The sequence below is a fragment of the Halobacillus naozhouensis genome (genome assembly GCF_029714185.1).
GTDB classification, from domain to species: Bacteria; Bacillota; Bacilli; order Bacillales; family Halobacillaceae; genus Halobacillus_A; species Halobacillus_A naozhouensis.
In genome coordinates, this window is record NZ_CP121671.1 from 2247952 (window position 1) to 2305622 (window position 57671).

The 57671-nt window shown below is 40.5% G+C and carries 69 protein-coding genes and 1 riboswitch (2 of these 70 only partly in view); of the genes, 3 read left to right on the forward strand and 66 right to left on the reverse strand.

All coding sequences use genetic code 11. The features are described 5' to 3' along the window. The 34 genes from qcrB to prsW all read right to left on the reverse strand — a co-directional run. Window positions 1–136, reverse strand: the 5' end (the start) of a protein-coding gene (qcrB, locus tag P9989_RS11795; protein ID WP_079530118.1) for a menaquinol-cytochrome c reductase cytochrome b subunit. It extends 539 nt beyond the left edge of the window; 136 of the gene's 675 nt are visible here — the first part of the coding sequence; the start codon lies at window positions 134–136; the stop codon falls past the left edge of the window. A gap of 3 nt (window positions 137–139) precedes the next feature. After that, window positions 140–646: a QcrA and Rieske domain-containing protein gene (locus P9989_RS11800; RefSeq protein ID WP_283075118.1), complete on the reverse strand. Its 507-nt coding sequence runs from the start codon at window positions 644–646 to the stop codon at window positions 140–142. A gap of 132 nt (window positions 647–778) precedes the next feature. Then, window positions 779–1234, reverse strand: a complete 456-nt coding sequence (locus P9989_RS11805) for a DUF2487 family protein (protein WP_283075119.1) — start codon at window positions 1232–1234, stop codon at window positions 779–781. Between the two features lie 83 nt (window positions 1235–1317). Next, on the reverse strand, window positions 1318–1878 hold the full coding sequence (locus tag P9989_RS11810) for a ReoY family proteolytic degradation factor (RefSeq protein ID WP_283075120.1): 561 nt from the start codon (window positions 1876–1878) through the stop codon (window positions 1318–1320). A gap of 30 nt (window positions 1879–1908) precedes the next feature. Beyond that, window positions 1909–3162: a tetratricopeptide repeat protein gene (locus P9989_RS11815; RefSeq protein WP_283075121.1), complete on the reverse strand. Its 1254-nt coding sequence runs from the start codon at window positions 3160–3162 to the stop codon at window positions 1909–1911. A gap of 117 nt (window positions 3163–3279) precedes the next feature. Continuing rightward, window positions 3280–4152, reverse strand: a complete 873-nt coding sequence (locus tag P9989_RS11820) for a hypothetical protein (RefSeq protein WP_283075122.1) — start codon at window positions 4150–4152, stop codon at window positions 3280–3282. A gap of 62 nt (window positions 4153–4214) precedes the next feature. Continuing rightward, entirely contained in the window at window positions 4215–5504 is a 1290-nt protein-coding gene (gene aroA, locus P9989_RS11825; RefSeq protein WP_283075123.1) for a 3-phosphoshikimate 1-carboxyvinyltransferase, read from the reverse strand. A gap of 13 nt (window positions 5505–5517) precedes the next feature. Then, window positions 5518–6618, reverse strand: a complete 1101-nt coding sequence (locus P9989_RS11830; protein WP_283075124.1) for a prephenate dehydrogenase — start codon at window positions 6616–6618, stop codon at window positions 5518–5520. Beyond that, window positions 6615–7709 (reverse strand): histidinol-phosphate transaminase, encoded by a 1095-nt coding sequence (gene hisC / locus P9989_RS11835; RefSeq protein WP_283075125.1) that lies wholly within the window; start codon window positions 7707–7709, stop codon window positions 6615–6617. Before hisC ends, P9989_RS11830 begins: the two co-directional genes overlap by 4 nt. Window positions 7710–7725: 16 nt before the next feature. Next, window positions 7726–8088 (reverse strand): chorismate mutase, encoded by a 363-nt coding sequence (gene aroH, locus P9989_RS11840; RefSeq protein ID WP_283075126.1) that lies wholly within the window; start codon window positions 8086–8088, stop codon window positions 7726–7728. Then, window positions 8085–9170, reverse strand: a complete 1086-nt coding sequence (aroB, locus tag P9989_RS11845; protein ID WP_283075127.1) for a 3-dehydroquinate synthase — start codon at window positions 9168–9170, stop codon at window positions 8085–8087. Before aroB ends, aroH begins: the two co-directional genes overlap by 4 nt. After that, on the reverse strand, window positions 9171–10337 hold the full coding sequence (aroC, locus tag P9989_RS11850; protein WP_283075128.1) for a chorismate synthase: 1167 nt from the start codon (window positions 10335–10337) through the stop codon (window positions 9171–9173). A gap of 149 nt (window positions 10338–10486) precedes the next feature. Next, the gene (locus tag P9989_RS11855) at window positions 10487–11260 is read right to left on the reverse strand and encodes a CheR family methyltransferase (RefSeq protein WP_283075129.1); all 774 of its coding nucleotides are present in this window, start codon (window positions 11258–11260) and stop codon (window positions 10487–10489) included. 380 nt (window positions 11261–11640) lie between these two features. Then, window positions 11641–12087, reverse strand: coding sequence for a nucleoside-diphosphate kinase (gene ndk / locus P9989_RS11860; protein ID WP_283075130.1), 447 nt, complete (start codon window positions 12085–12087; stop codon window positions 11641–11643). Between the two features lie 91 nt (window positions 12088–12178). Beyond that, window positions 12179–13150, reverse strand: a complete 972-nt coding sequence (gene hepT / locus P9989_RS11865; RefSeq protein WP_283075131.1) for a heptaprenyl diphosphate synthase component II — start codon at window positions 13148–13150, stop codon at window positions 12179–12181. 16 nt (window positions 13151–13166) lie between these two features. Beyond that, window positions 13167–13880, reverse strand: a complete 714-nt coding sequence (locus P9989_RS11870) for a demethylmenaquinone methyltransferase (RefSeq protein WP_283078897.1) — start codon at window positions 13878–13880, stop codon at window positions 13167–13169. 3 nt (window positions 13881–13883) lie between these two features. After that, window positions 13884–14669, reverse strand: coding sequence for a heptaprenyl diphosphate synthase component 1 (locus P9989_RS11875; RefSeq protein WP_283075132.1), 786 nt, complete (start codon window positions 14667–14669; stop codon window positions 13884–13886). A gap of 107 nt (window positions 14670–14776) precedes the next feature. Next, the gene (gene mtrB / locus P9989_RS11880) at window positions 14777–15001 is read right to left on the reverse strand and encodes a trp RNA-binding attenuation protein MtrB (RefSeq protein ID WP_283075133.1); all 225 of its coding nucleotides are present in this window, start codon (window positions 14999–15001) and stop codon (window positions 14777–14779) included. Between the two features lie 122 nt (window positions 15002–15123). Then, entirely contained in the window at window positions 15124–15396 is a 273-nt protein-coding gene (locus P9989_RS11885) for an HU family DNA-binding protein (RefSeq protein ID WP_244753201.1), read from the reverse strand. A gap of 360 nt (window positions 15397–15756) precedes the next feature. Further along, window positions 15757–17235 (reverse strand): stage IV sporulation protein A, encoded by a 1479-nt coding sequence (gene spoIVA, locus P9989_RS11890; RefSeq protein WP_283075134.1) that lies wholly within the window; start codon window positions 17233–17235, stop codon window positions 15757–15759. A 226-nt stretch (window positions 17236–17461) separates the two neighbouring features. Then, window positions 17462–18187: a hypothetical protein gene (locus P9989_RS11895; protein ID WP_283075135.1), complete on the reverse strand. Its 726-nt coding sequence runs from the start codon at window positions 18185–18187 to the stop codon at window positions 17462–17464. A gap of 22 nt (window positions 18188–18209) precedes the next feature. Then, a complete protein-coding gene (locus tag P9989_RS11900) occupies window positions 18210–18407 on the reverse strand; it encodes a DUF2768 domain-containing protein (protein ID WP_283075136.1) in 198 nt (65 codons plus the stop codon). Between the two features lie 198 nt (window positions 18408–18605). Then, a complete protein-coding gene (locus P9989_RS11905; RefSeq protein WP_283075137.1) occupies window positions 18606–18866 on the reverse strand; it encodes a stage VI sporulation protein F in 261 nt (86 codons plus the stop codon). Window positions 18867–18925: 59 nt separating this feature from the next. Continuing rightward, entirely contained in the window at window positions 18926–19966 is a 1041-nt protein-coding gene (locus P9989_RS11910) for an NAD(P)H-dependent glycerol-3-phosphate dehydrogenase (RefSeq protein WP_283075138.1), read from the reverse strand. 25 nt (window positions 19967–19991) lie between these two features. Further along, window positions 19992–21302 carry a ribosome biogenesis GTPase Der gene (gene der, locus P9989_RS11915; RefSeq protein WP_283075139.1) on the reverse strand — a complete coding sequence of 437 codons (1311 nt, stop codon included), beginning with the start codon at window positions 21300–21302 and terminating at the stop codon, window positions 19992–19994. Window positions 21303–21503: 201 nt separating this feature from the next. Continuing rightward, window positions 21504–22100, reverse strand: coding sequence for a YphA family membrane protein (locus tag P9989_RS11920; RefSeq protein WP_283075140.1), 597 nt, complete (start codon window positions 22098–22100; stop codon window positions 21504–21506). A gap of 56 nt (window positions 22101–22156) precedes the next feature. Beyond that, complete coding sequence (gene fni, locus P9989_RS11925; protein ID WP_283075141.1) at window positions 22157–23194, reverse strand: type 2 isopentenyl-diphosphate Delta-isomerase; 1038 nt, start codon at window positions 23192–23194, stop codon at window positions 22157–22159. Window positions 23195–23209: 15 nt separating this feature from the next. After that, window positions 23210–24352 (reverse strand): 30S ribosomal protein S1, encoded by a 1143-nt coding sequence (gene rpsA, locus P9989_RS11930; RefSeq protein ID WP_283075142.1) that lies wholly within the window; start codon window positions 24350–24352, stop codon window positions 23210–23212. Between the two features lie 91 nt (window positions 24353–24443). Beyond that, a complete protein-coding gene (locus tag P9989_RS11935) occupies window positions 24444–25034 on the reverse strand; it encodes a lysophospholipid acyltransferase family protein (RefSeq protein WP_283075143.1) in 591 nt (196 codons plus the stop codon). 3 nt (window positions 25035–25037) lie between these two features. Then, window positions 25038–25727: a (d)CMP kinase gene (gene cmk / locus P9989_RS11940; protein WP_283075144.1), complete on the reverse strand. Its 690-nt coding sequence runs from the start codon at window positions 25725–25727 to the stop codon at window positions 25038–25040. Between the two features lie 422 nt (window positions 25728–26149). Beyond that, on the reverse strand, window positions 26150–26284 hold the full coding sequence (locus P9989_RS11945) for a flagellar brake domain-containing protein (RefSeq protein ID WP_283075145.1): 135 nt from the start codon (window positions 26282–26284) through the stop codon (window positions 26150–26152). Between the two features lie 245 nt (window positions 26285–26529). Beyond that, window positions 26530–27870, reverse strand: coding sequence for a germination protein YpeB (gene ypeB, locus P9989_RS11950; RefSeq protein ID WP_283075146.1), 1341 nt, complete (start codon window positions 27868–27870; stop codon window positions 26530–26532). Window positions 27871–27885: 15 nt separating this feature from the next. After that, window positions 27886–28704, reverse strand: a complete 819-nt coding sequence (gene sleB, locus P9989_RS11955; protein WP_283078898.1) for a spore cortex-lytic enzyme — start codon at window positions 28702–28704, stop codon at window positions 27886–27888. Window positions 28705–28871: 167 nt separating this feature from the next. After that, window positions 28872–29540 (reverse strand): glutamic-type intramembrane protease PrsW, encoded by a 669-nt coding sequence (prsW, locus tag P9989_RS11960; RefSeq protein WP_283078899.1) that lies wholly within the window; start codon window positions 29538–29540, stop codon window positions 28872–28874. 90 nt (window positions 29541–29630) lie between these two features. On the opposite strand from prsW, the gene P9989_RS11965 reads away from it, so the two are divergent. Then, complete coding sequence (locus tag P9989_RS11965; protein WP_283075147.1) at window positions 29631–30602, forward strand: asparaginase; 972 nt, start codon at window positions 29631–29633, stop codon at window positions 30600–30602. Between the two features lie 77 nt (window positions 30603–30679). Here the strand turns inward: P9989_RS11965 and P9989_RS11970 are convergent, their stop codons facing one another. From P9989_RS11970 to P9989_RS12015, 10 genes are all read right to left on the reverse strand, one after another. After that, entirely contained in the window at window positions 30680–31654 is a 975-nt protein-coding gene (locus tag P9989_RS11970; protein WP_283075148.1) for a YpdA family putative bacillithiol disulfide reductase, read from the reverse strand. An 81-nt stretch (window positions 31655–31735) separates the two neighbouring features. Further along, on the reverse strand, window positions 31736–33007 hold the full coding sequence (locus P9989_RS11975; RefSeq protein WP_283075149.1) for a Glu/Leu/Phe/Val family dehydrogenase: 1272 nt from the start codon (window positions 33005–33007) through the stop codon (window positions 31736–31738). A gap of 134 nt (window positions 33008–33141) precedes the next feature. Beyond that, the gene (locus tag P9989_RS11980; RefSeq protein WP_283075150.1) at window positions 33142–34080 is read right to left on the reverse strand and encodes a D-alanine--D-alanine ligase; all 939 of its coding nucleotides are present in this window, start codon (window positions 34078–34080) and stop codon (window positions 33142–33144) included. Window positions 34081–34208: 128 nt separating this feature from the next. Continuing rightward, the gene (locus P9989_RS11985) at window positions 34209–34793 is read right to left on the reverse strand and encodes a genetic competence negative regulator (protein ID WP_283075151.1); all 585 of its coding nucleotides are present in this window, start codon (window positions 34791–34793) and stop codon (window positions 34209–34211) included. A 128-nt stretch (window positions 34794–34921) separates the two neighbouring features. Beyond that, window positions 34922–35677 carry a metallophosphoesterase gene (locus tag P9989_RS11990; protein WP_283075152.1) on the reverse strand — a complete coding sequence of 252 codons (756 nt, stop codon included), beginning with the start codon at window positions 35675–35677 and terminating at the stop codon, window positions 34922–34924. Window positions 35678–35730: 53 nt separating this feature from the next. Next, window positions 35731–36363 (reverse strand): CBS domain-containing protein, encoded by a 633-nt coding sequence (locus P9989_RS11995; RefSeq protein ID WP_283075153.1) that lies wholly within the window; start codon window positions 36361–36363, stop codon window positions 35731–35733. A 95-nt stretch (window positions 36364–36458) separates the two neighbouring features. Next, window positions 36459–36761 (reverse strand): hypothetical protein, encoded by a 303-nt coding sequence (locus tag P9989_RS12000; RefSeq protein WP_283075154.1) that lies wholly within the window; start codon window positions 36759–36761, stop codon window positions 36459–36461. A gap of 8 nt (window positions 36762–36769) precedes the next feature. Further along, window positions 36770–37348, reverse strand: a complete 579-nt coding sequence (locus tag P9989_RS12005; protein WP_283075155.1) for a CPBP family intramembrane glutamic endopeptidase — start codon at window positions 37346–37348, stop codon at window positions 36770–36772. After that, window positions 37335–38873 carry a RecQ family ATP-dependent DNA helicase gene (locus tag P9989_RS12010; protein WP_283075156.1) on the reverse strand — a complete coding sequence of 513 codons (1539 nt, stop codon included), beginning with the start codon at window positions 38871–38873 and terminating at the stop codon, window positions 37335–37337. The genes P9989_RS12005 and P9989_RS12010 overlap by 14 nt, the downstream gene beginning before the upstream one ends. Next, window positions 38860–39819 carry a YpbB family protein gene (locus tag P9989_RS12015; protein ID WP_283075157.1) on the reverse strand — a complete coding sequence of 320 codons (960 nt, stop codon included), beginning with the start codon at window positions 39817–39819 and terminating at the stop codon, window positions 38860–38862. The genes P9989_RS12010 and P9989_RS12015 overlap by 14 nt, the downstream gene beginning before the upstream one ends. Before the next feature lie 243 nt (window positions 39820–40062). Here P9989_RS12015 and P9989_RS12020 point away from each other — a divergent pair, with 243 nt between their 5' ends. After that, window positions 40063–40311, forward strand: coding sequence for a ferredoxin (locus P9989_RS12020; RefSeq protein WP_283075158.1), 249 nt, complete (start codon window positions 40063–40065; stop codon window positions 40309–40311). A gap of 30 nt (window positions 40312–40341) precedes the next feature. Here the strand turns inward: P9989_RS12020 and P9989_RS12025 are convergent, their stop codons facing one another. From P9989_RS12025 to P9989_RS12110, 18 genes are all read right to left on the reverse strand, one after another. Continuing rightward, window positions 40342–40797 carry a helix-turn-helix transcriptional regulator gene (locus P9989_RS12025; protein ID WP_283075159.1) on the reverse strand — a complete coding sequence of 152 codons (456 nt, stop codon included), beginning with the start codon at window positions 40795–40797 and terminating at the stop codon, window positions 40342–40344. Between the two features lie 136 nt (window positions 40798–40933). Continuing rightward, on the reverse strand, window positions 40934–42070 hold the full coding sequence (locus P9989_RS12030; RefSeq protein ID WP_283075160.1) for a GerMN domain-containing protein: 1137 nt from the start codon (window positions 42068–42070) through the stop codon (window positions 40934–40936). After that, window positions 42060–42617, reverse strand: coding sequence for an RNA polymerase sigma factor SigX (sigX, locus tag P9989_RS12035; RefSeq protein ID WP_346274843.1), 558 nt, complete (start codon window positions 42615–42617; stop codon window positions 42060–42062). The genes P9989_RS12030 and sigX overlap by 11 nt, the downstream gene beginning before the upstream one ends. 121 nt (window positions 42618–42738) lie before the next feature. Further along, the gene (locus tag P9989_RS12040) at window positions 42739–43248 is read right to left on the reverse strand and encodes an ECF transporter S component (RefSeq protein WP_283075161.1); all 510 of its coding nucleotides are present in this window, start codon (window positions 43246–43248) and stop codon (window positions 42739–42741) included. Between the two features lie 6 nt (window positions 43249–43254). Continuing rightward, window positions 43255–43656, reverse strand: coding sequence for a DUF4430 domain-containing protein (locus P9989_RS12045; protein ID WP_283075162.1), 402 nt, complete (start codon window positions 43654–43656; stop codon window positions 43255–43257). Window positions 43657–43865: 209 nt separating this feature from the next. Next, window positions 43866–44043, reverse strand: a riboswitch (cobalamin riboswitch). A 37-nt stretch (window positions 44044–44080) separates the two neighbouring features. Continuing rightward, window positions 44081–45862: an ATP-binding protein gene (locus P9989_RS12050; protein WP_283075163.1), complete on the reverse strand. Its 1782-nt coding sequence runs from the start codon at window positions 45860–45862 to the stop codon at window positions 44081–44083. Beyond that, entirely contained in the window at window positions 45862–46578 is a 717-nt protein-coding gene (locus tag P9989_RS12055; protein WP_283075164.1) for a response regulator transcription factor, read from the reverse strand. Before P9989_RS12055 ends, P9989_RS12050 begins: the two co-directional genes overlap by 1 nt. A gap of 96 nt (window positions 46579–46674) precedes the next feature. Continuing rightward, window positions 46675–47856, reverse strand: a complete 1182-nt coding sequence (ccsB, locus tag P9989_RS12060; protein ID WP_283075165.1) for a c-type cytochrome biogenesis protein CcsB — start codon at window positions 47854–47856, stop codon at window positions 46675–46677. Between the two features lie 32 nt (window positions 47857–47888). Continuing rightward, window positions 47889–49514 (reverse strand): cytochrome c biogenesis protein ResB, encoded by a 1626-nt coding sequence (resB, locus tag P9989_RS12065; RefSeq protein WP_283075166.1) that lies wholly within the window; start codon window positions 49512–49514, stop codon window positions 47889–47891. Window positions 49515–49542: 28 nt separating this feature from the next. Further along, entirely contained in the window at window positions 49543–50097 is a 555-nt protein-coding gene (gene resA, locus P9989_RS12070) for a thiol-disulfide oxidoreductase ResA (protein WP_283075167.1), read from the reverse strand. Window positions 50098–50151: 54 nt separating this feature from the next. Next, the gene (locus P9989_RS12075) at window positions 50152–50880 is read right to left on the reverse strand and encodes a pseudouridine synthase (protein ID WP_283078901.1); all 729 of its coding nucleotides are present in this window, start codon (window positions 50878–50880) and stop codon (window positions 50152–50154) included. Window positions 50881–51025: 145 nt separating this feature from the next. After that, window positions 51026–51538, reverse strand: a complete 513-nt coding sequence (locus P9989_RS12080) for a spore maturation protein (RefSeq protein WP_283075168.1) — start codon at window positions 51536–51538, stop codon at window positions 51026–51028. Continuing rightward, window positions 51535–52128, reverse strand: coding sequence for a nucleoside recognition domain-containing protein (locus P9989_RS12085; RefSeq protein ID WP_283075169.1), 594 nt, complete (start codon window positions 52126–52128; stop codon window positions 51535–51537). Before P9989_RS12085 ends, P9989_RS12080 begins: the two co-directional genes overlap by 4 nt. Then, on the reverse strand, window positions 52116–53189 hold the full coding sequence (locus tag P9989_RS12090) for a D-alanyl-D-alanine carboxypeptidase family protein (RefSeq protein WP_283078902.1): 1074 nt from the start codon (window positions 53187–53189) through the stop codon (window positions 52116–52118). The genes P9989_RS12085 and P9989_RS12090 overlap by 13 nt, the downstream gene beginning before the upstream one ends. 200 nt (window positions 53190–53389) lie before the next feature. After that, window positions 53390–53878 (reverse strand): DUF3907 family protein, encoded by a 489-nt coding sequence (locus P9989_RS12095; RefSeq protein WP_283075170.1) that lies wholly within the window; start codon window positions 53876–53878, stop codon window positions 53390–53392. Next, window positions 53844–53984: a hypothetical protein gene (locus P9989_RS12100; RefSeq protein ID WP_283075171.1), complete on the reverse strand. Its 141-nt coding sequence runs from the start codon at window positions 53982–53984 to the stop codon at window positions 53844–53846. The genes P9989_RS12095 and P9989_RS12100 overlap by 35 nt, the downstream gene beginning before the upstream one ends. Beyond that, window positions 53985–54578, reverse strand: a complete 594-nt coding sequence (gene scpB / locus P9989_RS12105) for an SMC-Scp complex subunit ScpB (protein WP_283075172.1) — start codon at window positions 54576–54578, stop codon at window positions 53985–53987. Further along, window positions 54575–55324 (reverse strand): segregation/condensation protein A, encoded by a 750-nt coding sequence (locus P9989_RS12110; RefSeq protein WP_283075173.1) that lies wholly within the window; start codon window positions 55322–55324, stop codon window positions 54575–54577. Before P9989_RS12110 ends, scpB begins: the two co-directional genes overlap by 4 nt. Window positions 55325–55479: 155 nt before the next feature. Here P9989_RS12110 and P9989_RS12115 point away from each other — a divergent pair, with 155 nt between their 5' ends. Beyond that, entirely contained in the window at window positions 55480–55950 is a 471-nt protein-coding gene (locus tag P9989_RS12115; RefSeq protein ID WP_283075174.1) for a DUF309 domain-containing protein, read from the forward strand. A gap of 45 nt (window positions 55951–55995) precedes the next feature. Here the strand turns inward: P9989_RS12115 and P9989_RS12120 are convergent, their stop codons facing one another. The 4 genes from P9989_RS12120 to lysA form a co-directional block, all read right to left on the reverse strand. Continuing rightward, entirely contained in the window at window positions 55996–56361 is a 366-nt protein-coding gene (locus P9989_RS12120; RefSeq protein WP_283075175.1) for a GNAT family N-acetyltransferase, read from the reverse strand. A 245-nt stretch (window positions 56362–56606) separates the two neighbouring features. Then, window positions 56607–56792 (reverse strand): hypothetical protein, encoded by a 186-nt coding sequence (locus tag P9989_RS12125; RefSeq protein ID WP_283075176.1) that lies wholly within the window; start codon window positions 56790–56792, stop codon window positions 56607–56609. A 110-nt stretch (window positions 56793–56902) separates the two neighbouring features. Further along, a complete protein-coding gene (locus P9989_RS12130) occupies window positions 56903–57343 on the reverse strand; it encodes a peptidylprolyl isomerase (protein WP_283075177.1) in 441 nt (146 codons plus the stop codon). A 229-nt stretch (window positions 57344–57572) separates the two neighbouring features. Then, window positions 57573–57671: the 3' end of a diaminopimelate decarboxylase gene (gene lysA, locus P9989_RS12135; protein ID WP_283075178.1), read on the reverse strand. 1212 nt of this gene lie beyond the right edge of the window; only the last 99 of its 1311 coding nucleotides appear in the window; its start codon lies beyond the right edge, outside the window; it ends in the stop codon at window positions 57573–57575.

Genomic DNA, 57671 nt, shown 5'->3' on the forward strand with positions numbered 1-57671 from the left:
CGCCAAAGCAATATACAAATGCTGAAAAATGATGGGCTGGGTTGACATGCTCTGGTACTTCATGGTCGGCGATATCACGCCAAAGCGGAGTGACGTCTACACGCTCATCGACCCAGTCATAAATCTTTTGTAGCATGAATTACGCCCCCTGTCTTGATTGAGTTTCTCCGAGATAAAGCATGTTTTCTTTAACTTTGGTCTTGTACACCGGTAAAGGTGCTGTAGGTGGTGTCCCTGGAACGTTGACACCATCTTTTGTGTACCGACCGCCGTGACATGGGCAATAGAATTGGTTTGGGTATTCCTGATTGGAAGCCCAAGCTACTGTACACCCTAAGTGCGTACAAATTGGTGAGAGTGCTACAATCTCGTCTTTCTCATTTCTGTACACCCATGCAGTCTTTTGGACTTTTGATTCATACCATGCATCCACTTGTTCAACCTGCCATTCAAAACGCTGTGGTTCATTTGTAATTTCATCAATTGGTGCAACCGAATGAAACTCTCCAGCAGCTTGCGGCGTTAATACCGGATCAATGGCAAAACGAACCATTGGCGCAAGCATTCCAGCAGCCATAAAGCCACCTACACCAGTCAGTGTGTAGTTTAAAAATTGACGACGGGATACTCGTTGTTTATCGCTCATTCTTTTCCCCCCTCTATGCTGTAATCCATGCGACATGGATCGTTTACATACAGTTTACTAGGACATTACTATGATAGCGCAATCTTAAAGCGGGGTCAATGAATTCTCTAGCGTTATCTCAACTTTTACTAGTTACCAATAAGCTTGAATTAATTCATTAACTTGCCTCACTTGTTCTTTCACAAAGGATTGAGTTTCAGTAGATTGTAAGTCCCCATCTGCTTTACCCGGTATCCATAGTAGATGCCCAATTAACTGACTTTCATACCTCTTCCATTTAGGGTCAAACGTGAATAAAAAGATATGTTGAAAAGGCTGTTGCTGGAAGTGCTCAATCCACTTATTGAGACGAGTGGTTTCCTCTTCGTGCTGATTCGTCAAGTAATGATATTCGGGGGATAAGAATATTCTGCCTCGGTATTCTTTTTCAATTAAGTTCGTGAAAATCTGAATGAGCTCTCTTTGAAATGCCTCCTGAATCATTTTCGTCTCTGATGCCGGATCGAAGGGAATTAGCGGAATTAATACCGTATCCACATATTGTTTTTCCGGAAGGTACTGCTTCGTATCCTGTTTTGTCCATTGCATGTCCTATCACTATCCTTTCTTACTTGTTCCTATTTTACTAAAAAGAATTCAAAAAATAAAAGCTGAGAGGAGAATAATTCCTCTCAGCTTTTTAATTTAAGTGATTTATTAACTTCAATTAATTCGTTACTTAACGCAATGAACTGGGTCTGATCACCGTTCATTAGGGCAAGATCAATTTGTTTTTCAAGTTCTCTTTTTCTAAACGTCATTAAACTAGAATGAAGCAATTTATCGGCCTCAACTTTATCACGATCGTTTACATAATAATCTTTAGGTAAATACGGATTATCTTCTAGGACGAGGGCATACATAGAACATTTATGAGCGTCTTCAAAGTTCATTTGAATAAAAACTGGTTCATCTTGATTCATTCTCAAATCATGAAAAGATTTCTCGGCATCATTTGTCATCACTTGACCTTTGTAAAATCTAAATGGGGGATCTTGTACTCCTTGTGCACTAATCTCCATCCCTCTCGGACACAGTTTAACTTCTTGGACAAAGTGAACGTAAGAAAGCAATGATTCATGATTGATCAAATAATTGAGAATCCAAACACTTTCTCTTTTCTTTAATTGGTAATTGTTCAGAAACCAACGAACAAAGTCCTTTTTTTCATTAACAGAAATAGGTGTTTGCATCGGCGCCCCTCCTGCGCTTAATTGATCACATTATTCTTCTTTCAAACGGCTGACAAAGTCTTCTATTTCGGTATCGGTCGGATCGACAGCCAGGTACTCTTCTAAGATTTGACGTCCTTCATTCATTTTTCCTTCTTCTACTAAGAAATATCCATAGGATTTAAGGAAAACACTATCCTCTTTAAGTGAAGGATAAGCATTCTCGTAATGTACGAGTGCTTGCTTGAAATCCTCAACTTCCTCATACGCTTTAGCTAATTCGAATAAATAGAACGGATCTTCTTCACCCATGGTAATTAATTGATTAATTAAGTCTATGATTGCCTCATAATCTTCATCACTTTTATAATTCTCTATTAGAAAAAGTACTGCTTCTTTATAACCAGGATCTAAGGCCACTGCTTCTCTCATCAAACGGTAACCCTCTTCTTTCTGACCTGATTTGTGATACAGCGTTCCAGCTAAGTGGTACAGCTCTTTATTAAACTCATCCTTAGCTAAGCCTTTACGTACCATTTCCAGGGCTTCTTTTGTCATTCCCTCTGCATTGTAGGCCTGTGCCAGCAATGGATAAACAGACTGGAAATATGGATCTTCCTCAATCAGTCGCTCCCATATATGAATGGCAATATCATTCCGGAAAGCCTGGAATGCTACAAACCCATAACGGAACATCACATCCGGGTTATCTTCCTCCACCTTCTGAAAGTAATTCAGAGATTGCTCAAATTCCCCGGTAGCTGCGTATGCCTCCGCCAGCCTGGCTGCCACCTCGATATCAGCAATGACCGGCTGGTGATAGAAGGCATTTTCATAAAATGGAATACTCTTATTGTATTCACCGTTGGAAAATGAAAGTTCTCCTAAAGCAAAGTCAATAACCGCTTCATTTGGTTCCACTTGCTTTGCTGTGAGCAGTTTCTGTTCGGCTACTTCAAACAGCCCCTGTGATTGGTATAGATCAGCAAGCTGGATCAATGCCTGTAAATAGTCCTCATCTTCCGGACCGAACTGATCTAAAATTTCTATTGCTTCGTCGTCTTCTTCTAAATCGATATGGATCTCTGCCATCATAACCTTTAATTCTTGCTCTTTGGGGTAACGCTGGATTAATTCGTGCAAAATTAATTTGGCCTCTTCAAGCATTCCCCACTGAATATAAAGTTCAGCAATAGTGAACCGTTCTTCTTCGTCTGCTTCGGGCAGGTAGGACTGCAAGGTGTGTAGGGCTTCTTCTGTTTGCTTAGCTTCCATTTGATGGATAGCTTTTTGAATCTCTTCCATAATGACTTCCTCTCTAGCATTTATAACAAATATTCAGACGGGATACGAACGATTAATAATGCAGTTCCTTGTAACTTCCTTCCTTATTACCATTCAACCTATCACTTAACAAAGTATTTATACAAAATGCTGGTAAATTGAACCTTTATAATGAATGCCTGATACGATCGTCTGCACTTGCTGGTTTACTTGTACAATTTTCCCACGCATAACGGTAACATCTGGAACAGCCTCATAATATCTAAAATCAGCGTGATCATCAACCATCAAACCTTCTTCATCATAATAAAGGTTGTAATCCGCATAACCGTTATCCATGAATCCACCCTTGTAGGGGAAAATTCCACTATCTTTAAGGTTTGCTTTTGATAATGGGGCTTCCGATAAAGCGTTAGTTAATCTAATGATACCATAATGCTCGCATAATTTTACCCACAACTTATCGTGAATCCTCTCTCTATTTCTACTATTTCTGACAAGGAGGCCAAACGGTATTCGTTTATGAGATTGAGCCTGTACTAACCAGTCCCATGCGACTTCCCTCAACTCGCTCTCATCATCACCATCGATTAGTATGAATGGACAAGATTCCCTTGCAAAGTAACGCACCATTTCTTGTGTGATCGACTCAGGTTTGATGGTAGGAACGAGCATATAATCGATAGGTAAGTACTTGAGCTGCTTCTTAAACTGCTGAAAAATGATTTTAAAATGATAACTGCTGTGAATTGGAAATTGGATGAGGAGGAGGGTGCACCCCTTTTGTATATAACATTGACTATTCTCGATAAGTGAGGGAGATTGACTTAACGGCTTGTCCAAATCAAGCATAACGTGTCCAGGTGTAGCTACGAAACCAGCTGCTTCCATTTGTTTAAATTCGTGAACACTGGATGAACGTTTAATAAAATGCTGCTGATCAACAGAAATTTGCCTAGTTATAGCCTGGGTGCCTTTGAGTGTTTGTACATAAAACCAATATGCTCCCATACGATCACCTCCAACAAGGCTTTTTACATCGTATGAGAGCAAACTATACTCTATGAAAGTTTTTATTTCATAACTTGAGATAAATGATCAAAAAAACGGGGATAAGAAATGTTAATACAATTCTTATCTTCAATCATTACGTTTGATTCCGTAATCAGTGAGGCAACAGCAGACATCATGCCAATTCGATGGTCCCCAAAAGAGGGAAGTACGCAACCCGCTAATGGTGTTGGACCGTGGATAATTAATCCGTCTTCCGTTGGTTTTACATTCGCTCCTAGAGCTGTTAAATTGTTCGCCACAGCTGCGATTCGATCCGTCTCTTTCACCCGCAATTCTTTGGCATCTTTAATAATTGTTGTGCCTTCAGCTTGTGTAGCAGCTAAGGCCAGAATCGGGATCTCATCAATGAGATTAGCGATTAAATCCCCTTCAATGGTCACCGCTTTAAGTGAGCTTGACCGGACTGTAACATCCCCAACTGGTTCATGGCCAACCGAACGTTGATTCGAAATGGTAAGGTCAGCACCCATTGTTTTTAACGCCGTGATGATCCCATCTCTTGAAGAATTCAACCCCACATTTTTGATGGTAATATCGCTCTCTTTTGTCAATAGTCCGGCAACAAAAAAGAAAGCTGCCGAGGAAATATCCCCAGGGACATGTATATCCGCAGCTACCGGTTGCTGATTTCCAGGAATTGTATGCGTTTGTCCTTCTGTTTTAATAGAAATTCCATACTGAGGCATGAGCATTTCTGTATGGTTTCGTGTGATTCCTTTTTCATAAACAGTGGTTTCCCCATCGGCTAACATTCCGGCTAGTAACACAGCAGATTTTACTTGTGCACTTTTGACATTTAAATTTACTTTCGCTCCTGTCAGCTTTTGGCCTGCGAAAGCTAATGGTAAGCGAGCGGCATGTTCACGTCCGTAAATTTTCGCCCCCATTTGCTCTAGAGGAACTACAACACGATCCATGGGTCTTTTGGCAAGTGATTCGTCTCCATAGGCCACCGTAAAACAAGGCAGAGCAGCTAATACTCCACTCATCAAACGGGCAGTAGTACCTGAATTACCAAAATAAATCGGCGTTGTTGCCTCTTTTAACTGGTTAAGACCTTGTCCATAGATGGTCAGGCTATCATCAGACTGATCGATTCGTACACCAAGCCTTCTGAATGCCTCGACTGTGCGGAGGCAGTCCTCTCCAGTTAAAAAGTTATAGACATGTGAAGTCCCTTCTGCCAGCGCAGAGAAAATAACCGCGCGATGGGATATGGACTTATCCCCCGGGACTTGTAACGTACCATGCAGCCCCCTTCTAGCGGGGTGTAGTTCGATAGTGCTCATATCAACGACCTCCTTAGGCTTGTATGGTTACTTCATAACCATTACCCAACAGCAGCTGATAACTGCTCTGCTGCTCTTCTCCTGTCTGAAAACTAATTCGCAGAGCACCTGTGATCCCTTCTCTTATTTCAAGAATTCGAATGTTTTTAATGCTGATGCCTTGTTCAGCAAGTAATTGGATCACATTCTGTATGGCCCCTGGCTGGTCATGAATGTCAACATAAATGTCATAAAATGACGGAATAGCTCCTTTTTCACGAATCGGCAGACCATCACGAAATTTTTTTGCTTCCACTAAATATTGATGTGTTAACTGGGCTTCCTCATGATAAAGAAGCTGCTTCATTCTCTCCATCTCACCGATCCAGTCATCAAGCATAGGGATTAATAGCTGCTTATTTTGAAAAAAAATATCCTGCCATAGTTCAGGATTACTTGACGCAATACGTGTGATATCCCGAAAGCCCCCTGCAGCTAAATGCTCGAGCGAAGGGTGCGTTTTTTGCCACTCCCGCGCCTGGTGCACGAGTGAGGAAGCAATTAAATGAGGAAAATGAGAGATAACAGCTGTCATTTCATCATGTTCTTTTGTAGAAAGTGTTAAAAATCTAGCTCCAGTAGTAGAGAAAAGATTCTTTAATGTACGAGCATCCGATTCATCTGCTCCCTTTGCTGGTGTGAGAACGAAGATCGCGTTTTCAAACAAGTGAGATTTAGCTGCCGTGTACCCCTGTTTATGCGATCCTGCCATTGGATGACCTCCAACAAAGGATATGAATGGGTTGGTGAGCTTCTGTGCCGCTTGTAATACCTGATGCTTCACCGATGACACATCTGTAACAAGCAACGGCTTTTCAATGTTAAGTTCGTTAAGCAGGCGTAAGTATTCAATCGTAATGGAGATCGGTGTAGCCAAAATTAACACGTCTGCTTGATTTACACCTGAAGTGAAGTCCTCTGCAATTTCATGAACGACACCTTGATTCTTAGCAAGAGAAAGGGTGGCGTGATCGGCATCCATCCCGATCACCTTTACACCACTTTCACTAGCTACATTCATTGCAAGTGATCCACCGATCAGCCCGAGGCCAACAATAAATATAGTTTTGCTCATTTTAAATGACCTTCAAGTTTCTGTTTCATCTCTTGTTGAAGAAGTGCCATGTCTTCTTTTTTTCCGATGGTCAGTCTGATGGAATTAGGAATACCAAGTGCTTCGCCAGAACGAACGATAAATCCTTTACTCAGCAAATGTTCAAACATGTCATCACCGCTAATTGGTAAGTGGATCAGGACGAAATTTGCTTCTGATTCGTAGTAGTCCAACTTATTTTCATTTAAAAAAGCGAATAAATCTTGTTTGTTGCTACGGTTTTCACCCGTTGTTTCATCAATAAAGGATTGATCGTCAAGGGCGATAATGGCTGCCGCTTGAGCAATCGTCGAAGTATTGAAAGGCTCCCTCGCTGGTTCAAGACTATGTATAACTGTACGGTTTGCTACTCCGTATCCAACTCTAAGCCCAGCTAAACCATAGGCCTTTGAGAAAGTGCGCAGAACCATTAAATTCTCATGTTTCTGCAGTCCGTGAATTGAATCAAAAACATCCTCTGTTTCTACATATTCGTAATAGGCCTCATCGATGACGACAAGGACATGTGAAGGACATTTCTCCATAAAATGGTTCAGAGCACTTTTAGTAATATGAACTCCGGTAGGGTTATTTGGCGTACACAACCAAATCACTCTCGTATATTCGTCGACTTGCTGAAGCATTTCCTCTAGATTATGGTGTCCCTCAATGACAGGAACCTCCCGCACCTCAGCCCCTTCAATGAGGGCATTATGGCGATATTGAGGAAAAGTAGGTGTAGCCATGATCGTATTGACTCCAGGTTCCAGAAAAGTACGGCAAATAATTTGTACGACTTCGTCTGACCCGTTTCCAAAGATAAGCTGTTCTTCCTCCACATTAAGGAAAGAGGCTACTTTTTCACGCAATGTAGCTGCATAACCATCCGGGTACTTTTCAAGCTGGGCAAGTAGATCAGGCAGCTGTTGCTTAACTTGTGGGGAAAAGCCAAAAGGGTTCTCATTTGAAGCTAGTTTAACTATTTTATCAAGCCCATATTCACGTTTCACTTCTTCAATCTGTTTACCGGGCTTATACGGTTTCATTTGTTTCAAGATCTCTTTTGACTTCATAAATCGCGGGTCCTCCTTATTTTTTCAGATCGGGTCTCAGCACAGTCGCATTATAATGATAAACATGGTTTACTTCTAGCTGGTCTAGTGACGTTTCAACCGTGACCATGACACGAATGCACTTGGACAGACTTTGAGGAACTGGGATCTCCCTCATACACATTACGGGCACATACGTCCATCCCTCAAGCAGCCGTAAAGACTTCGCCGGAAAGGCTGCGTTTAAATCCTCGGTTACTGTGAACAGTACAGAGGTCACATTCTCGGGTTTTATCCGATTTTGATTAATAACATCGATCATAAGTTCGTGTGCCTTATCTACAATTTCTTCCCCATTATTTCGATTAACTGTTGTAGCACCTCTTACACCTCTGATCAATCAAACGTCCCCCCTTCATCTTTTACAAAATCAGTCATGATCTGAATTAGTTTCTTGTCAGTCAGTGCAGTGACGGTAGGAGCTCCGATTTGAGTTAATAAAACAAAATGGATTGCATTGCCTACTGTTTTCTTATCCCACTTCATTCTTTCTACAGTACGCTCGGGATCTATTTGAGAGACGAGGTGCAAGGGATAATTATTATGACGAAGCCATCTAGTATAGGATTGGAACGGTAAATCAGCCCCTATCGTCTGCTCACTTATTTTCATCGCAAACAGAATACCTATGGCGACAGCCTCCCCGTGAGTAATTTCCCCATAACCAAACTCTGCTTCTAAAGCATGGGCCAAGGTATGTCCCAGGTTTAAATGCTTACGCAACCCTGTTTCTCTTTCATCAGCTTCGACGACCTCAGCTTTCACTTTAATGCCTGAAGTCAGATGCTTCACTAACTCTTCCTGATTCACCTCTGTTAGAGTTGTATCCATTAATCGTTGAAACCATTTATGATCACTGAGTAAAGCATGTTTCACTACTTCACCAAAACCTGACCTTATTTCCTGGTTTGATAGAGTACCAATAACTTCTGTATCATAGATGACTTGTACAGGGCTATAAAAACTTCCAATCAAATTTTTACCCTTATGATGATTAATAGCCACTTTTCCGCCTACACTGCTGTCGTGAGCTAAGATTGTGGTAGGCATTTGCAAAAAGTCAACTCCTCGTAAATAAGTTGATGCAACAAATCCGGCCAGATCACCAACCATTCCTCCACCGAGAGCAACAATTAATGAATGGCGATCCAATTGTAATTCCAGACATCGATCCAGCAAGCTGCTGTAGCAAGCCATACTTTTCGATCCTTCACCTGCAGGAACAATTTCAGACGAGACTGCTGTATCTTCCCCAAAAGCTGAAATAACTTCCTTTAAATAAAAAGGGGCAACATTGGAATCCGTAATGATAAATACTTTAGCGTAATTGCTTTTTAATAAATCAGAAATTTCATGTCGCAATCCGGTCCCAATATTGACGTCGTATTTGTTTTGAAATGACTGAATCGTTAATGTAGTCATCTAGAAGCTGCGAGCCTCCTTCCGGTAATCATCTACCGCTCGTTTTAAACGAGGGAAATAGTCAGAAGGAAATTCCTCCGTGATGGCTTTAGCTATTTCAAAAGCTACGATATGCTCCATAACGACTGAAGCTGCTGGAACTGCACATGAATCTGAACGTTCAATACTAGCCTGGAAGGGTTCCTTCGTCTCAATATCAACACTTTGTAAAGGCTTATACAGGGTTGGAATGGGTTTCATAACCCCTTTTACCACGATAGGCATCCCTGTGGTCATCCCGCCTTCAAAACCACCGAGGCGATTCGTCCTTCGATAGTAACCACGCTCTTCACTCCATAAAATTTCATCATGGACTTCGCTGCCATTCCTTCTTGCCGCTTCAAAACCTAGCCCAAACTCTACACCTTTGAATGCATTAATGCTCATAACACTTCCGGCAATTCTTCCATCCAGTTTTCGATCGTAATGCACATAGGAACCTAACCCCGGGGGCATTCCCTCCACATATACTTCAGCAACCCCGCCGATTGAGTCTCCCTCTTTCTTAGCTTGATCGATCGCTTCCATCATTTTACCTGCTGCCTGTTCATCAAATGTCCGTACAGGGGAGGCCTCAGAAATAGCAGCGCGCTCCTTTAGAGACAGGGTTTCATCTACCTCACTGACAATACCTGCAATCTCGCGAACATAACCGGCTACTTCAATTCCCAGTTCGCGCAGTAATACTTTTGCAACAGCACCAGCCCCTACTCTCGCTGCAGTCTCTCGTGCTGATGAGCGTTCCAAGACATTACGCATATCACGATGACCGTATTTCAAACCACCGTTCAGATCCGCATGTCCAGGTCTTGGCCTTGAAATGGTACGCCTTACTTCAGCATCGTCAGCTAATGGTGCATCGCCCATAATGTCGCGCCAATGCTTAAAATCATCGTTATGTACCACTAATGAAATCGGTGAACCTAAAGTATATCCATGGCGAACACCACTAGTGATTTCAACCAAGTCTTTCTCAATTTGCATTCTGCGACCGCGACCATGCCCGCCTTGTCTACGAATCAATGATTCATTAATTTGATCTGCGACAAGTGGCAAGTGTGAAGGTACTCCCTCGATAATCGTCGTCAGCTGTTTTCCATGTGATTCTCCAGCTGTTAAATAACGCATATACGCCAGCCCCCTGTTGTAATTTTTAAATAATACTATATCATATACATAAAGATTTGTGTGCTTTAACGTTGCAAAGTTCTAAAAAATATAAAAAATCTACCGATTGAATCCCTGGTTGCAAAAGCATGAAAGTAGCCATACCCTCTTTAATTCTTTTTATAAAAAAATGTATCAAAAGACTTAAACCCGTATTGTTGGGGAGAGAAAATTTGTTCAGTGCTTCCCACAAAGAAGATGCCATCTTTATTTAAAGCTTTACTAAATTTAGTGTAGATCGTCGATTTTGCATCTTCTGTAAAGTAAATGAGAACATTTCTGCAAACGATCAAATCATTTCGGGTTTCATAACGATCAGCCAATAAATTATGCTTTTTAAAGGTTACACATGATTTTATGTTGTCGCTTATTTTATATAAACTTTGTTGCTTTGTAAAATACTTCTGTTTCATGTTCACAGGCATTTCCCTTAAAGATTGTTCAGGATACACACCAAGCCTTGCCCGCTGAATCACCTTTTCGTCGATATCTGTAGCCACGATTTCGATTTGGTTAGTGGGAATATATTGACTAAGTATAATAGCTAACGTATACGGCTCCTCTCCTGTAGAGCAAGCCGCACTCCAAATTTTAATAGACTTACGGTTTTTTAACAGATATGGTAGGACCTTTTTTTCTAGCACCTCCCATCTTTGTCTATTCCGGTAAAACTCGGATACGTTAATCGTCATTCTGTCTAGTAATTCATTAAACAAATCCGGATTATTATGTATAGACCGATAATATTCACGAAAATTCGTAAATCCTTTTTTATCACGTAAGGAAGTTAATCTCCGTTTCATTTGTCCCTCTTTATAAAGATATAAATCAACCCCTGACTTCTCCTTGAAATTAGCGACAAACTCCTGATAGTCATGACTCATACATCATACTCCTCATCTCTCTGTTTATCTTTATAGATTACTGCACCTTACACAATGTGTAAATTACTTCAGACAAAAAAATCGCCTTTTAACAAGGCGATTCAGGCTGTCGAGAAAGTTTCGTCAGCCCTTCATTTTATTGATATTTTACCAAAATCCAGCATATTTGTTTGTTATACTGAAGATAGAACTCCTAGAAGCAATGATTTTAGATGTTGCTATCTGGGACGCCACTGATACACACTTAGCCTTCCACAGTGATGAGCGAGTGAGGCCACGAGCGGTATTCTCCCGTACGTACGCAAAAAAGCTTGTAGAGAAAAACAAGTGGTTTTCTCTACAAGCTGAATCGTCTTTTAACAAGGCGATTTTCTGCCGTGTTAATAAACCCAAGCTGAGTTATCTTTGCTATAAGTGTTAAGTTCTGCTTCTTCGAAAAATAGATTAATTTCGCGTTCAGCGCTTTCGATGGAATCTGAACCATGGATCACGTTCTTTCCAACTGTGACACCATAATCACCGCGGATTGTTCCTGTTGTGGCATCTTTGGGATTGGTCGCTCCCATCATTTGCCTTGCAGTACCAATAACATTCTCACCTTCCCATACCATAGCAAACACTGGTCCGGAAGTAATGAAACTAACAAGTTCTCCAAAGAAAGGCTTATCACGATGCTCACCGTAATGTTCTTCTGCGAGGGAGTCTTTAATCGTCATAAGTTTTGCCCCAACTAATTTATAGCCCTTTTTCTCGAACCTAGCTACAATCTCACCGATTAGATTTCTTTGTACGCCATCTGGTTTAACCATTAGAAAAGTCTTTTCCATAAATACCACCCCAAGATTATGTATGATTTGAAAGCGCTTTTAACAAGTGCCAATAAAGATTCTACCAAAGAAAATGGATTGTGGCAATCTATTATGCGCGTCTTTTACCGATATACTTGGCAATCCCTTTTAAAGTTTGCTTGGCACGGATATTTGGTAACTGCTCCAGAGATTCATAGGCCTTGCTTAAATATAGATCACTTACTGCCAGTGACCGTTGAATTGAATCATTGGATTGGATCTCTTTAATTAACGGCTCAATATCAGAAGAAGTAAGCTCTGTTTTAGTATTAAACACATGTTGAGCCTGTTCCTTAAATTTACTATTTTCCAGAGAAAATAAAACTGGCAAGGTAATATTCCCTTGAAGCAGATCACTTCCAGCCGGTTTTCCCAGCTCCTTCTCAGAGGCGGTAAAGTCCAGCACATCATCAATAATTTGATAAGACATCCCAACATAATAGCCATAGCGGTATAACGCAAGCTCATCCTCTTTAGAAACATTAGCTGCAATCGCCCCCAGCCGGCAGCTGGCAGCAATAAGAATAGCTGTTTTTCTTTTTATACGACGCAAATAGTTCCGCAAGTTCTGTTCTACGTTATACTTATCCTGGATTTGTTCAATTTCCCCCAGACATAACTCCACCATAGTCTTTGCCAAGATCTGGTGAGCCCTAGGATTATCAAGTGTGGATAAGTTTTCCAATGACCGAGCAAAGATGTAATCTCCCGTATACATGGCAATTCGATTATCCCACTTGGATTTGATGGTAGGTTCGCCTCTCCGCAATTCCGCTTCATCAATTACATCATCATGAACGAGCGAAGCCGTATGTATAAGCTCGAGTGACACAGCGACTGCTTTCATTCGCTCGAGGTTATAATCGCCAAATTTTCCTGCGAGTAAAACAAATACCGGCCTGATCCTCTTGCCGCCAGCTTTCAATAGCTGGCTGGAGGCTTCTCGTAAAACGGGATTCTCCGATTGGATCGTTTCATTAACTGCTTCTTCAATTTTATATAGATCTTGTTTTAAAAAAGAGTAAATCATGGCTAATTTCATAATTCTTCATCCTTGATCATAACGATTGCTTTTCTCCAAGATGCATTGCGGCCACTCCGCCTGTAAACGACTTCACCTTAACATTGGTCATCCCTGCTTGTTTAAACATCGCTGCTAACGCGTCCTTACCTGGAAAATCTTTTGCAGATTCATGAAGCCAACTGTATTCCTGATAGCTTTTAGCAAATAACTTACCAAACAACGGCATAATGTTTCTGAAATAAAAATAATAAAGTCGTTTAAAAACAGGATTCTCAGGTTGTGAAGTTTCTAAACAAACGACTTTTCCACCAGGTTTTACAACACGATGCATTTCTTTTAATACTTGCAGGTAATCCGGAACATTTCTCAACCCGAATCCAATCGTGACATAATCAAACTGATCATCGTCAAATGGAAGTTCCATCGCGTTTCCATGCTCAAATTCCACATGCTTCATTTTACATTGAAGCTTCTTTTTTATTCCGACTGAGAGCATATTCACACTGAAGTCAAGTCCTATAACCTTCCCTGAAGGCCCGACCTCGTCAGCCAGCGCCATCGTCCAGTCTCCAGTCCCGCAGCACACATCAAGCGTATGATCCCCTTTTGAAACGTTCATACGCTTCATGACATCTTTACGCCATAATCTGTGCTGTTGAAAGGAAATAATAGAATTCATGCGGTCATAACGCTTGTAGATTCTCTCGAATACGTGATGAACACGTTCTTCTTTTGTCTGTTGCTGCATCATTTACCCTTCCTCTACAATATGCTTCTCATAAAATTTGTGATGAATAGCGGTATGGATATAAGATTTTAACCAGTTAAAATGAATCGGAAGCTGAGAAACGGTGGCTTCTAAACGAGTGATATGTTTTTGCAGCATTTGCTCCAGACTCAACATCACCTGACTGCTTGATTCAGGCTTTCTAACCAGTCTGTCTATCAATGGGGAAAATTTACCTTCCTGATAGCTTGTCTTCTCATCAATCAGTCTTTTCGCGAGCAGCCATTCTCCCGCCATGTCATTAATGGTCGTCTTCTGCACATACGAGGCTACTCGTTGAATTAGCAATGATTCAATTTTCTTTAAGGAAAGTAAAAACTCCTGGAACGAGTCCACATCTTTATAATAGAGCTCCATCTTTAATTCATTGATTTCCTTAATCGCTCCAGCTAATGTTCGAATCATAGGAATATCATTAAGCTGTGATAGTAAGTAGTAATATAGACCACTGTAATAGTCACCGGCAAGTACGGTGAGTTGGCGTGTACGAATCGTTTCCTTCTCATCATCCTCATCGGTCAATGTGACAAGATCATGAGTGTCAAGGGCGATTTGAACAAGCATCGTTGTTATCACGTACTGTTCTTTTTTCACAGGAGATAGGGTTGTATGATCCATGATCGAAGACAAAATAACCAGCTTGTCTTCATCAATAACTGGCTCTGGAATAAATTTCGCCAAAAAGGGGTGGCGAACTTGGGAGGCAATTTTTTGTTTTAACTGTTTGATATTCATTTCTGATGTGTTCACCTATATCACCTGCTCCCTTTCATAAACACGGTTAAAGCACATCAATTATACCATAAATCGATGTGTGAAGCTGTTGTTATGTAGGAAAAGACCTAATCATGGCAAAATCACTCTACTTTCGTCGACATCTCTCCATGACGTGTTTGAATGACGGCCTTGCCCCGAACTTTGACGGCCGAGGTATGCTCAGTAAACTGGGCAATCATTACTTCTCCACGATCTAGTTTCTCTGAATGATGGAAGCGCGTGTCCGTGCCTCTGGTTAACCCTATTACATTCACACCGTCCTCTTCAGCTTTTATTACAAAAAAGTCATTTTCGGATGCTGTCATCATTCTATCCCCTTTCTTCTAGTCATACTATCTCTTATTCCTTATATTATGTCAAAGATTCACGCTTTTTGCTATTAAAAAAAGGGTGCTAAAGGTAGCACCCTTTCGGCCCTATGTAGCCATTATTTAACAGCGTCTTTTAGAGCCTTGCCTGGTTTGAAAGCAGGAACTTTGCTTGCAGAGATTTCGATTTCTTCACCAGTTTGTGGGTTACGGCCTTTACGAGCCGCACGCTCACGTACTTCGAAGTTACCGAATCCGATTAGCTGTACTTTCTCACCATCTTGTAGTGATCCCATGATAGATTCAAATACAGAGTCAACTGCTTGAGTTGCATCTTTCTTAGAAAGCTCTGCTTTTTCTGATACAGCATTAATTAGATCAGTTTTATTCATGACATTCACCTCCTCCCAAGAAGGTTGCTTTTCTTTCAAGTGAAATAATTTCACTTAAAATGCTTATTTAACAGTCATCATGTGATGACAAGCCTTATATTAAACGAGTTTGCTACATAATTCAATAGAGAATCGTTGATAAATCGCATAGTAAAGCGATTTCCCTAATATTTCACTCGTTTTTTTAGGTTGTTTTCAGCTTAAACGTTCTAACAATAAAAACCTCCTAAACCTTATTATAGCAAGGTTTTAGAAGGTTTTCAGAGTAATATACACTCTCAGATTACGTGTTGCTGCAAAAAATCATCAAAGTAGATAATTTTTTTAGAAAAAAATTAAAAACGGCCCGCTTAGGAGCCGTTATAAGATAATCGCAATCATTCCGCCAGATCCTTCATTGATGATTCTTTCTAGTGTATCTTTCAATTTGTACCTGGCGTTTTCTGGCATAAGTGAAAGTTTTGCTTGAATTCCTTCTCTTACGATTGAGCTTAGAGACCTGCCGAAAATATCCGAGTTCCAAATAGAAAGTGGGTCCTCTTCAAAGTCCTGCATTAAATAACGGACAAGCTCTTCACTTTGTTTCTCAGTGCCAATAATCGGTGAGAATTCCGATTGTACATCCACTTTAACCATGTGGATGGATGGAGCTACTGCTTTTAGTCTCACACCAAACCTTGAGCCTTGTCTAATGATTTCCGGTTCATCCAGGGCCATATCCTCCAAAGTTGGTGCTGCGATTCCATATCCTGTCTGTTTAACCATTTGCAGTGCATCTGCCACTTGGTCGTACTCCCGTTTTGCGTGAGCAAAGTCCTGCATGATTTCAAGGAGATGATCTTTCCCTCTAACTTCTTCTCCAACGATCTCCTTCAACACGTGATCATACAAGTGTTCAGGTGCCTGCAAATCAATTTCTGCTACGCCTTCACCCAGGTCCATTCCTGAAATATGGGCGCCTGTAATATGCTCATATTGATCAAAGTTTCCGATTACCTGATCAACATCACGCAGTCGTTTAATGTCCTGAACGGTCTCTTCGATCGCATTTTGCAAATTATTCCGAAGCCAGTGTCTGGAGTCAAGCACCATTACCCAGCTAGGTAAATTGACGTTCACTTCTAATACCGGAAATTCAAACAAGGCTTCACGAAGTACGTTCTGCACATCTTGCTCGCGCATGCTTTCGACAGATAGAGCAAGTACTGGAATGTCATATTTCTCAACCAATTCCTGTCTGAGCCTTTCTGTACTTTCATGATGAGGCTGTGCGGAGTTCACGACCATAATAAATGGTTTACCAACTTCACGAAGCTCCTCAACGATCTTTTCTTCTGATGCAACGTAGTCTTCACGGGCAATTTCTCCGATTGTTCCATCCGTAGTTACGACTACGCCAATCGTGGAGTGTTCCTGAATCACTTTATGTGTACCAATTTCTGCTGCTTCATGGAAAGGTATTGCCTCTTCATACCATGGAGTATGAACCATTCTAGGCCCATGTTCATCTTCATAGCCAACTGCTCCGTCTACTGCATAACCTACACAGTCTACCATCCTTACCCGGATGTCTAAGTGTTCATCAATATTAATTGTAGCAGCCTGATTGGGTACAAATTTAGGCTCTGTCGTCATAATCGTCTTACCTGCAGCGCTCTGCGGAAGTTCATCCATAGCACGCTCTCTTTCCGATTCTTCTTCCATATTTGGAATGACAACAAGCTCCATAAATTTCTTTATAAACGTAGATTTCCCTGTACGTACAGCACCGACTACCCCTAAATAAATATCTCCATTCGTCCGTTTGGAAATATCGCTAAAGATATCTACCTTCTCCAAAGGATCCCCTCCCAGATAATATTTCACCTTCATACAAGCCTGGACACTCTCATTCTATGACTGGTTGCTATTGGATTATGCCAGATATTTAGAAGTAATCTATATTTATTACTTGGAGGAACGAATCATGCACAATTAATTGCCCATAAGATTATTAAAATCACTACACAGAAACTCTCACCCATATTAAAACCCACTGCTTCCTAAAGCAGTGGGTGTAGAAAAATTATGATGAAAGCTCAGACATAAATGCAGGCTCGCCATTTTTTATAGTATATGGTTCAGAATAGGCGGGAGCAAATGGGGCATAGTCTGTAAGTAGATAACGGATATCATCCCCAGTTGAATAGCTGTGTTCTTTATTACGCATATACTTATACAAATCTTTTCTGTAATCGATGAACAGCTTCCCTCGTTCATTAATGTAAATCGGCAGCTTCTGTTGAGAATAGGGACTTTCGACGGTAGGCGGCTCATCCAGCCCCAATGCTTCATAATCCAAGCTATAGACTCCCTTGGCAATCTGTTCCTTAAATGGCGGATATTTATTTTCTTGTTGATAAAACCGAACTTTGGTCTTCAACGAGCGAATTGCTTCTGATGTTCGCAAATCAACTAGTTTTACCGTTGGATTCTCTTCAGGAGTAATCAATGTATATTCATAATGACCACCATTGACAAACGCAGTTCCAGGTGCCTCGCCAATCAGTCCCTTCTGATGAAGTTTGCTAAAGTCTATCGGATACTTTAGAAAGATAGGAGTATCCTGATCTTTAGTTTTAATCGGCAACAAGCCTGATTCTTGCTCTCTATACTGATCAACAGCTTTTTGAATGGCATCTAATTGAGCCTGATTAGGCATCTGATTCTTCTCAAGCTTCGCATCTGGATATAAACAGCCCGTTAATAAAAAAGCGATCAGAGGTATTATAAGCAGTTTAAAATATTTCATAAGGTTATCCTCCTTGCACTTGTTATGACGTTGGACCACTAAATACAATATACATAATCACTATTCCACCAAAAATCATAAATAAGTAAGCAAAAACACCAATAATTATAGACAGAAGCCCTTTAGACTTGTATCGACTTATGTAAATCAGCCCGATCGCAAGAAATAATGAAAGTATCCCCGCAAACGATATGTACATCTTTAACATTGATAAAGACATGCTATTTTCCCCCTATACACGTAAGCACTCTGAGGTATTATATCATAGGTTGTCCATCGAGCGCAGACAAAAAAATCCGGAGCTTTAAGGGCTCCGGCACGACTAAATAATTCCCCATTTAGCTCTTTCATAATAAAAGCTACGGGTTATTGTATGCGTCTTAGCAAGGGACCGCCTCCTAAAAGCGCCTACATATTGCTATCCTTTTAAAAATTTACTAAGCGTATTCATATCCAGAGGCATATTTTGCTTAACAATCGCCTCTACAATTTTGTCTTCTTTTTGTTTTGATACAGGTTTACCAGCAATAGTTGATAATTGCTTGACTAATTGGCGGACTGTTTTTTCATCAGTAAAGTCAGCATGCTTTACAGAGTCCGCCACTTTATAAACATCATCTGGGTTGATGTTTGCTTTCTTTTGCAAATGATCAAAGATATTCTTCTGAAAACCGCTCATTATATTGACCTCCTCGTGCAATTGTTTCTTGGTAGTATATGCACGGGGATGGCGATGTGTTAGTTATTCATTTGATCATCTAAAATATTCGTTAAGTCCTCCATTTCACGGCGGCGGATTCGTGTCATGAGCTGAGTCACGACATCTTTCGGATCCGCTTCTTCAAATAAGACACGGTAAATTCCAGCCGTTATCGGCATATCTACATTCTGTGTCTTAGAAAGCTGGTAAGCAGCTTTCGTTGTGCGTACGCCTTCTACAACCATGCCCATATCCTCAAGCACTTGATCCAGATCGGCTCCCTGACCCAATTTATAACCAGCTCGCCAATTTCGGCTGTGCGAACTTGTACAAGTTACGATCAAGTCCCCAATTCCTGTCAAACCTGAGAAAGTTAGAGGATTTGCCCCCATAGATGTTCCCAGTCTTGCAATTTCAGCCAGACCTCTCGTAATTAATGCTGCCTTAGCATTGTCGCCAAAGCCCAAACCATCAGAAATACCAGCACCAAGCGCAATGATATTCTTTAACGCTCCCCCTAGCTCTACGCCCACCAAATCCGGTGACGTGTAAACTCTGAACTGTTCATTAATAAATAAATCCTGAACAGTGGAGGCAACATTTAAATCCTTAGCCGATACCGTTACAGTGGTCGGATGTTTCAGACTCACCTCTTCTGCATGACTTGGACCGGAAAGGACGACTATATCACGATATAATTCGGCCGGAATTTCCTCTGAAATAACTTCCGACACTCGTTTATACGTCTCAGGCTCTATCCCTTTTGATGCGTGAGTGATCGTCACTTGTTGTGATAAATGCGGAATAAGCTGTTGACATACCTCACGCATTGCTTTCGTTGGCACGACTAGAATAACGTGCTTCGTATCAGCCGTCACTGCAGCTAACTCCGAATCTGCTATAACATTGTCTGGAATTGGGATACCCTTTAAATATCTTTCATTTCTATGAGTTCTGTTAATTTCTTCAGCATGGTCCTCACGGTGTGTCCAAAGATGGACCTTGTGACCATTATCTGCTAACACGATAGCAAGCGCCGTTCCCCAGCTTCCTGCGCCTAATACAGCAACCTTCTCCATGATTACACGCTCCTCTCTAGCTTAACTAACTCCTTCTTCTAGCAAAAATCTTAATAGGTGTTCCCTCAAATCCAAATGCCTCACGAATTCGATTTTCTAAAAACCGTTCATAGGTGAAGTGCATCAATTCCGGGTCATTCACAAATACAACAAAACTCGGTGGCTTTACGGCTACCTGTGTAGCATAGAAAATCTTAAGCTTTTGACCTTTAATCGATGGGGTCGGATTCATGGCTAGTGCATCCATGATGACTTCATTTAAAATACTGGATTGCACCCGTTTAGCATGATTTTCACTCGCCTCAAGTACTTTAGGTAATAAAGTATGTGTCCGTTTTTTGGTTTTAGCAGATAAAAATACAATTTGAGCATAATCCAGAAACCTGAAGTTGGAACGAATATCATCTTCAAATTCTTTCATCGTTTTTTCGTCTGTTTCAACAGTATCCCATTTGTTTACAACAATCACCACTGCTTTACCAGCTTCATGAGCATATCCGGCAATTTTTTTATCTTGCTCTTGAATTCCTGTTTCTGCATCAATTAAAGATAAAACTACATCTGATCGTTCAATTGCTTTTAACGCTCGGATTATACTATATTTTTCAGTGGCCTCATAAATTTTACCCCGTTTGCGCATACCTGCTGTATCAATGATGACAAATTCTTTTCCATCTTTAGTAAATGGGCTGTCAATCGCATCCCGAGTCGTTCCGGCTATTTTACTTACGATAACACGATCTTGTCCTAGTAAAGCGTTTACCAAGGAGGATTTACCTACATTTGGCCTGCCGATCAAACTGAATCGAATAATATCCTCGTCTTCCTCCCCTTGAGAAAGCTCAGGAAAATGTTTAACTGCCTCATCCAGTAAATCGCCTAATCCAAGACCATGTGTTCCCGAAATCGGAAATGGTTCACCAAATCCTAAAGAATAGAACTCATAAATATTTTCCCGCATTTCAGGGTTATCAACCTTATTTACAGCCAGTACAACTGGTTTATTGGACTTAAACAAAAGTTTAGCTACTTCTTCATCCGCTCCCGTTATGCCATCTCTGCCATTCACCATGAAAATAATAACGTCTGCCTCATCAATAGCAACTTGAGCCTGTGCTCTCATTTGAACAAGCAGCGGCTCATCTCCTAGTTCAATACCTCCTGTATCAATGAGATTAAAGCTTGTCGTTAACCATTCAGCCTCTGCATAAATCCGGTCGCGGGTAACACCCGGTGTATCTTCTACAATTGAAATTCGGTCTCCCACCAGTCGATTAAAAATAGTCGATTTCCCGACATTTGGTCGCCCGACAATTGCGATGACTGATTTTCTCATGAAAGGATCATCCTTTCTTTCCATCTAAGTTAATTTTAATATGATGTATTCTTTACAAAAAAATACTGCTCTTTAATGGAGAAGCCCTTTAGCTTCCAGCCATAAGAACAGCAGACATCATCTAACTTTATTATAGTAGCAAATTCTTAATAAATATACAATCGCTTTCCTATCATTCAGCACAAGAGATGAGATGTTTGTTTAAGCATATAGTCTGCGTTTATTACGCTGCTGACGTTTCAGTTTAACTAGCGACCGTTTGATTTGATAGATCCCCTGAAAGAGAAAGAGCAATATAATACCTTTCCCTATTAATAGATTCATTTCAACTAAATTCATATAATCAGCAGTCTGGTAATAAGTTAAAACCACAGTTGACCATATGGTCCCTAGGGTATTTACTAATATCCACAATCCGATTTGGCTATAGAAAGGAAAACCCATCTTATGAACAATATAAATAACCCCAATGAGAAGCCACTCGATAGCCGGGAATAGTGACCATACAGGATTTACTAAGAAAAACAGCTGAACTACAGCACATAAGAGACTATATGAAAAAGGTAAAGCATGATACCAAAATTGTTTTTGATCGATCCAGAATATAAGTCCAAACAGGGAAAGAACCCCAAGCAGCGTATATGTATTCACATCGTGGTTATTACTCAGATGAGAAAAGCTGATCATTAGAAAAGAAGTAAACACAATAAGTACATCTCGCTTTATGGAGTTTCGATTGAGAAAAAAACATACAAGTATCATCAAAACCCAGGCATACCAATAGTAAGCAACCGCCATATTCCTCTCCTCCTATATCTCTAGTATGGCGGCAAACATTACTCATTAAACGTAAATTAACACTTAGTTCTCAAGCTTCTCTGTTCAACCCAATCATTCGTTTTTCCTGTTGTGACGTAAGACTTTCCACGCAAATCGCTTAGTTTTGAAGTACCTAACAACATCATAGCCATTTTCAATTCTCTCGTTATAAAATGAATATTTGAAACGACCGCTTCCTCACCTTGTTCAACAAGAGTACGGAGCAATGAACCCGCCATTCCAAATGCCTGCGCTCCAAGGACTAGGGCTTTAGCACCGTCCAATCCATTCCGAACTCCACCAGAAGCAATTACATGAAGCTCCTTAGAAGTATTCTCAGCTTCAATTAACGAAATCGGAGTGGGGATTCCCCAATTCTCGAACGCCGTCAAAGGTTTCTCACGACGAAGATTTTCAACACGGGAGAAGTTTGTACCCCCTCGCCCGCCAACATCTATATACGTAACACCCAAGGAGCTAAGGTGCTCAACTGTTTCCTTGCTCATTCCGTAGCCGACTTCTTTTATGATTACAGGGATAGGGAGTGAACGGACAATATTTTCGATATTTTTGGAACGGCTAGTAAAATCGCGATCGCCCTCCGGCATAATTAATTCTTGTAATGTATTTACGTGAATTTGTAATGCGTTGGCGCCAACCATATCAACTGCATCTAAAGCTTGCTCTACGGTCGACTCACTGCCCACATTTGCTAATATGACCCCGTGAGGATTTTCTTTACGTACGATTTCAAAACTTGGCCGTTCTATTTTATCTTTAATCGCAGCCATTTGAGAACCAACAGCCATGCTGATTCCTGTTTGAGCTGAAACCCGCGCCAGGCTTTGATTGATCTCTATCGTTTTCTTTCCGCCTCCACCCGTCATCGCGTTAATAAAAAGAGGGGAACTTAATTTAAGTTCCCCTACTTTCGTACTTAAATCGAGATGCTCCCAATCCAAATCGGTCAGGCTTTGATGAATTAAATCGATGTCATCAAAATGATTATGTGCATCTCTTTTATGACTGAGTGCATGACGGATATGGTCAAGTTTTCTTTCTGATCTTGACATACCGATCACCATCCACTACTTTTTATATTTGTCTAATTGATCCCCGATCATATCGCTGAGAGAAAAACCTGAGTTATCTTCTTCTTTTTGATATTGTTTAATCTCTTCACGACTTTGCTCTCGTTCTAGTTCTTTCATGCTTAAGGAAAGACGCTTAGCTCCTCCATCCACATCAAGTACTTTAACGTCTACAGTTTGACCCTCTTCAAGTACTTCCCCAGGTGTACCAATATGGCGGTTTGAAATTTGAGAAATATGAACTAACCCTTCTACCCCTGGGAGAACCTCAACAAATGCTCCGAAACTAACGAGTCTTCTTACAGTTCCTTCGAGCACTTCACCCTGATTGACACGTTCCTCAATATCGTGCCACGGACCAGGCTGCGTAGCTTTTAAAGAAAGTGAGATCCTTTCATTATCACGATCTACAGAGAGAACCTTCACATTTACTGTTTGACCCTCTTCTACAACATCTGAAGACTTCTCAACATGCTCATGAGAAAGTTGAGAGATATGCACAAGACCATCAATGCCCCCAAGGTTGACAAAGGCCCCAAAATCCGTCAATCTTTGAACGGTTCCTTCAATTACTTGTCCTTCTTCAAGGGACTGCAGAACTTCCTGTTTTCTGGAAGACTCTTCTGCCTCTACAACGGCACGGTGCGAAAGAATCACACGATTTTGTTCGCGGTCAAGTTCAACTACTTTCAAGCTAAGATTCTTCCCTTTGTAGTCTTCAAAATCTTCAACATAATAGGTCTCTACTAAGGAAGCTGGGATGAATCCACGGAGACCAATATCCACGACTAGCCCACCTTTAACGACGTCTTTTACTTCTGCTTCGAAGATTTCTCCGCTTTCAAACTTAGCTTCAAGTTCCTGCCAAGCCTGATCTGCGTCTACTGCTCGTTTAGATAGAACGATTTCATCATCTTCTACTTTTTTAACCTGCAGAGTTAATTCGTCTCCTTCGTGTACTACGTCGGAAGCTTTTTCTACATGTAAGCTGGATAATTCACTGATCGGAACAATTCCTTCCACTTTATATCCAACATCTACAAGGACTTGTTTTTCTTCAATCTTCACGACTTTACCAGTCACGATATCCCCTGCAGAAAATTCTTTCATTCCTGATACTTCATGGTTCATTTCATCCATACCAAGCTACCTCCTTCAATTTCCGACACAACCAAAATACAGAAATGCCCTTTTGTCTAACTTCTAATATTTGGAGCAGTTTGTCAAGTGATTATGCTTTTTTGCAGTGAAATTCATGCAATTGTCTGATTTCTTCCATTATTCGATCTGTCACGACTTGGGCAGATGCCTTCTGCTCACGATATGCACTCATATCAATCGGTTTCCCATACGCGACCTTAAGCGGTTTGAATTTTTGATAAGGCCCAATGATGGCACACGGGACAATTTCAGCGTTAGACCTGAGAGCAAAGAAGCCTGCTCCTGCAAGCCCTTTACCTACTTCACCGTTTTTTTGTCTGGACCCTTCGGGAAACAGGCCGAGCGCATGGTTTTGTTTGAGAATCTCCAGGCCCTTCCTTAAAGCATTCCGATCACGCATACCTCGTTTGATTGGAAAAGCATGTACGCTTTTTAGCAGTTTTTCGAGAAAACGATTATTAAACAGTTCTTCCTTTGCTAAAAAATAAATATTGCGGCTGTTTGTAATCCCGACAACAGGAGGATCAAAATTTGAAATATGATTTGAACAGATGATTACTGGCCCGTCTTTAGGAATGTTTTCTTTGCCGACCACCTTGATTCGATATAATGGAAAGAAAACGAGACTACAGACTAATTTCCCCAATTTGTATAAATTCACACTTTATCCCTCCCTTATTTGCTTTTTCTTTACAATCGTGACAATTTGGCTCACAACTTCTTCGATCGTCAGCGAAGTCGTATCAACCTCAATAGCGTCCTCTGCTTTTACTAATGGAGCTGTCTCTCGCTTTGAATCAAGCTCATCACGTTTCCTTATCTCCATCTTTAACTGCTCCAAATCCGAAGTAAAACCTTTCTCAAGGTTTTCTTTATGACGGCGTTCAGCCCTCTCCTCTACAGAAGCAATCATGAATATCTTTACTTCTGCATCCGGGATTACATGTGTTCCAATATCGCGGCCGTCCATTACCACTCCGCGCTCCTCTACCAGTTCCTGCTGTCTTCTTACCATTTCTTCACGTACCTCACGATGCTTAGCCACGATGGATACCTGACTTGTTACTTCATTTGTACGAATATCGTGGGAAACATCCTCACCGTCCATCATCACATGTTGACCGTCGCGTTTCTGGATGAGCTCTATATCTGTTGCTTTTAATAAAACAGCTAACTCACTTTCCTTTTCAAGATCGGCTCCTGATTGTATCGCCTTTAGGGTTAATGAACGATACATCGCCCCTGTATCTATGTAAATGTACGATAATTGATGCGCCACTCGTTTAGCTACAGTACTTTTTCCAGCAGCTGCCGGCCCATCAATAGCTATTGCTAAGGGTATATTCGATTTCATAAAAATTTTCCTCCATCTTTTCAGTGCAACATACGAAAGCGCACTAATCCAGAAGAAAGCGCGCTTGTATCTTACGTATTATAAGTCTGCTATATACGTAAATCACTTTATTTATTCCTTTAAAGAATAACAAAAAAACTCACGGAATTCCATTATAATATGACTAAATTACAGTTTGCTTCTTTATATACATCTGCTGTTCATAACAATACTGTTTTTAGCTTGTCGACGTTTTTCAGAAATGTCAAATGTCCAGAATTCATGGCTAAGACCAAGGAAACGTTAAGGATCTCACAAGGTAAAATACTATGATATCTGGGGATGTAAATACAAGTGCGGGTATGTTCATAACCTTTTTTGCCACTATCTCTGTTTCAAAACGGTAAACCGAACTGTCTTCCCCGACAAAACTAGCGTAAAATTCAAGTCCCCTCAAAGAAAAATTCAGTTTTACCGGAAGCCATTTTTACAGGGTAATCAATATAAATATAATCTTTTTCTTCATCAACAAGTTTACACTTATATGTTTCCGGTTCATTCTGACTTCGTTTATACAATTATAATGAGATGGGGGTTCCCACTTTCATAAACCCCATCCCTCTCTTATGTATGACTTTAGCATCATATATATTGTCGCAAAAACCTCTTTTAAAAGGAAGATAACAGCGATAAAAGTATTAGATTATGAATAATTAGCTTAAAATGTATTTGACATAAATAGAGAGTTGCTTTATGAAATGATCCCAAATTTTCAACTCCGTCGAAAATTTGGGATACAATTCATTTGTATACAGCTTTCCTCTTAAAGAGAAGTTTTGAACTTAGGTTCTACGGAATGGAGAATTTCTACTTTTTCCTCACTTCCATCCCATGCATTAATAAAGATTCGATAGGTCTCATCATCCATCGTTGTTAAAAATTCATAACAGAGAACTTGTTCTTCAGCCTCATTTTCGATTACAGATAAGTGTTGTTCGCGAATTTCCAGACTCGGATTTACTTTTTCGCGCGCTTCCTCTTCAGAAATCGCTGGTTCTTTCAACGCCTCGTTATCGTGGTGGCTGTAATAATCGATTGCAGTAAGGCCAAGCAGATCTCCATTATCGAGTGCCACTTTTACTCGAACAGAGTCAGGATAATGGCGAATACCATCCTTACTGTAGACAAATCGATAGACCCCCACATGCTCATACTGATTGCTTTCAACTAGTTCTACATCTGTTAAGTCAATCCGTTCTAGATACGACTTGGCTTTCTCGGATCCCTTATACAAGCTGATCTTAGGTTCTTTAACCGTTCGACTGATCATAACTGTTAAAGGATGGCCGCCTTTTTTCGTTAAGTCAATATAGCCGTTGGTATCTCCCTTTTGATAAGAGGCTGTAAACGTATCAACTTTTGCGCCTTTTCCGCTAGAAGTAAGCGTTAAGCCTGACTTGTCTACACCTTTTAACCATTTGGTTGCTATCTCTTTTGCTTGTTCCTTGGTAATCTTTTCACCTTTAATTTTATTCAATTCTTCTTTTGAACCAGTTGAAGCTATTCCCGTTTGCATATTTGTTTCATGATATCCTTCCATAGACTTCTCTACGGTTTTAAACCCATTGATGATCGTATTATCACCATTTTCATCACTCGTTGCTAAAGCTAGCTGTACATCCATCCAACGTAGATTCTCACTTAATACCATGCTTTGAACCTGTCGTAGTTCGTCTTTTATTTTACCTGATTGCTTATAAAGAGCTTCAAGACCTTTAATTTCTTCTTCTGTAAGTGGTTTTTTTTCTAAGTCTCTTACAGAAGTATTGTAAGAAAACTCCCCTATATTAGATAAGAACTCTTCCGTTTTATTAAATGGGAGCAGTGTTAAAGGGAGCTGACCTACATTTGATTTAGCTTCAGAAGTAAGTCTCCAAATTTCAGCCAATTGTGGAGAGATTTGAGCTCTCGTATTCATGGCCAATGTTGCCCCAATTTTATCATGCAGCAAATCCATGTCATAGGTAAGCTCATGAAAGGCCCGTTGATAATTGTTCTCTGCTTGCAAAAGTATCGCATTTTTCTCTTGATGTTCTTTATACCCAAAAACGCCAAGTCCGATTATCGTAATTGCTAATACAGTAATTGTAATCCAGCGAAACATGTTCCCACCTCCTATTTACATACAGAATATATGTTTTCCAATTCGCTTAATCTGCGGCCTTGACCATATCCAATCGGATGTAGCTGTATTTGGATTGAAATAATACAAAGCCCCGCCCGATGGATCCCAGCCGTTAATAGCATCGATGACGGCGCGTTTGGCTGTTTCATCCGGAGTTAACCAGATTTGACCGTCACTAACAGCTGTAAAAGCTCGCGGTTCAAAGATGACTCCTGAAATCGAGTCAGGAAATGATGCACTTTCAACCCGATTTAAGATTACTGCTGCAACAGCTACCTGCCCAACATATGGCTCTCCTCGTCCTTCCCCGTGCACAGCATTAGCCATCAGCTGAATATCATTCTGTGAATAGCCACTCGGAACATTCACTGCGGTTGGTTCTTGTGGAGGAGAAGCTGTCTGCTTTTGCTGTTGTTGCTGTTGTTGTGATTGTTGTTCCTGCGAAGGCTGTTCTGTCTGTTGTTTATTAGGCATACCTCCGTAATGGGTAAAATCATTACCTTTACGAATTTGCTTTTTGACATATCCTTCATCGTACTTACTGGCTTCCACCAACTTCTGTTTGACCTTTGGTCCAGCCAGACCATCCACCTTCATTCCAAATTCATATTGAAAGTTTCGAAGAGCCCAGTATGTCCCCCAGCCGAACACTCCGTCGATCTCTCCGTTATAATACCCTAGATATTGTAAACGGGACTGTAATTCAATCACATCGTCGCCAACAGCACCGTGTTGAATGACTTGATTTGAGAAGGCATGAACCGGTTTAATATGATTCAACTCAGCAAAGGGTTGAATGAATAAAACTAACATTAAACAAAACATTACTGTTTTTTTCCAAATCATCTTGCTTCCACCCCTGACCATTACATATATTTGTAGCGTTAGTTTTTATCAAAATTGCTACTTTATACATGTGAAAGCTATTCCAGTTTGGTAGGATGCCCGTAAAAAAAATAGCCTCCTTAACAGTAAGGTGACTACTCATTTTTATAGGTATGAATAAGCTGCTCATGATGCTTGTTTGCTAATCTAATTTTACGTACACCGATCAACCAAAGGATGATCATGAAAGGAATCACATAATAAAGCCATTCATTTGAAACAACGAAGTAACCATAAAAACTATGGAGCAAGAACGGAATGACAAAAGCTAAAAAGATATATAACTTACGGTGATTGGAAGAAAACTTCGCCTTTCCCATATAGAATCCCATCAACACACCGAATAATGCATGGGAGGAAACGGGAAACAAAGCGCGGAAAAAGGCAAATTCAATCCCATTTGCAAATAAATAGATAATATTTTCTAAGGTGGCAAACCCTAAACTAATCGCGACTCCATAAATAATTCCATCATAATGATGATCAAATGAAGTGTGATAAAAAATAACAAACATAAAAACAAACCATTTAAAGAATTCTTCTAACAGCCCGGCTAGAAAGATTGATTTTAATAAAGGGGTCTGAAATAACCCTTCACTTTCAAAAGCATATTGAATAAACAGCAGCGGAAATACTAAAAGTGCGCCAAATATAAACATGCGTATGATTAGAGGCAAGGGCTCGAGTTCGATCCGCTTACTTAAATAAATAAAAGTCATAAGTGCAATAGCTGGAGCAATCGCCACGGTAAATATGGCCATAATCCATCCGCCCTCTCTTTCTTTCCCACTCAATTCATCGTATCATGAAGAAGTAGGAAAAGGAATAAGTAACGAGTAGGCAGGTGACAACGTATGAAACGGATTTTGATCATTCATACAGGTGGAACAATTTCGATGAAAGAAAATAAAGAAACAGGTGAAGTTAATACGGATGATAATCATCCTTTAGAAGAAATTTCTTCTTTTCTGGTGGGGACAACAATCATAGAGGATGAATTTTTATTTCATCTCCCTTCTCCTCATATCCGTCCGGATCACATGCTGATGCTTGGCCGTTTTATTCATGAAAAGCTGGTAAAAGAAAAGTTTGATGGAATCGTGATCACTCATGGGACTGATACTTTAGAGGAAACAGCCTATTTTCTTGATCTGTTTTTACAAACTAAGAAACCAATCATCGTTACAGGGGCTATGCGTTCGAGTAATGAAATTGGATCAGATGGACTTTATAATTTATTAACGGCTATCCGTGTTGCGAGTTGTGATGAAGCTCAGGACAAGGGTGTATTAGTTGTCATGAACGATGAAATCCATACAGCACGTAATGTAACAAAAACGTCAACGAGTAATGTAGCGACTTTTCAGAGTCCTCAGTATGGGCCCATAGGGATTACTACAAAGAAGGATGTGTTTTTCCATCATAAAACAACCAGTCATGACTCTTATCCCATTCAGCAGATCAGTAAAAAGGTAGCCTTGATAAAGGCCTATGCTGGTATGGATGGGATATTAATTGATGCTGCACGAACAGGTGGAATTGATGGAATGGTGATTGAAGCATTAGGGCAGGGAAACTTGCCTCCAGAAACCGTTGGAGCTATTAAAGAAACGATCCAAGCAGGTATTCCTATTGTTCTGGTCTCTAGATGCTATCAAGGTATTGTTCAAGACACTTACAGTTATGAAGGCGGAGGGAGACAACTGAGGGACATGGGTGTTATCTTTGCAAACGGACTTACTGGACCTAAAGCCAGAATCAAACTGATGGTGGCATTGGAAATGACAAACAATCCAATCGAATTGTCTCCTATGTTCAGTTATTAATAAATAATCACAGTAAAACTACACTGTAGGATTTACGATACAAGAACAGGATCGTGGAATTATCCACGATCCTGTTCTTATTTTTGAACAATATCTTGTGCAATCTGGCGACCATGAAAGCGTCCATTCTCAATGAATATTTCGTTATTATTATAACCTGCTGCTATCACGCCGGCTATATAAATACCAGATACGTTTGTTTCCATTGTATATTCATTAAATGTTGGGCGACCTGATCCTTCATCCATCGTAACCCCCATGTTCGTTAGGAATTTATGGTCTGGACGATATCCGGTCATAGCAAAGACAAAGTCATTCTTGATGCGCTTCTCTGTCCCCTGACACTCATAGATGACTTCTTGATTCGTAATTTCCAAGACATGAGCACAGAAGTCCATGTGTACAATTCCTTTTCGAACAAGTGCCTCGAATTGAGGAAGTATCCAGGGCTTAATACTTTTCGAATAATCTTCTCCACGATAAAGTACCGACACCTTTGCTCCTGCCTTTACTAACTCAAGAGCAGCATCTGCAGCAGAATTTTTCCCGCCAATGATGACGACGTCTTTATCATAATAAGGATGCGCCTCTTTAAAGTAATGCTTAACTTTGTCAAGGTCTTCTCCTTTTACATTCATATAATTGGGCTGGTCGTAATATCCTGTAGCTACAATAACGTATTCAGCAGAGTATTCGACTGATTCCCCACTATTATTATTTGTGTGAATTTGAAATCCTTCTTCCAATTTCTGTACTGACATTACTTTTTCAAACGCATGTACACGTAATTGTTCACGGTCTGCTACTGCCCTGTAATAAGAAAGAGCTTCGTTTCGTACTGGTTTTTGACGTTCTGTAATAAAAGGAATCTCACCAATTTCAAGCTTCTCACTCGAACTGAAAAATGTTTGATGTGTGGGATAATGATAGATGGAATTGACTACATTTCCTTTTTCAATCAGCAGCGGATCAATCCCTTGCTTTTTAAGTTCTATGGCTGCGCTCATTCCACAAGGTCCAGCCCCGATAATAATTACCTTTTCTTGTAGCACTCTTGTCACTCCTCTTTCCATACCTGCAAATGAAAATCTCCTACCATATGAATGATAGGAGATTTAATAAATGGAATCAACTTATATCCATCCGCGGAATCTGGAAGCTTCAGCCATTTTGCGTACGCCAACCATATAGGCAGCGAGTCTCATGTCCACTCTGCGGTTTTCTGCAGTTCGAAAAACATTATCAAAGCCTTTAACAATTACTTTATGAAGCTTTTCTTCCACTTCTTCTTCCGTCCAATAGTATCCCTGATTATTTTGAACCCATTCAAAATAGGAAACTGTCACACCACCTGCTGAGGCAAGCACATCCGGAACAAGAAGTATTCCCCGATCAGAGAGAATTTTTGTTGCTTCAAGTGTCGTTGGTCCATTGGCTGCCTCTACAACAATCGTTGCTTTTACGCTGTTGGCATTTTTCTCTGTAATCTGGTTCTCAATAGCTGCCGGAACGAGAATATCACAATCCAGTTCAAGCAATTCTTCATTAGTGATGGTATTTTTAAATAAGTTGGTAACGGTTCCGAAGCTATCACGACGATCAAGTAAGTAATCAATGTCTAATCCATCAGGATCATGCAATCCACCGTAAGCGTCAGAAATCCCAATAACTTTAGCACCTTTGTCATGCATAAATTTGGCAAGAAAACTACCGGCATTCCCAAAGCCCTGTACTACAACACGAGCTCCTTCTATGTCAATCCCTTTCTTCTTGGCGGCTTCTTCAATGCAGATGGTAACTCCCTTGGCAGTAGCCGTTTCCCGGCCGTGTGAACCACCTAACACAATTGGCTTCCCTGTGATAAATCCAGGGTTATTAAATTCGTCAATTCGGCTGTATTCGTCCATCATCCAAGCCATAATTTGCGAATTCGTAAATACGTCCGGTGCCGGGATGTCTTTTGTCGGTCCCACAATTTGGCTGATGGCCCGAACATATCCGCGACTGATCCCTTCAAGCTCCCTGAAGGACATTTCGCGTGGGTCACACACAATTCCACCTTTACCTCCACCGTAAGGTAAATCAACAATTCCTGCCTTTAAACTCATCCAAATCGACAGTGCCTTTACTTCTTTTTCCGATACGTTCGGATGAAAACGCACACCGCCTTTAGTTGGACCAACAGCGTCATTATGCTGTGCACGGTAACCAGTAAAAATCTTTATAGAATCATCATCCATCCGCACAGGTATACGGACTGCCATCATGCGAACGGGCTCTTTTAAAAGATCATAGACTTCATTTGGATACCCTAGTTTATCAAGTGCTTTCTTTACCACTGTCTGAGTGGACTTTAATACATCTAATTGATCGTTCTTCTCGTTTGCAGCATTTTCGGATCCCATGCATTTACCTCCTATATCAAACCATTCACTTTACGGTTATCTTTCAGTCAATAGTATACACCTTACGAACTATTATGCAAAGCAATTTCAAGTCATTTCATACGCAATCTCAACTGTTATGAAAGCGATTTCATTCATTTGCTTCTATTTTCACAAGAAAGCATGACAAATTGCTCAATAAGATCATCATAACTCCATCCAATGATCTGTGCTGAGTCAGGAAAAAGGCTGGTCGGGGTCATACCCGGAAGCGTATTCACTTCCAGAATAATTGGTTCTTGCTCTTCGTTAATAATAAAGTCTACTCGGGAATACACATTGCATCCCAATAACTGATGTGCTTGAATGGCTTCAGCCTGCAGTCTAACTGTCAAAGCTTGCTCTATGTTGGCGGGTACGATATGTTCGCTTCCCCCGGGCTGGTACTTGGAATCGAAATCATAATAGTCATTCTTAGGAATGATCTCTATAATAGGCAAGGCCTTTTCGTTCCCCTGACTTCCTACGACAGGTACAGTTACTTCTCTGCCACTAATGTAATCCTCTACTAAAACTACTGGATCTGACAATAAAGCCTTTTCGATTGCTGGTTTGATTTGTTCTTCTTTTTTAACAATGGTCAATCCTAACGTAGAACCCTCCTGGTTGGGTTTAATTACAAAAGGCAATGTAAAAGCTGACCTTATTTGGGAAGCAATTTCGTTTTGATCCTTGTAATGATCCTGATGAAAAGATTTACTCTTAGCGGTCAAGATACCATTATTAGCAAATATTTGTTTAGATTTTGATTTATCCATCGCTAATGCTGAAGCTAGTACCCCTGAGCCCACATAAGGAATTTCAAGCATATCCAGCAAGCCCTGTACTTTGCCATCTTCCCCATGTTTTCCATGTAACCCTAGAAATACAAGGTCAACATTTAATTGTAATATCTCATCCAGTTTTTCCGGATTGAAATCTATGCCAGTAACATCATGGCCCTTATTTTTTAACGCCTTAATAATTCCTTTCCCTGTAGAGAGGGATACTTCTCGTTCACCGGAAGTACCACCATATAGAACCGCAATCTTCATTCCTGACACTCCATTTCTCCAATAACTATGTTCGTTTCCATATTATCTTAACATGTTCACTGCACTGCTTCTATTTAAAAACAAATAAAAAGAACGAAGCTTATTCACAGCATCGTTCTATTCATAGATCAGTTTGAAAAATAGGTATAGATATTTTGCATCGCATCATTTTTCATAATAATCTTTCCATATTCGAGCAACCTATGAGAGGTAACAGCTGAAGCGGAAGCAAACTCAGATAACAAGGCAATCACTTGCTCAGTGTCAAGGTGCACAATAGCCTCGTCATCGAGCATCATATAATAATGATTATGATAGGAATAAACATCCCCCCCATACACGCCTAACTGGTACAGTTGCAAACCTGCCTGAATTATATCCTCAAACTCATCAAAACAAAACATCATCTCATTACTTTCATCTAATGTCACTTTCATTTCGATGTAATCTTCATCTTCCTCCATATAGTCAGAATCTGACTTTGTAACAACTACTAACATGCCTTGTGCCTGTAGTAAATAAACTTGAACGAGAAGAACTCCATTTAACTCTACACCGAGTTCAATGCCAGCGTCATACATCATATCACTAAACACGCGATGTACTCTCGGCAAGTCTTCCCATAACTCATCGCGGGTTAGACCTCTGTCCGTTAAATCATCAAAAGTCAAAAATATTTTGAACTTTTCATTGGACATTCTTTCTACTCGCATGTAATCGCCCCCTCGGTTAAGGATACCTTTATCTATATCTTATGATACCTGCTTTAATTATGGCACTTTTTTTAGCATTATATCCATGATTGTGCTCTAGGGCAATAGTTAATTATACGCTTGCCCGCCTAGCGTGGTATAAGTCTAATCAGATGAACTTCCGGTGCTGTACCCAGCCTAAGTGGAACTAATGATGTCCCATATCCTTCACTATTTAAAAAAGCAGTGTGTGTTCCATCTTTCCAACAGCCTCGGGAGTATGGTCCTTGACCGAATAGCCTAATCTGACCACCGTGTGTATGACCCGTTAAAATTAAATTATAGTTATCACAAACATAATCAGGAAACTCTTTTAAAATAGCTGGTTCATGAACAACCAATATGTTTACCTTATGGGAATCGGATAGAGCAGGTATAGAGGCTTCACTAAAATAGGGATCAATTCCGCTTAAGGTCACCCCGCTCTTCCCTATATATGTCCACTCGTTCGAAAGCGGAGTCACACCATTACTTCTAAGGTAAGAAAGAAGCGGTTCCGGTTTAAACTCGTGATCATTGTTTCCAGCAATAAAGTATATAGGAGCTCCCCACGTTTGTAATCGTTTGATGTTTTTCGCAAGCTTCGTGCCGGAGACCCTGCGATCAGCCAGATCACCTCCGATGATGACTGCATCAACGTCTTTGATCTTAGCAAGGGTATGATCGTTTATCAAGCGATTATGGATGTCGGAAATAAAAAAGATTGTATAGGGCTCTTTAATAGAAACCTTGCAGCTGTGTATTCTTACCTCATCAGATTTAGCGGTGCGGAACATTTTTATAATAAGCCATAAACCTACAAGGAAAATCCCAGATAAATAGCGTATATGGATCACACCTTCCATGAATTATTATGACACAGTAAAGGTCGCCATGTGCTCACACACAGCGACCATTATTATACCTCTTTTACGTTAAGTATTCGAAAGCCCGTTTTTTCCAACTTTTTCGTGAACTGTTCAATATTGTCTCTTTTTTCTATTTTTAATACGATACGGCGGGCTAACTTATCCGTTTCATCAAAGGTGGCTAGTGAAATAACATTTTCATGATAACTTTTAATGATATCACCTAAACGCTCTATTCGGCCTTCTGACTCTTCAGAAGTAAAGGCAATTCGTATTCCTTTTTTCTTAGCTCCGAATGCACTCTCAAATTGTTCTATAACATCAAATCGAGTGATCAATCCTTTAAAATTTTGTTGGTTATCCACGACGGCTAACAATGGAAAGCCTTTAAATAATGGAAGAGTTCGTTCAAAAACTTCTTCATCATCTATCGAAAGTTCCTTGTATAAAACAATATCCCCAGCCACGTAGTTGGTTAAGAATGATTCTTTTTGCTGGTCACTTTCAAAATAAGCTCGGTAGATGATTTCTCGGGAGATCATTCCGATGAACTTCTGATCCTCAAGTACTGGCATTGCATGCAGATCATATCTGTTCAATCGCTCCAGTACTTGTTTTAGATCTTCATCTTTTTGAGTTACGTATGATTTGTGTATAGGCTTCATAATGCTTTTAACAAACATAGACCCACCCCTTAGTTTTTATCGTCTATTTAACAGATTCGACCTCAAAGGTCATTTTCCTGCTCAAGGGCACTGATTTATTTAAAGAGCAGGGATTATGGATGCCGTTCTATCTGTATTTCCTTATGGTAGATCGGGATATCTGCCCCTTCTATATGAAAAAGGCCCTCACCTCCAAAATATTCATAGGTAACTATGGCAAAAACCATAATGAAGAATATTAGTACTAAACACCTCATCCATAATTTACTGTGCTTCTGTTTACGTGTAGGACCTTGTTTGGTGTGAACCAAATATCTTGGTGGAAGCTCAAGTACGTTGACGTCTTCTTTTTCTAAAGCGTTTTGACTATCTTCCTGTTCTGCCAACTTACAAGCCAAGGCTTGATGTTCGTTCATTAGCTCCCTCATTTCCTTAAACGAATCGCCAAGGCTAGTATAAGATCTATCATAAAATGCGTCGTAATCGTAACCGGCAAGCTGTGAGTTATTTCGTACATGTAACCGATTAAAAAGCTAACACTAACAACGGAAAAGAATAATACAACTTTCGTTAAATAACGAAAATGGATGATTGCAAATACTAGGCTTGCCGTCAAGTATCCAAATTCTGTTTGAATCACTCCACGAAAAAGCATTTCTTCTGAGCATGCAATAAGCAGGGTTAACCCTATAATCTTTGTGCCAGTCTGGTTCCTAAATACCTTCTCATTAATGCCACCATCATCGTATAAACGCTGAGGCAGACTTGCCATAAATATAAAGTCAGCGAGCAGTACGCATACAGCTGGAAGAATCCCATAAAAAACCCATTCATGTACAGATAAGTGGAACAGGGATTTCCATTCACTAAAAAATGAATCGAAAAAAATCAAACTTAAGATCAGAGCAAGGAAAAATAGCATGAGCTGCGTATACACTAAGTGTTTCGTGATCTCTCGATTTGACATTTGCTTAATTAATTGTGCCTGATTAGTCAGTTGCATGGTAGGCTCCTTGATGAAAGATCTTTTCTAACCGCGACTTCCAGTCAGTAAATGTAGCAGAATAGGGTTCTATGTCTAACTCCATATCTTCCATACGAAAACCACAGTTGCTGCAACATGCTACTTCCGGAGTTCTCGTGTCAGGTTGGAAAGGAGTATAAAGCTTTTTCCTTTTACAATCTGGATGATGAAGCCAGCTCACCATTTCCTGGAGTTTTCTACTTTTATACTTCCATCTGTTTTCAAGAATCCACTGAATCTTCTCTGTCGTTTGTCCCCACTTATGTTTATCTCTAATAACAGGGCCATGATTAATTAGCTTCTCCTGCTCCAGCTGGTATTTAATAAAATTCCACTGCGTTTCAGATAACTTCAACTCCTCCGACATTTCTTCATCATTCAACTCAGTTTCCTGTTTATACACAATGTCATAGACTGAATGAAGAACACCTTCAACATCCTCTGGTTTTACCAGTTCATTCTGGATAAACATTTGAGGCAAGTGGTAATCACCAGGAGTGTACAACATCAAACTTGCACAGGGCTTCCCATCTCTTCCGGCCCGACCAATTTCCTGTATAAATGATTCCAGTTCTGTAGGGAAATGATAGTGAATTACCCGGCGAATGTTTGATTTGTCAACCCCCATGCCAAAAGCACTTGTACAACAAATTACGTCTAACTGGTCATTCATGAACTGCTGTTGTACGAGGAGCCGGTCCATTTGCTCCATACCTCCATGATAAAATGCAATTCTTTGGTCCACTTTGGTTTTCAGCTCTTCTGACACCCGTTCGGCCCACATCCGACTGGAGAAATAGATCATAGTGGGTGCTTTTTTATGTGATAATACTTGAGTGATTCGCTCTAACTTTTCTTCATGACTGCTTGTCTCTTCTACAGCAAAACTCATATTTACTTTGTCCATTGGATAGACAACTGATAACATCTCAGGCCGGACCAGCTGTTGTTTGATATCAGTTTGAACCTCAGGAGTTGCCGTGGCGCTTAGAGCCAGAACTGGAGGGTTACCAACCTGTTCAATCGACCGGCTTAGTTTTAAATAATCAGTCCTAAATTCATGACCCCATTGTGAAATGCAGTGGGCTTCGTCAATAACAAACAGGTCAATGTGCAGTTTTATCAATTGATACATAACTAACTCATTTTGCAGCATTTCAGGTGAAAGGTAAATCAACGAATATTGATCCAGGTGTTCCAAAACCACACGCTTTTCTCTATGATCCATAAAGCTGTTTAATGAAACAACCGACTTAAATCCAGCTGATTTCATTTGCTTTACCTGGTCGATCATTAGTGAGATGAGCGGTGACACAACGACCGTGCTCCCAGAAAGAAGTTTAGAAGGAAGCTGAAAACAGAGTGACTTTCCAACACCAGTCGGTAAGATACCTAATACATCTCTGCCTTCAAGCACCTGTTGAATAATCTCCTCTTGTCCTTGTCTAAACTGAAGGTAACCGAAATGTTCATAAAGCTTCTCTTTTAAATTAAAATTGCGCATGAGACACTGGCTCCTTTTGTACCTTAGATAGAACTAGACGCAGTTCAAAATAAGAAAATTGACCTTGAAATGATTCGTAGATCCTTTTCAAACGTCTTGTTTGCAAACGAGAGGCTGCGGTCAATATCGCCTGTTCATCCTCTTCATTGATAAATGGTCGGATCGAGAAGTTTGAAACCACGAGAGCAGCTTCGATTACGTGATCTTGAATGGTACTTATTTTTAACTTTCGGATAGCTGCAATGTTCTCTAATGTTAAACCCTTCCCCAGAAGTTGATACGTTCTTTTTGCAGACTGGGTGATGAGACTTGAAGAAGACAATCCTTCCAGACACTTTCCCATTGCAGGGTATTCAGACCGGCCAGTTTTGCATTGATCGTACAAGTAATAGGATACATGTGCCAACAGCACGTCAACTTCTTGTTCCGATATCTTATGTTCGCGTGCCATTTGTTCCCGTGTTTCCCCGATAATCATTCCTCCTGTTAATCGGCTTGTAAATAGTTCTGCCTCCACTTCCGTAAGCTGACTGAGCAAATAAGCTAATTCCTTATATAACTGTGCCTCTGCTCCTTCAATATCATCTTTAAGGCTAGTATATTGCTGTTTGACCCATTGTTGAATCAAAGGCTTCTCAATAATAGGTAAAAAAGACTGGTTATACACTGACATATTTGTCACGGTTTGGATCAGTAATCGAAGTCGGTCCTCGAAAACTTGCACATTAGCTTGCTCAGTCATTCCAGAAAAATAGTCAGGACGAGGCCCTTGATAGTTGACCAAGTAATCGATCCCTTTTTTTGTAAGAGAAGCAAACTGCTCATTTTCTACTGTAACTAATTTATCGTTAACAACTGCTTGAATAGTTGTTTCGAGTTCTTTCTTGGAAAGGTTCGGACATATACCAAAAAAACGATCTATACCATAGACGCGTGCGTCTTGCAAAGTTTGGGCTGAGCGTTTCCCCCTTATTAAGTGGAAAATTCCTGAAATTGTACGCTCCCCTTTCATTTGATTTATACATGCTAAAAGGATATATATAAACAAGCGATCCCTCCTTCCTCCTGCTGCTTATCTATTGAAAAGTTCGAATCCTCGTCTTACAATGACTATGTAGCAATTTTCAATAAACCTTTTGCCCCTCTGGGAAATTACTTCACGAGGTGACATTTGAAGGAGGTTATTTTTTTGGCAAAGTTTACTATGGTTGACCAGGATACATGTATTGCTTGCGGGGCATGCGGTGCCGCTGCTCCAGATATATTTGACTATGACGATGAAGGATTGGCTTTCGCCTTGCTTGACGATAATATGGGAAACGAAGAAGTTCCTGAAATTTATGAAGAAGATATGGAGGATGCATTTGAAGGCTGTCCGACAGATTCCATTAAAGTAGCTGATGAGCCCTTCGAAGGCGATGCTCTTAAATTTGAATAAATCTCCCTTCTTTGATAAAGAAGGGATTTTTTATTCACTTTTAGTAAGCTGACTATATCTAAATAACGCTGCTTCTTTATCAAAACTTGAGTACCAACGGTTTCCTAATTCATCAATAATTCGATAATGCTGACTAATAACATTCTGCTGCAACTTAAACCGTTTTCTCTCATCGCTTGTCGTCCACCACACTCTACCCTTTATAACCCTCTCTCCTGAGCGGTCCACTTGATCGTGAGCAATGGTCTCGATGATCTCAAGGGGGGCGTCACCTAACAGGCCTTTCAGGACTTCACTTTCCGGAAATAGAGCACAAACTGCTACAATTATCGTCCAATTCGCTACAGTTCTTTCCTTTTCAATTTGCACGAGTGTCTTCTTGGATAGTCCAAGGATCGCAGCCATACGGTCTTGAGTATACCTATACTCGACACGTATCAACTTAATTTTTTTCGACACCTGCTCAACCAATAGTTCTTTATCCATACCACCGTCTCCTCATTAGTATGTATCTCATTTTACCATGCTCATCTACATTATTCTATCGAAAGACACGTGAAAGTAGACAGGGGTATTTACATGAGAAAAAGAAGCACCCTTGCCAGTTAACAAGGGTGCTTTACTAGTTTGCAGAAACCGGATTCAGCGCTTTAGGTGTTTCGACTGCTTTATTTAATTCGTATGGACCTAATTTGCCAATTGATGTGTTTTCGAATTCAACTCGATCATAGCCAAAATGTTGAGCGGTAATTAAAATAGCTTCAATAGCCGTCAGCATTTGTTGTTTATTGACCGATTGTGGATCGTTAAGTTCTACAATGAGCTCCTTACCTTCTTCATGTGTAGATTGTACGGTGACTTCAGGTGGTAATGGAGAATCCACATTAGGTTTTTTCTCCTCCTCTTTTAACTCTTTCAGGGCGGTACTTATCGTGCTCTCGCCATTTATCGATATGGGAACAAAAAAGGAAGTGTCCGCTGAGGCAGGCTTAAGTACTTTGAAAATATAACTGCCTTCTTCAATAGCCGACAATGATGATACATTTCCATAGCTGCCCAGTGATACCGGTGAGCCGTCCTCAGTTTGGACGGAAATCTTTTCAATATTGTAAGGCTCTACTGACCACTTTATACTGTTAACGATTGAAGTACTCATTGCATTCCCGCTAACCGAAAAGTTATCGGGAAAGGTCACCTGAGCCTCTTTCTCATTTTCATCAATTGAAATGGTGATATTTTCAAGAATATTTTCTGATAATCCGAGTTTCTCTGTATTGATAGTGCTTCCTTCCTGTCCATTCCCTTCAGATACAACTGTAAGAGGAACAATATGTTGAACACTTTGATCAACAGCTGCCAAGGGTTTCATATTATTGGAAATGTCTTCGACAACCATGCTTTTCAACTCGTGCCCTGTTTGACGGGAGGCTTCCTGATTAGCTTTTGCCGGGAGATCTTTCCCATTACTTGAACTATCGAACATGTTCAGCTTTAAACTCTGCTGATCAGCAGGTTGAGGGTGATCGACAGCCCCTTCCTTCATGGAATAATAAGAAAAAGGGACGACTATAGCCAGAATCAGCACTGCAATGACGGAAGCAATGCCAGGCAGTAGCCATCTTTGCCGTTTTGCAGGCTGCTGTTTGGAGTTATCGTGGACCAGGCGGTAATACTCATCTTTATTCTTTGTATCTTTAATTTGCGGGAGCTCATGCAGCATTTTTTCTACACGTTTAACCTGTTCGTCATTATGCTTCATGGTCATTATCCCCCTTAACACCTAATCGTTTCTTTAAAGCAAGCATTCCTCTATGCTGTGTAGTTTTAACCTTACTTTCAGTAAACTGCAGAATGGCTGCCGTTTCCTGTATTGTCATGCCTTGGATATACCTTAAGATGATGACACTTTTTTGATCTACAGTACACTGGTCTAATGCTTCGTAAACTTCCCTCATTCTGTCATTCAGCTCTGCCACTTCATCAGGGAGGGCCTCATTATCCTTTAATGAATCCCCTTTTTCTTCCCAGTTGAAAAACTCCATGATCTTTTTTCTTTTACGTCCCTGCTTACGGAAATAATCAATAGTTACATGTCTCGCTATCGAAAATAGCCAGGTTTTTTCACTGCTCCTGCCATCAAAAGATTGATATGATTGAAGCACTTTTATATAAACCTCCTGCGTTAAATCTTCTGCTGCTTGTCGATTTTTCACCATATAATAAATAAATTGAAATAAATCTCGGTGATATTTTTCATAAAGTTCCTCAAAGAACGGTTTCACACTTTGAACCTCCCGTTCATTCATATTGTCGTTTATGTACCATGAAAAGTTACACCTACCTATCATAATACCGATCAATTAAAATGAAAACCATAAATGTTCATATAAAAAGAGCTGCTAAAATGCAGCTCTTTTTTTAAACGCTTTATACACTTGTGAGTAAATATTTCTTTTGATAACGAGAAAACAATGTCCCCAATACAGGGGAGAGCACTAGGATAAAAATAACGTTGCTTGCTGCATGATTCAAGTCCATCGGTAATCCTGCCAAATAATAAGCCCAAAATGGCTGTCCCGCAACTCTCATGGTAAGGGAAATAATTAATCCATAAACAACCCCGCTTAAAAAGCCATATATTGACAAAGCCCACACTGGAATGTTTGCCCAGTATTTACCGATTAAACCTGCCCCCATACCGATTATAGACCAGGAGAGAATTTGCCAAATGGTCCAATAACCCATTCCGAGAAAAACGTTAGACAGGAATGTTGTTAAGAAAGCCATAATGACCGCAGCCAGTGGTCCTAACCAAAACCCTGTAATGATAATAATAGCTGTGACAGGCTGGACATTTGGAACATTCGCCATCACCAGGCGTCCTGCAATTGCCATTGAAGCAAGCATTGCAATTAATGTTAATTTATAAGTATTCATGCATCATCATTCCCAGGATTGAAAATCAAACACGATTTCGTCGCCCTGTTTTACTTCGTATTTATTCGCTCCAACCATTGAAGACTCCCCATTTATGGTAAACATCCAGGCCCTTTTCTCTCCTTTACTGGCCGAAATTCCTTTAATCCCCGTAATGAACCCGTCTTTCTCTGCCACCTCAAAGTTATTTTTCATGACTTCCATTAACACAGTTCCTTCTTCAACCGTTACTTTTTTAGTGGCGAGCACTTTTTCGCCTTTGTTCTTGGAAAGTTCGATGTTTAATGTTACTTCCTGCTTTTGCTCCTGGCTTGCTGTGGCTTCTTCTCCTCCACCTTCTGTTTGGCATCCAGCGAGTACAAATGCTGTCATCATTAAAGCCGTGAATAATGCAGACATCTTTCTCATGATTTCAAAACTCCCATTCTATAATTAGATATAATTGCTGCAACGCTATCCGGGAATGGGGATAATCGACAACACAGTCTATAGTGACGGCAGTAGAAAAGCCTGCCCCTTTTATCGAAGGGGCAGGCTTAAGACATACCAGCAAAGCTATGTAAGTAAGTTACATAAAAATAGACCGGATGCCTCAAATGCTCAATCCCCGAAGCTTTGAAACAATTTAAGATCAGGCAGGTCTACTGACTTGTGCTTCATTCTACTAGAGGGCCTTCCCACGAGTAATCGCAGTGGTTTCCCTTGTTCGTCAACACTTACAGTTGCGAGGACAGCTCTGGCCTTTCACCAGATTCCCTTTTATACCAAATTGGTACCTAAGCTACTTATTTATTATATTTGTATCTTACCGTACGGAAAAGGTACTTTCAAGCTATTTATCATTCTGCTCCCCGTCTATTGGCAGAGTAAAAGTGAAGGTTGTTCCTTCATTCACTCTACTATGAACATGAATTGATCCTTTATGAGCCTCAATGATGTTCTTGGCAATAGCGAGTCCCAATCCCGTACCTTTCTTGCTTGTTTCTCTTTTTCTGGATTTATCTGCTTTATAAAACCTTTCAAACACAAAAGGAAGATCTTCCTCAGGTATTCCCAATCCAGAATCTGTGACTTTCACGCCCCATTGCTCAGAGTTTCGTTCAGCTATTACATCCACTGATCCGTGCTCATTTGTATGCCGAATCGCATTGTCTATTAAATTCGTTAAAACTTGTTCGATTCGGTCTGCATCGATATGAATAGTTCTCGGAGCCTCGTTTAAATGAAGCTGGAGATTGATATTCCGTTCATTTGCCAAACCTTGAAACTTACGAATAATTTTTTCAAGAAATGGCCTTACTTCGACTGAGTCCATATAAAGCATCATATGTCCTGCTTCCATTCGAGCGAGGTCGAGCAATTCATTCACTAACCTGCTGATACGAAGAGATTCATCGTGAATAATCTTAGCCAGCTCGTTTTTATCTTCTTTCGTTTCTGCAACATCATCTACAATCGCTTCACTGTATCCTTGTAACATGGAAATCGGAGTTCTTAGTTCATGTGATACGTTTGCGATAAAGTCTTTTCTAAGTTTATCCAATCGCCTCTCTTCTGTCATATCCCGAAGTACCGCTACAGCTCCTCTTATATACGTACGATCATAAAGAGGTGTCATTAACATGACCCATGTCCGTCCTTGCACAGTAATTTCAGTCATCACTTCTTGTTCGCTCTCAATAACCTCATCAAATAGTTTTCGCATGGGCTGAGGTACTTTCCGTTTCTCATGAGAGGTTTCGTCCATCTCATTTTCATATCTCCAAGACTGATAAAATTGATCAGCAGGGGGGTTAGAGACTAAGATTTCTCCTTGTCTGTTAATCGTCAACACCCCATCAGCCATGGAACGTAAAATACCTGACAATTGTTCTTTTTCCTGATTAAGTGCATTGATGTGAAATTTAAGTTCCCGCCCCATACGATTAAAGGCCATGGCTAATTCTCCGATTTCATCATGTGTTAAAATCGGAATTTTCGTATTGAATTCTCCTCTTGCCAGTTCCAGAGCACCCTCTCGCATCTTAATTAATGGAGCGGTGATTCTTGTCGATAAGAAAAAAGCGAAAATTGTAGTTAAAATAATAGCGATTCCAGCACCTAGAAAGACAATTTTAGTTGTTTGATCAGATGTCTTTTGGATGGTATCGAGCGACTGGTAAACGAATACTGCGCCTTCCCCATCTGGAAGCGGCGTACCCACAACCATAATCTCCAATTCTGACTGAGTAAAGCCCGCCACTTTCATCACATCTTCGTCTTCCTCAATGACTGAAGAAAGTTCAGGGTCACTCATAAACCAATCATAACCTACTTCAGGCAAATCGCTGGAATCACTGCCAGAGGAAATAAATTCAGCCGAATCATAGGTTACAAAAACCTGGCTGGAGGGATTCTTAATGAGTTGAGCCATCGATTGAATTAATTCTTTATCTTCATACTCTTCTACGACTTCTGATACTTTTGAAGCGGTTTGTAACAATTCGCGCTCAGCGTCTAATACATGATAATTTTCAAAGAACTCAAGAAGTAAAACAGTGAGTATGACTAAGACGAAGCATACGAGTAATAAAATCGTAAACCATAATTTCCCGACTACGCTGCGCCAGAACATTACTCGCCACTTACCTCAAATTTATAACCCACACCCCAGACTGTGACAATCATTCCAGCTGCATCTGTTGAAACTTTACTCAACTTTTCACGAAGACGTTTCACATGTGTATCAACGGTACGTAAGTCTCCAAAAAATTCATACTGCCATACCTCTTTTAACAATTGCTCTCGATCAAATACTTTATCTGGTTTTTGGGCCATGTAGTTCAAGAGTTCATATTCTTTAGGTGTTAACGCCACCTCTTTATTGTCTGCGGTAACTCTATGGGCATCATTATCGATGGTCATATGAGGAAATACCAGCACATTTCGAGCTGCTGTATCTGTCTCGAGAAATTTCGTCGACGAAGCACGTCTCAGAAGAGCTTTCACCCGCAAAACTACCTCTCTCGGACTGAATGGCTTCACAATATAATCATCCGTTCCTACCTCAAAACCCTGAACACGGTTAGACTCTTCACCTTTAGCAGTCAGCATAATAACTGGTGTAGCCTTCTTCTCACGCAGTTCTTTACATACTTCTATCCCATCCATACCCGGCATCATAAGATCTAGCAATATGACATCATAATCTTCTTGCACTGCTTTTCTTAAGGCTTCATTTCCTTCTTCAGCTTCATCGATTATATAATCTTCGCGTTCTAAGTACATACGAATTAACCTTCGAATTCTTTCCTCATCATCAACAACTAAAATTTTTGCTTCGTAATCCATTTTTAATACACTCCTCATTTCCTAAAGCGAGCTATTTATAACAATTATATTAAAAGACAGGAGGGGTGTACAAACCCTTCCTGCCTCAATTCTAAGTTATGCGTAAGAATGCAGCCCGGATATGATTAAGTTTACTGCAAGCAGGTTAAACATGATGATGGCAAAACCACCAACTGCAAGCCAGGCTGACTTCGTACCTTGCCATCCTCTAGATAGTCTGAGGTGTAAGTAGGCAGCATAGAAAAAGAAAGTAATGAGGGCCCACACCTCTTTAGGGTCCCACCCCCAAAAACGATCCCAGGCTTGTTGGGCCCAGATCATGGCAAAAATAAGAGCTCCGAGTGTAAAAATCGGAAAACCAATGGCCACGGCACGATAAGATATTTCATCGACAAGTTCCGGGTTAGCTTTTCTCAGTAGAGGCTGAATGGCTGCCCCAATCCGTTTTCTTAAAATTAAACGAGCGAGCCAATAAAGAACAAGTCCTCCAAGGAATGACCAGATCATCGTGTTAAATTTAATAGCAGCATCCTGTCCGCGCATCCACTGCGGAACTTCAAACAGCGGGGACATGCCCTCTGTAATAAGCTTTCCATCAGTTGGACCTGCAATAGCCGGCATCTTATACGTAACTTCTGTTGGCTGTTCCTGGATGGGTGCTTCAAATGTTACTTGATAATTCATCGCATTGAACGATGAAGAAATAATGATAAAGGCTAACGCTGTAGCCAGCATGTAAATGACAAACTCAAGCCAAAACGTATGTTTAGACTTTTGACCCTGATCAATCTGACGAATTAAAAAGATCAATCCAGCCACAAAACTTACGGATAGAACCGCTTGCCCCAGCGAGGCAGTTGTCACATGGATGTACAGCCAATGCGATTGCAATGATGGTACGAGCGGTGATATTTCACTAGGAAACATACTCGCAAACGCAATGATCAGCAATGCTATGGGCAGTGCAAACAGCCCAAGCACATTAATACGATAAATGAAATACATGACAATAAACGCCAGTACCAGCATCATTCCAAAAAAAGTTGTAAATTCGAATAAATTACTAACAGGAGCATGTCCACTCGCTATCCATCTTGTAATAAAATAACCAATTTGTGTGAGAAAGCCTATAATCGTTAAGGTAATTCCTATTTTACCGGCAATCCCAGCCTTTTTCCTCTTCTTGTCACGAATCGTTCCCCCGAAGAAAAACGTAGCGACTAGATAAATAATAAACGCGGCGTATAGCAAGTTACTACTAACTGTACTAAAATCCATTGTGCGCCCTCCTTAATCACCTGCATTTGAGACTAGCTCTTCATTTCCTGTTGATCTTCTGGAGATTCTATTCCTGTTTCACTTATGACTTTGTCAATTTCCCGGCGTAATGCAAACCAGTTTTTGTTCGTATGCCCGGCAATCCACACACCATTTTCCTTTGGTTTAATCCATATTCGGCGATGATTCCAGTACATCCCCTGAATTACACCCATCATGAAAATAGCTCCCCCTAACGCAATGAATGGGAGTGTATAATCTTTCCGGACAGTCAACCCGGTGACATCGCGAACATCAAAATTAATCAGGCCAATTTTATAATCATTTTCCCCGGTTGCATCGACATTAGCGCCGATCCCTACGAAACTTATCTCTGGTTCTGATTCACCAGGTGGATAAACATTAAATACGAACGCTGGATTTTTCGGGTACTTAGATACAGATACAGGTTTTCCATCTTTAAGCTCATACTCTGGATAGTATGAATCAAGAACCACACGATAACCGCTATCCAGTTGATATTCAGACTTTGGCTCTGATAGATCTACAGTAAACTGGCCATAAGAGGTATCTTCATTGTTTTTATCGTGAATCTTAAATGTCATCTCTTTGAATTCATTTAACTGATAGCTCGCCTGGTAGAGCGCAAATCCACCAAACTTGATTGGATGATTCACTTTGATCTGGTCTTCTTTTATTTTCTCCAACTCAGGATCGCCACCGACGACGATCGGATCTGTACGTTTATAAACCACAGCATTCGTTTGATATGTTTTCGGTACTACTCCTGCTTCATTTTGAAGAGCTTCCTGGAATCTTTCATCATCTTCATCATATGTTTCTAGTATAAACTCTTTGTTCTTAATGTAGTATTGACCTTCTGTGCCGTTTATTACTGCTGTTTCCCCTTCTCTTACCCAGACGAAATCATCCACATACAGAGCGGGAATAAATCTTAATAGCGTACCAAGTAAAAAAATAATTAATCCAATATGGTTCACGTAAGGACCCCATCTGGCGAAACGATTTTTCTCTGCCAGGATATGTCCATCTTGTTCCGTCACTTTAAAACGGCTTTTTTTCAAGTTTTTCTTCACTTGTTCAAAATCTACGGAACTCGCTTCCGTCTTACCAAAAATTCTTTGTTTCTTCATAAATAGGTCGTGACGCTTAGGCTTTTGAGTTCTAAGCGTTTTGTAAAGTGGTACAAATCGATCGATACTGGCTATGACAATAGAGATACCGATCATGGCTAGTAACAGCATGTACCACCAAGAACTGAATAGATTATGAAACCCTAGTTGATAGTAAATTTGACCAGCTAATCCATATTGATCTTCATAATGCGTGGCAGCATCGACATTTGGTGGTATGTACATTTCTTGTGGAAAGATCGTGCCGACTGCTGAAGCCACCAACGTAAGAACGATGAGCGTTACACCGACTTTCACGGAAGAAAAGAAATTCCAAATTTTATCGATAAACGTTCGATTATACGTCTGCGAACGCCTGGCACTTCCATCGTAACGCATGTTAAGCAGCGCTTGATCGTCGTTGCCATCTATGTGCTGGTTGCCTTGAATCGGTTTCCCACAAGACTCACATAGTACCGTTCCCTCCGGATTCACGTGACCACATTCGCATGTAATGTTATTCATAGTAAAACCTCACAATTTCAAATAGACTCTATGCCTCAGGAGTGATTTGCTGCAGATAACCATCTAGTTTTTCTAAAGTAAGCGGTCCCACAACATGTTTCACAACTTTCCCCTCTGGACTGATGAAGAATGTAGATGGGATCGGCCCCACATTATATCGATTCATAACTTGTCCATTCTCATCTTGTAAAATGGGAAAAGAAATCCCATAACGATCCAGGAATTGTTCTACTACAAGGTTTGTAGAATCTAAATTAACCGCAAGTATTTCTACACCCTTTTTCTTGTATTCGGAGTAAAGCTTTTCCATGTAAGGCATCTCTTTTTTACATGGTTCACAATAAGTGGCCCAGAAGTTAAGCATGACCCCTTTACCTTCTAAATCACTTAAGGCAATCGTATCTCCGTTTGAACCAAATTTCTCTAATTGAAAATCAGGGGCAGGTTCACCTTCCGCCACAACTGCTTTATCTTTATTGAAATTAGAGATTAGTGCGAAAACTACAAGTCCAACCATCACAGCGAGTAAAATGGTTCTGAATACTAATCTTTTTTTCTTTTTTTGTACAGTCTTTTCCTTCATAGCACTCACTCCTATGACTATTATAACATCGATCGACAAAGGTAAATTTGAAGATTATTTAACATTTTCTTCAGCCATTTGGCGAAGCTGTTTTATTTCATGAGGTTTTAGCGGGCGATAATCTCCCGCATTCAAGCCCTGGAGGGTCAGTGAACCATAACGTTCACGTTTCAACTTATCTACAGGGTAGCCTAGGCCTTCAAACATTTTTCTTATTTGACGGTTCTTACCTTCATGCAGAATTACCTGGATAATCGCACTATTTTTCTTTGCATCAGCCGAAAGAACCTTCGTATGAACAGCTTTAAATGTTTCCCCTTCAATCGTGACACCCTTTTTAAATCGTTTCAACTGTTCATCTTCAGGAATTCCCTTTGTCTTAACAATATATACCTTATCTACCTCATGGCTAGGATGCATCAATAAGTTAGCGAATTCACCATCATTCGTTAACAACAGAATTCCTGACGTATCAAAGTCAAGCCTTCCAATAGGGAAAATACGTTCTTCTACATCTGGTAAATAATCTGTAACGACTTTCCTGCCCTTGTCGTCTTTTACACTCGAAATCACACCTCTTGGTTTATAGAGCAAATAGTAAACGGGAGCCTCTTTTGTAAGCGGGACTCCTTCCACCTCAACATCATCATTAGGACTTACTTTGGTGCCCAGCTCTTTGACAACTTTTCCATTTACCGTTACTTTTCCCTCAGTAATCATCTTCTCAGCTTTTCTGCGTGAAGCTACACCTGCGTGTGCGATCACTTTTTGCAGACGTTCCATCTTTGACATAGGACCGTCCTCCTTCATGTCTATATTTTTTCACATTAAACAACTTGAAAGCCACGCTTTTCTCGTTCAGCGCGGCTCGTCAACCCTTCATTATTATACATCCATCAGCTACAAATAAACAAAAGAATCACCCTGTTTATCCAAACAGGATGATAACGATGACAATTGATGCTATTATACCAGCTAAATCAGCAAGAAGTCCAACCTTCAGTGCATCTCCCATCCTTCTTATCCCTACCGCTCCAAAATAGACCGTAATAATATAAAGAGTGGTGTCTGTACTCCCTTGCATCACAGAAGCTAGTTGGCCAACAAAGGAATCGGGTCCAAAGGTACGAATCAACTCTGTTGTAACGCTTAACGCCGCCGTCCCAGAAATAGGCCTTATTAAAGCTAGTGGCAGAATCTGTTCAGGAATTGCAAACAGGGAGGTCAATGGTTTTATGAGGCCAAGTGCTGCGTCCATAGCCCCTGATGCTTGAAAAATGGCAATCGAAACCATCATCCCTAACAAAAAAGGAAGTAATGAGATAGCAATTTGAATGCCTTCTTTACTTCCTTCTACGAATACTTCGTATGCAGGTACCCGTTTTATCGTGGCTGTTACCAGAACAATTAGAATGACTCCAGGAATTAGCCATATACTCATAAAGTTTGTCCTGTCTTTCTGCGACGGTAATAGAAATAACGGTCAATGATCAGAGCTGCAAGTGTCGAAATCATAGTAGCCAGAATCGTTGCCCCTATAATACTTGTAGGATCAACCGATCCATATTTCATCCTAATAGCGATAACAGTGGTAGGGATCAGGGTCAGAGATGAGGTATTAATAGCTAAAAAGGTGATCATCGAACGGCTGGCACGTTCAGAACCTGATAAACGTTTCATCTCTTTCATGGCCTTAAGTCCCATCGGAGTAGCCGCATTTCCAAGTCCGAACATATTTGCTGTCATATTTGATAAGATGTAGCCAAGTGCAGGATCGTTTTCTGGAATATCAGGAAATAACCTTTTGACGATTGGTTTAAATAGCTTAGCCAGACCCGTTAATAAACCTGCCTCCTCAGCGATCTTCATTAAGCCTAACCAAAAAACAAGAACTCCAGCCAGACTCAGTGTAATCATGACGCTTTCATCAATTGTGGCAAAAATAGCTTCATTCACTCTATCCATAGTTCCGGCAAATGCGGCATAAGCGATTCCACTAACAGCAAGAAACACCCAGATCAAGTTGACCACGGTATCACCCCCGTGATGCGTTTTAAGTAAGCAGCCCACTCCACAACAAATGAATCATAAGGCCGTTCACTCCATACAGGAGTTTGAACCAAAGATTGATCAGCAATTTGAAAATGGCGGACCCCCGCCAACTGAGGATCTACAGTGGATAAGGTAGGATAAAAGACGGAATCAATCTGCTTCTTTTCCTCAGATGTCAACGGATAAAAGATGTCTCGTGGCAGATAATATCTTTCACCGCCAGACGTTGCAAACCCTTCTTCCTGTAATTGGTACGTTTCGTAATGATCAAAGCCATACTCGTACATGCGTTGATGATCCTGCCAATCATCAGGTGCATTTAAAGTAACCGCGACCAGCTCCATCCCATCTTTTTCCGCACTTGTAACAAGAGTACGGCCCGCTTTCTTAGTAAAGCCGGTTTTCCCGCCTGTCGTAGGGTCATAAAGTCTTGTTAACAGCTTGTTTTTATTTTTCCACGAGTACGAACGATTGTCAGACTTGTACGTTTCACTTCCAGTGACTTCCCGGAACGTCTCACTTTTCATCGCATAAGCCATGAGCACGGCCAAGTCGTAGGCACTGGAGTAATGAGACTCTCCATCGAGTCCGTGTGGGTTTTCGAAGTGAGAGTCGTTCATACCAAGCCATCTAGCCTTCTGATTCATCATATACGTAAATCCCTCTACGCTGCCACCCACATGTTCAGCAATAGCTACAGCTGAATCGTTTCCAGATCTCAGCATTAACCCATAAACGAGATCGATGAGCGGAATTTTTTCCCCTTTCGTTAAATAAATAGATGAGCCTTCTGTTCTGATTGCCCGCTCACTTACTTTTACTTCTTCTGATAATTTACCAGATTCGATTGCGATGATAGCGGTCATAATTTTCGTAGTACTTGCGATTAATGACGACTCGTAAGCATTCTTTTCATAAAGAACTCGTCCAGATTTAGCATCTAAAAGAACGGCATGTTCAGCAGAAACCGATATAGACGTTTCTGCATCTGTTACCTGTGGAAATAGTATGCCAGCACCAAGTAATGTAATAATAACCATACGAATATACTTTCCCAAGAGAGGTCTTCCTCCTAACCTATTCATTTGCTTAACTTTATGCTGCCACCTGCCAGCTTATGAAAAGGTGGAGAAGAAAAGTAATAAACGAGGGAAAGTTCCAGCACTCTCATACATGCTCGCTCATAAATAAAAAAACCTGACCATTCTGCCTGGCAGGTTTTAAAAGTATTGACCTTATTTTATTTTTTGACCGCTTGCATGCAATCATGATTCTCATAACAATCTAGTTCTTCGCGGATATCCTGAAAGACATGACCAAGAGAAGCAAATAATTCGACAAGTGAGGCAGGTGGGGCAAACTGAAATGTAATCGAATTATTCCCCGTGTAAGAGGCACGACTATCTTCAAACCACGTGTCACCCTTTGGGGAATAGAATTCGCCTATACACTGATGATAAATTCCATACAGTGTTCGCTCTGCAGCCGATGTTTGGAAGGTCTTCCCCTTCAGTAATACAGCTACTTTATCTTTTGCCTCGTCGCATAACACATTAAGCCGCCTCAAAGATTTTAATAGCTGTCTATAGTAATCTTCATCGTAATGGCCATGTTCATGCTCAAACTCATGTAACGAATGCGTATCTAAATAATCGTCTACTTTGAATACAACTTCTCTCAAGAACTCCTGGACTTTAATAGTCTGTTCCTTGATCATTTGCTGCCTCATGGTCGCCTCCTAGATTAGTCGCTAAAAACAGCTTCTTATTGATCGATAGATGAAACTTAAGGCCTGATTCTAAAGTTGGTTTCTTAACAACTGTATCATACCACATTTATAGTGAACCGTCCGAATTTTCATGATTAAAATTTTCAAAAAATAAATCTGCTTCTTCCTCTACATTTTGGCTTTGTTCAATTTCCTGAAGAGGGGGCAGCTCTTCAATGGAAGATAAGCCAAAATAAGTAAGAAAATCTCTCGTTGTTCCAAATAAAATAGGTCTGCCAATTGCCTCTTTTCTCCCTTGTTCCTCAATTAGCCCCCTGTTAGATAACGTTTGCACAGCCCGGTCACTTTTAACTCCCCGCAAATCGTCAATCTCAATACGTGTAATAGGCTGTCGGTAGGCAATAATTGCCAAGGTTTCGAGGGCCGCCTGAGATAAACGAGTAGACGTAGTTGTATCCAATAGTTTCTTATAGTAAGGAGCATGCTTTGGTTTCGTTGTTAAGTGGAGGGTCCCATTCGTGTCCATCAATGTAATTCCTCGATCAGCCTGCTGATAGTCTATCACTAGCTGTTCTACAATTGTTTTCAAAGAAGACTGCGATACTTCCAGTAGCTCAGCCAATTTCTTCTTAGTGATACCGTCTTCTCCTGAAGCAAAAAGAAGTCCCTCCACAAGTGCTTTCTGTTCCTCCACGTTCATGATGTTTCCTCCATTTTATATACGATTAACTCATCAAAGTGATTTTGTTGAACACATTTTACTTCCTTGCTTTTCATCAGTTCAAGAATCGCAATAAAGGTAACGACAGTATGTGGTTTAGAGCGCTCAACAAATAATTGCGAGAAGTGTAGTCCTTGACCTTGATTGGATCGATCAATTTGCTGTAAGATGTCATCCATTCTCGTTCGAATAGAAACCTCATCTCTCTTTATCGTTGTGTCTGCAGATTTAACACCCCTGGATCGTTCCATAAGATGGCTCATCGCTGCAATCATATCATAGATAGAAGCTTCGCCCTCCACAACGTCCTGTTCCTCACCGAACTCTGTTAAGTCCATTTGAGGTCTAGTATATATTCTATTTGCCTCCAACTCCTTTTTCTTAAGTTCATCCGCAGCTTCCTTATATTTTTTATATTCAATAAGGCGGTTGATTAATTCATCCCGAGGATCCTCTTCTTCCTCCTCAACGTCGAGTTCATCTCCTGGTATAGAAGGAAGCAGCATCTGACTTTTGATGGCTAGAAGTGTAGCAGCCATCACTAAATACTCGCTCGCCACATTTAATTCCAGTTCCTGCATAGCATGAACATAATTCATATACTGTTCTGTAATGGTTGAGACCGGTATATCATAAATATCGATTTCATAGCGATTAATTAAGTGAAGCAAAAGATCAAGCGGGCCTTCAAACCCTTCTAACTTTACATGGTAACTTTCTGTCATATCATTCGTCCTTTGTATAGAAGCGTTCGCACTTACTTTTTCCTATCATTATGTTACCAGAAAATTCGACACCCGTTAATATGATTTTCAGAAAGCGGCTTCTCCTTGTTATTTCTCCTATACCGCTTGTACAATGACGTAAAGGAGAGATGACAATGTATCCGGAAGCCTACCTTGAATACTTAGCGCATTTTCATGGAACCCGGGACTACTTTGAATGCCACGAGGTTTTAGAAGATTATTGGAAGGAGACCGATCCGGAGAATAGGGAATCTGTCTGGGTTTGTCTCATTCAACTCGCTGTCAGTCAATATCATTTTAGAAGGAACAATACTAAAGGAGCTTTAACATTAATTCGGAAAACGTTACATAAGCTTACAGCCAACCACTGTCAGTTACAATCTCTTGGAATCGATTATGCAGCACTGGAAAGGCAACTCGTGAATCAAAAGAAAAGATTAGAGGACCAGAGAGATTATACAAGTCTAACTCTTCCTTTATCTGATCCACACCTCATCGAAGCAGTGAAACTGCTCTGTACAGATTGGGGAGTAAGCTTTGGGGCGCCGAGTGATTTATCAGATTCTAATCTGATTGATAAACACAAAAGACGAAGGTCATCGTAACGAAAAAGGGAGGTGTCTAAGCAGACACCTCCCTTTTTCGTTTACCTATACATTTGATGATGAACTCTCCATCTCACATTTATCAAGAAAAGACTCCGTATATTCATCAGAACAAACAAGATACTGTTTCTCAAAGTGCTTACATACATGAGAGTACATCTTTTTGCCAATTCCCAGGTTACGGTGGGAAGGATTGACGGAAACGTGCTGAATGATCGCTTCATTCCCCTCAAACCGCACACCTATAGCGCCAAGGATATCTTCTTCCTTCCAAAGGAATAGCTGCCAGTCAGAATTGGTTTCGTATTCCCGGATAATTTCCTGAAGCTTCTTCACATCCTTGCATTCAGGCATAAACGAAAGAAGGCCCATAGCAATCTTTTCAAATGATTTTTTATATCGAATGAACATACTTAACCCCTCGATTATAAAAATTCTCTTTTCATATCTTCCAAAACATTCTCTTCATCTTTACAGCTACATTACTATAACAAACCAGTAATAGAATCCCCATAACAGGCTGAGTAGGAGTAAAATTGTAAATAGGATCCAGTTTTTCTTTCGCATGAGGTTTCCTCCACTACTAGTGTTAAGATCTAGAGACTAGCATACAAAATTTTTCAAAAAGATTCAACCTGCTAACTGCCTTAACCCTTTCAAAATACGATACCTATCTGATTTACGTCCTTATATCGAAACGGGATTATACTAACGAGAGCTAAATGGCTACCGATTACGAGAGCGCTCAGCTTCACACCACAAATCAAAGCAACATGACCAAATTCGTGAATAAGCAGGTCAAGAAGGGTCACCCCCATTAGTAAACTTAGAAGTTCAAGCATGTGCACCCCTTGCTAGCTTAACAGAAATTACTTTTCTTCCACTCTTACACTATGCATTACATCCCAAGGACGTACACGATCGGCATTATACAAAAAATGCGACACCCATCTTACTCGGCATCAAATACTCTTACTTCTTTCATGGTATCCCCATTCTCCATAGCTCTGGCAGTTTCTAAACCTGATGTGATTTTCCCAAACACTGTGTGTACTCCGTTAAGGTGAGGCTGTGGCTCATGTACTAAAAAGAATTGACTGGAGCCAGTATCTTTACCTGCATGTGCCATTGATAAGCTCCCCGCCTCATGTTTGTGAGGGTTGCCCTCTGTCTCACATTTAATTGTAGTACCACTTCCGCCTGTACCAGTTCCTGTAGGGTCCCCTCCCTGACTTACAAATCCTGGAATTACCCTGTGGAATGTTACTCCATCATAAAAGCCTTCATTTGCTAACTTTTCAAAATTAGCTACTGTGTTAGGAGCTTCGTTAGGAAAAAAATCCATCTCAATCTTTTCTCCATTTTCCATTACAATGTATCCTTTTTTACTCATGAACTACATCTCCTTTAATTGTTATGTAAAATAATCTATAAGCTAATCAATCCTTATACTATCACTTACTGCGCATATAGACAAAGAACAAAAGCGCAAGCGCGCTGGTGATGGATGTAGCTACCTTCATGTAAACTTATCCGCAGGCAAATATTTTTTTAATTTCCTATGCCAGAACATAGGAAGGCTACGCTGCCTCCCCTTACTTTATATACTGCCATTTCTTGTTTCATTTCAATTCCTTCTGCTTGGTATAGGATAAATCGAGCCTTGTGATTTCATCAAACTTCTCCCTGCGCACGACTAACTGATGCGTTCCATTTTCAAC

Coding starts and splice junctions, on each gene's coding strand:
- P9989_RS11800 (WP_283075118.1), bottom strand. CDS start 646: ATGAGCGATAAACAACGAGTATCCCGTCGTCAATTTTTAAACTACACA.
- P9989_RS11805 (WP_283075119.1), bottom strand. CDS start 1,234: ATGCAATGGACAAAACAGGATACGAAGCAGTACCTTCCGGAAAAACAA.
- P9989_RS11810 (WP_283075120.1), bottom strand. CDS start 1,878: ATGCAAACACCTATTTCTGTTAATGAAAAAAAGGACTTTGTTCGTTGG.
- P9989_RS11815 (WP_283075121.1), bottom strand. CDS start 3,162: ATGGAAGAGATTCAAAAAGCTATCCATCAAATGGAAGCTAAGCAAACA.
- P9989_RS11820 (WP_283075122.1), bottom strand. CDS start 4,152: ATGGGAGCATATTGGTTTTATGTACAAACACTCAAAGGCACCCAGGCT.
- aroA (WP_283075123.1), bottom strand. CDS start 5,504: ATGAGCACTATCGAACTACACCCCGCTAGAAGGGGGCTGCATGGTACG.
- P9989_RS11830 (WP_283075124.1), bottom strand. CDS start 6,618: ATGAGCAAAACTATATTTATTGTTGGCCTCGGGCTGATCGGTGGATCA.
- hisC (WP_283075125.1), bottom strand. CDS start 7,709: ATGAAGTCAAAAGAGATCTTGAAACAAATGAAACCGTATAAGCCCGGT.
- aroB (WP_283075127.1), bottom strand. CDS start 9,170: ATGACTACATTAACGATTCAGTCATTTCAAAACAAATACGACGTCAAT.
- aroC (WP_283075128.1), bottom strand. CDS start 10,337: ATGCGTTATTTAACAGCTGGAGAATCACATGGAAAACAGCTGACGACG.
- P9989_RS11855 (WP_283075129.1), bottom strand. CDS start 11,260: ATGAGTCATGACTATCAGGAGTTTGTCGCTAATTTCAAGGAGAAGTCA.
- ndk (WP_283075130.1), bottom strand. CDS start 12,087: ATGGAAAAGACTTTTCTAATGGTTAAACCAGATGGCGTACAAAGAAAT.
- hepT (WP_283075131.1), bottom strand. CDS start 13,150: ATGAAATTAGCCATGATTTACTCTTTTTTAAAACAAGATCTATATAAA.
- P9989_RS11870 (WP_283078897.1), bottom strand. CDS start 13,880: ATGCAGCAACAGACAAAAGAAGAACGTGTTCATCACGTATTCGAGAGA.
- mtrB (WP_283075133.1), bottom strand. CDS start 15,001: ATGACAGCATCCGAAAATGACTTTTTTGTAATAAAAGCTGAAGAGGAC.
- P9989_RS11885 (WP_244753201.1), bottom strand. CDS start 15,396: ATGAATAAAACTGATCTAATTAATGCTGTATCAGAAAAAGCAGAGCTT.
- P9989_RS11895 (WP_283075135.1), bottom strand. CDS start 18,187: ATGAAATATTTTAAACTGCTTATAATACCTCTGATCGCTTTTTTATTA.
- P9989_RS11900 (WP_283075136.1), bottom strand. CDS start 18,407: ATGTCTTTATCAATGTTAAAGATGTACATATCGTTTGCGGGGATACTT.
- P9989_RS11905 (WP_283075137.1), bottom strand. CDS start 18,866: ATGAGCGGTTTTCAGAAGAATATCTTTGATCATTTGCAAAAGAAAGCA.
- P9989_RS11910 (WP_283075138.1), bottom strand. CDS start 19,966: ATGGAGAAGGTTGCTGTATTAGGCGCAGGAAGCTGGGGAACGGCGCTT.
- der (WP_283075139.1), bottom strand. CDS start 21,302: ATGAGAAAATCAGTCATCGCAATTGTCGGGCGACCAAATGTCGGGAAA.
- P9989_RS11920 (WP_283075140.1), bottom strand. CDS start 22,100: ATGGCGGTTGCTTACTATTGGTATGCCTGGGTTTTGATGATACTTGTA.
- fni (WP_283075141.1), bottom strand. CDS start 23,194: ATGTCAAGATCAGAAAGAAAACTTGACCATATCCGTCATGCACTCAGT.
- rpsA (WP_283075142.1), bottom strand. CDS start 24,352: ATGGATGAAATGAACCATGAAGTATCAGGAATGAAAGAATTTTCTGCA.
- cmk (WP_283075144.1), bottom strand. CDS start 25,727: ATGAAATCGAATATACCCTTAGCAATAGCTATTGATGGGCCGGCAGCT.
- ypeB (WP_283075146.1), bottom strand. CDS start 27,870: ATGTTTCGCTGGATTACAATTACTGTATTAGCAATTACGATAATCGGA.
- sleB (WP_283078898.1), bottom strand. CDS start 28,704: ATGTTAGTTTTATTCATTCAACCCTTTGCTGAGTTGAATCATATTAAA.
- P9989_RS11965 (WP_283075147.1), top strand. CDS start 29,631: ATGAAACGGATTTTGATCATTCATACAGGTGGAACAATTTCGATGAAA.
- P9989_RS11975 (WP_283075149.1), bottom strand. CDS start 33,007: ATGGGATCCGAAAATGCTGCAAACGAGAAGAACGATCAATTAGATGTA.
- P9989_RS11980 (WP_283075150.1), bottom strand. CDS start 34,080: ATGAAGATTGCGGTTCTATATGGTGGTACTTCCGGTGAACGAGAAGTA.
- P9989_RS11985 (WP_283075151.1), bottom strand. CDS start 34,793: ATGCGAGTAGAAAGAATGTCCAATGAAAAGTTCAAAATATTTTTGACT.
- P9989_RS11990 (WP_283075152.1), bottom strand. CDS start 35,677: ATGGAAGGTGTGATCCATATACGCTATTTATCTGGGATTTTCCTTGTA.
- P9989_RS11995 (WP_283075153.1), bottom strand. CDS start 36,363: ATGTTTGTTAAAAGCATTATGAAGCCTATACACAAATCATACGTAACT.
- P9989_RS12000 (WP_283075154.1), bottom strand. CDS start 36,761: ATGAACGAACATCAAGCCTTGGCTTGTAAGTTGGCAGAACAGGAAGAT.
- P9989_RS12005 (WP_283075155.1), bottom strand. CDS start 37,348: ATGCAACTGACTAATCAGGCACAATTAATTAAGCAAATGTCAAATCGA.
- P9989_RS12010 (WP_283075156.1), bottom strand. CDS start 38,873: ATGCGCAATTTTAATTTAAAAGAGAAGCTTTATGAACATTTCGGTTAC.
- P9989_RS12025 (WP_283075159.1), bottom strand. CDS start 40,797: ATGGATAAAGAACTATTGGTTGAGCAGGTGTCGAAAAAAATTAAGTTG.
- P9989_RS12030 (WP_283075160.1), bottom strand. CDS start 42,070: ATGAAGCATAATGACGAACAGGTTAAACGTGTAGAAAAAATGCTGCAT.
- sigX (WP_346274843.1), bottom strand. CDS start 42,617: ATGAATGAACGGGAGGTTCAAAGTGTGAAACCGTTCTTTGAGGAACTT.
- P9989_RS12040 (WP_283075161.1), bottom strand. CDS start 43,248: ATGAATACTTATAAATTAACATTAATTGCAATGCTTGCTTCAATGGCA.
- P9989_RS12045 (WP_283075162.1), bottom strand. CDS start 43,656: ATGAGAAAGATGTCTGCATTATTCACGGCTTTAATGATGACAGCATTT.
- P9989_RS12050 (WP_283075163.1), bottom strand. CDS start 45,862: ATGTTCTGGCGCAGCGTAGTCGGGAAATTATGGTTTACGATTTTATTA.
- P9989_RS12055 (WP_283075164.1), bottom strand. CDS start 46,578: ATGGATTACGAAGCAAAAATTTTAGTTGTTGATGATGAGGAAAGAATT.
- ccsB (WP_283075165.1), bottom strand. CDS start 47,856: ATGGATTTTAGTACAGTTAGTAGTAACTTGCTATACGCCGCGTTTATT.
- resB (WP_283075166.1), bottom strand. CDS start 49,514: ATGAATAACATTACATGCGAATGTGGTCACGTGAATCCGGAGGGAACG.
- resA (WP_283075167.1), bottom strand. CDS start 50,097: ATGAAGGAAAAGACTGTACAAAAAAAGAAAAAAAGATTAGTATTCAGA.
- P9989_RS12075 (WP_283078901.1), bottom strand. CDS start 50,880: ATGGAACGTCTGCAAAAAGTGATCGCACACGCAGGTGTAGCTTCACGC.
- P9989_RS12080 (WP_283075168.1), bottom strand. CDS start 51,538: ATGAGTATATGGCTAATTCCTGGAGTCATTCTAATTGTTCTGGTAACA.
- P9989_RS12090 (WP_283078902.1), bottom strand. CDS start 53,189: ATGGTTATTATTACATTACTTGGTGCTGGCATACTATTTCCACAGGTA.
- P9989_RS12095 (WP_283075170.1), bottom strand. CDS start 53,878: ATGAGGCAGCAAATGATCAAGGAACAGACTATTAAAGTCCAGGAGTTC.
- P9989_RS12100 (WP_283075171.1), bottom strand. CDS start 53,984: ATGTGGTATGATACAGTTGTTAAGAAACCAACTTTAGAATCAGGCCTT.
- scpB (WP_283075172.1), bottom strand. CDS start 54,578: ATGAACGTGGAGGAACAGAAAGCACTTGTGGAGGGACTTCTTTTTGCT.
- P9989_RS12110 (WP_283075173.1), bottom strand. CDS start 55,324: ATGACAGAAAGTTACCATGTAAAGTTAGAAGGGTTTGAAGGCCCGCTT.
- P9989_RS12115 (WP_283075174.1), top strand. CDS start 55,480: ATGTATCCGGAAGCCTACCTTGAATACTTAGCGCATTTTCATGGAACC.
- P9989_RS12120 (WP_283075175.1), bottom strand. CDS start 56,361: ATGTTCATTCGATATAAAAAATCATTTGAAAAGATTGCTATGGGCCTT.
- P9989_RS12125 (WP_283075176.1), bottom strand. CDS start 56,792: ATGCTTGAACTTCTAAGTTTACTAATGGGGGTGACCCTTCTTGACCTG.
- P9989_RS12130 (WP_283075177.1), bottom strand. CDS start 57,343: ATGAGTAAAAAAGGATACATTGTAATGGAAAATGGAGAAAAGATTGAG.